The organism is Geotalea toluenoxydans JCM 15764 (genome assembly GCF_001311985.1).
GTDB classification, from domain to species: domain Bacteria; phylum Desulfobacterota; class Desulfuromonadia; order Geobacterales; family Geobacteraceae; genus Geotalea; species Geotalea toluenoxydans.
Map to the genome: position 1 here is coordinate 57,672 of NZ_BBCJ01000003.1, position 56,075 is coordinate 113,746.

Sequence of the window (56,075 nt, forward strand, 5' to 3'; positions counted from 1 at the left end):
AGCCACAGATGGTATCAAGCTTGTCAGAGATGGAGACTATGGCTCCAATATCCGATGTTGGGAGTTCCCCACCTGCTTGGATTGGGAGATAATGCTCAGCAATGGCCTGGGCCACGTCAATGTCTTCCCCCTGCAACAGCGCATACTCGCGTCCCATTATTCCCTGAACCTCAGGGAATTCTCCCACCATGCCCGTAACCAAGTCTGCCTTACAAAGATACGCTGCTCGATCGATTTTTCCTATATTGATTAAATACTTACTTGCTGGTAATTCTCTAGCTATCACCCCTGCTATCCAGCGAAACCGCTCCATCTTCTCATAGGAAGTACCCAGCTTTGCCTGGTAGAGGACACTCTTCAGTGCCTCGACCCGCTTTTCCAGGGGAACCTTTTTGTCCTCCTCGAAGAAAAACCGGGCATCGGAAAGACGGGCACGCAGCACCATCTCATTACCCTTCACCACTACTGAGGGATCCTCGGTCAGGGTGTTGTTGATGGTTATAAAGCCGGGCAGCAGCTTGCCCTTATCGTCCACCAGGGAGAAGTAGCGCTGGTGTTCGCGCATGGAGGTAATAAGCACTTCCTTGGGCACGGCCAGGAATTCGGCGGAAAAGGTACCATGCACGGGCGCTGGGATATTCAACCAGATAGGTCACCTGCTCCAGCAGCCCCTCATCGGGCAGGACGTTGCCACCGGCAGCCTTTGCCACCCTTTCGATTTCCCTGCTGATGATCTCCTTCCGCTTTGCCGGATCGGGTATGACGAAATGCCGCTCGCACTCCTCAAGGTAATGGCCGAAATCGCGAACCGGGAAGGAGGTGTTGGCCATGAAGCGATGGCCCCGAGACATGGAACCACTCTGGACATTGCCTAAGGCGAACGGGATAACGATGCCGTCGAACAGGGCCACGATCCAGTGCACGGGCCGGGCGAAACGTACCTCCTGATCGCCCCAGCGCATGGATTTCTTAAATGGTATGTTGTTGATCAGGCGGGGGAGTATCTCCGCAAGCAGGCCGGCAGTGGCAACGCCGATCTCCTTTTTCGTCACCGCCACGTACTCACCTTTTTCCGTGGCAACGATGGACAAGGCAGAAGCATCCACCCCTTGACCCCGAGCGAAACCTTCGCCGGCCTTGGTCGGAGTGCCGTCGTCATTGAAGGCGACCTTATTTGCCGGTCCCATGGTGGTGATTTCCGCATCAGTCTGCTGCGCGGAAACATTTTTCACCACCAGGGCAAGACGGCGCGGCGTCGCCATGGTCTTCACCTCACCAAAGCCGATGCGGGCAGACTCAAGCTCTTTCCTGATCAGCCCTTCCATGTCTGCCATAGCCTTGGGCAGGAAGCCAGCCGGGATCTCTTCGGTGCCGATCTCAAGGAACAGTTCTTTTGCCATTAGCGGCCTCCTTTCAAAAGCGGGAATCCGAGCCGCTCACGCATCTGCAGGTAACCTTCGGCGCAGAGCCTGGCCACGTTGCGCACTTTGCCGATATAGGAAGCCCGCTCAGTGACCGAGATAGCGCCACGTGCATCCAGCAGATTGAAGGTGTGGGAACACTTCATGACGTAATCGTAGGCCGCAGCACCAGCCCCTTCTCCACCAGCCTGACGCATTCCTTCTCATACATCCTGAAGAGTTGGAGGAGCATGTCCACATCCGCTTCCTCGAAATTGTAGGTGGAGAACTCAACCTCGCTCTCATGATGGATATCGCCATACCTGACACCCTTTACCCACTCCAGGTCGTAGACGTTGTCCACCCCCTGCAGGTACATGGCGATGCGCTCGCAGCCGTAAGTGATCTCGGAGGAAACCGGTTTAAGATCAATGCCGCCCGCCTGCTGGAAATAGGTAAACTGTGTGATCTCCATGCCATCCAGCCACACTTCCCAGCCCAGGCCCCAGGCGCCAAGGTCGGAGATTCCCAGTCGTCCTCGACGAAACGGATATCATGCTGGTTGGGGTTGATGCCGAAGGAGCGGAGTGAATCCAGGTACAGATCGAGGATATTCATGGGAGAAGGTTTCATGATAACCTGGAACTGGTAATAGTGCTGCAGGCGGTTGGGATTCTCGCCGTAGCGCCCGTCAGTCGGCCGGCGGGAAGGTTCCACATAGGCAACATTCCAGGGTTCGGGACCCAGCACCCTGAGAAAAGTAGCGGGATTGAAGGTCCCTGCACCCTTTTCGCAGTCATAAGGTTGCTGAATTACGCACCCCTGGCCGGCCCAGTACCCCTGAAGGGAAAGAATCAGATCCTGAAAGGTCAGCACACTACCTCCTCGGTTTTGTGTCGAAATATCTTTTTTAACGAGTGTAAACGCAGATTTGATGACAATGAAAAAGTATACTGTATACAACCAGTTAGCCGCGGTAGATTACAATTTATATGCTTGTGTGTCAAGGATTTATACGCATTTGATGCGACCTTATCCCCTGTTGTCTTATCATTGCATTTTACATATACTGCTCAAACCACCTTGGGATTGGGAGAAGCTGGATGCCGGAGCTACCGGAAGTTGAAACCATACGCCGCGCCGTCGGACCACATGTCAGGGGCAAAAGAATCATTCACACCAACGTCCGCGCCACAAAACTGCGCCATCCACTTCCACCTGAACTGGACCGGCTGCTAGTTGGGCAGCTAATAGTCGCCATGGACAGGAGGGGCAAATATTTGCTTTTGCGCTGCAAAGGGGGCACGATAATCTTTCATCTCGGGATGACCGGCATGCTCTACCTGGTCAAGGCAAGCTCTCCCCACGGCAAACATGACCACCTGGACCTGGTGCTGGATGGAAGTTACATGCTGCGCTTTACCGATCCACGCCGCTTCGGCACCATCATCTGGACGGATAATGATCCGCTGCAGCACCCTCTTTTGGTTGCCCATGGCCCAGAACCTCTGGAAGAGGAATTTTCAGCAGGTTATCTGTATCTGAAGAGACACCGGCGGAAGATCCCCATCAAGCAGCTGATCATGGACAGTCGTGTGGTAGCAGGTATCGGCAATATCTACGCCAATGAGTCCCTTTTTCGTGCCGGCATTGCCCCACAGACGTCAGCCAGTGATCTTTCACCCGATAAGGACCTGTTGCTGGTCGATGCCATCAAGGGGGTCCTTGCTGATGCCGTCGAAGCAGGAACAACAAGCATTGGCAGCACCTCCACCGTCGAGAAGCCCCAGGGTTATTTTCCTTATGAATTCAGCATTTATGGCAAGGAAGGCCGCCCCTGCCCGAAGTGTGGCTCAGCAATCAGGATGATGCGACTGGGTGGCAGATCGACCTTTTTCTGTCCCCACTGCCAGAAATGACAAAAGGCGGCCGGATAAACCGTGCCGCCTTTTTTTAGCTTCTCAACCTGTCGGGCAATTATGCCTTGGTAACAGTCACCTTTAAGGTTGCGTTCACCTCGGGATGAATCTTGATGATGGCAGTGAAATCTCCCACCTGCTTGATCGGCTCGGCAAGAACAATTTTCTTGCGGTCGATTTCCACCCCTTGGGCCTTGAGGTTTTCAGCAAGTTCCATGTTGGTGACGGCGCCGAAGAGCTTTCCCTCTTCTCCAGCTGGTGGCTGAGGGTAAGGGCGATGCCTTCAATCTTGGCTGCAAATTGTCTTGCCTGCTCAAGCACCTTGTTTTTCTTGTATTCCAGGTGCTTCTTCGCATGATCCAGGGCTTTAGCGTTCTTGGTAGTGGCTTCCAGGGCAAGACCCTTGGGAAGCAGGTAGTTGCGGGCATAGCCGGGAGCTACCTTGACGATATCGCCGATGTGGCCGAGATTATCCAGATTTTCCTTAAGAATTACCTTCATGTTTTCCTCCTAGCCTGATTTACAGGTTTTCCTTGTTTTTCGGGGTGCGAAAATCGCCCCACAGATCAAAAACACCCAGTGCCGCCACTACCACCGTTAGAAACGGCTGCAGGGAAAGCAGCAGGTAAAAGATGAGACGGACAAAAAAGGGTACGGCAAAACGCTCGAAAGAGTGAGCCATCACCGCCATTCCCTGAATGAAGTAGGCTGAAGCAATGACGATCAGTAGATTGAGAGCAGGAAGCGACACCGTCTTGCTCTCCACCAGCATGGCAAAACCGGCGAATATCAGCACCCAGACCAGTTGGTCAGGATTTCTGAATCTCTTGAAGTCTCCCAGTAAGACCGGCAGGGAAAACCTGGTCGACAGCCTTCTCAGCAGAAGCAGGTTTATTCCGGCAATGAAGCCAAGGCTCACCGTGATCAAGGCCGGGTAGGCCCTGGTTATGAACACGCCAGCCTGCTCCATGGACTGCTGCAAGGTTTTGAGTTCATCCGCCCCGACGCCGGCTTTTCCGTAAAGAGCTGCCGTCTGGGATATGCTTGAGTTAATTCCCTTTATCACCTGCAGATGAATATTATTGCCGGTGACAAGAGAATATACAGCTGCAGCAACCAGAATCACTGCAAGATTAATGGCCATCCCATAGACAATGGACCGGCTGCCCCCCTTATTCCGGGAAAGGAATTCGGCCAGAGACATTGTCATGATGCCGCATTGCAGCATATAAATGGCAGCAGAGGCGAGATCATAAGCTGCCAGCACAGCCATGGTAATAACAACTATGGCATAACCTGCCGCTCTGCCGCTTTTGAGGAAGTAGTAAATCCCTGCAGTCGGGGCCAAAAGCCCCGGCAGCATGCCAAAAACAGGCAGTGACAGATAGGTAAGGAAAAGCGCCAGGGTAATGACGCTCCCCTTTATAATATCCAGTGGCGTCCCCTGTACGGGAAGCTTCATTTATACCTACCGTTACTGTGCTGCATGGCTGCCGGCGATGGGCAGCAGTGCGATGTTTCTGGCACGCTTGATCGCTTCGGTGATCTCACGCTGATGTTTGGCGCAGTTGCCGGAGATCCTTCTCGGAATGATCTTGCCCCGCTCACTGATGAAGTAGCGAAGGGTGCGCGGGTCCTTGTAGTCTATGGTTACCTGCTTGTCTGCACAGAAGCGGCATACCTTGCGCCGCTGAAAAGGTCTCTTTTTACGCGGACCTGTGCTTCTCTGGGGTGCTCTTTCGTCGCTCATCTAATTACTCCTCCTCGGTTGTCGTTTCTACCTTGGCTTCGGGAGCGGCCTCTACGGGCTCTTCCTCGGTTACCTTGGCAGGAATGGCGGCAGCGGCCGGAGCTTCTTTCTCCAGCTTCACGCTCTGATATCTGATGACTTTGTCGTTCAGTCTCAGACGCCGCTCAAGCTCGGCGATCAGCGCTGCATCGCCGTCGAAACGGAGATAATAGTAGCGACCACGGTTAAACTTCTCGATCGGATAGGCAAGCTTCCTCGCCCCCCAATCTTCCAGCCTTTTGAGCTCGCCCTTCATGCTGACGACCACTTCCTGAACCCTGGCGGAAATGCCCTTCAATTCCTCTTCGCCAAGGTCCGGCTGGACGATGAAAATCGTTTCATACATCCTCATTGGTACTTCCTCCTCACGGTTTATTTAGCCCCGGACCAACCCGGAGCAAGGAGATACGGCGTAATTGCCGCTCTTTGGAAACTGAAACTTTTACTACAGTTTATCCGATAATTCAAGGGTTTTGTTTTGGAGTGAATTGCCGATGCTGCAGGAGCGTCAATTTTGTGTCATGGCAAGGCAATCGAAGGACGACGCGGAGGCGTACACCAGGTACGCCGCACAAGGAATCCTGAAGATGAACGCCGCCATGGCACAAAAGTGGCGCTCCTCCTTAGACGTTGAAGCGGAAGTGCATGACATCCCCGTCTTGCACAACATACTCCTTCCCTTCCAGCCGCATCAGGCCTTTCTCCTTGGCCCCGGCTTCTCCCCCTGCAAAAATGAAGTCGCTATAGGCAATGACTTCCGCCCGGATGAAACCTTTCTCGAAGTCGGAATGGATAACACCTGCCGCCTGGGGAGCCTTGGTGCCACGGGTAATGGTCCAGGCACGCACTTCTTTGACTCCGGCGGTAAAATACGTAATCAGGCCAAGCAGTTCGTATCCACAGCGGATCAAGCGATCGAGTCCCGATTCCTGCAGCCCCATCTCGGCAAGAAAGGCCTCCTTCTCTTCACCATCCAGCTCCGAAATTTCCGCTTCTATGCGACCGCAAATAAATACGACCTTGGCCCCTTCGGCTGCTGCCAATTCCTGCACCTGGGCAACAAAGGGATGCTTTCCTTCCAGATCGTCCTCGGAAACATTTGCCACGTAAAGTACCGGTTTGTCCGTCAGCAGATGGAGGTCGTAGAGCCACAACTTTTCGTCATCGCTGGAAACCACGTCCTGGGGGCGCTTGCCCTGTTCTACGGCAACCTTCAGACGCTGATAGAAATCGGCTTCGTCCTTTACCCTCTTATCACCGCTCTTGGCCAACTTCTCGACGCGTATCAGTTTTTTCTCGACGCTGTCCAGATCGGCTAGCCCCAGTTCAGTCTTGATCACCTCAATGTCGTTGACCGGGTTGACTCCGCCGCTCACATGAACGACGTTCTCATCTTCAAAACAGCGAACCACATGGACAATAGCGTCCACAGAGCGGATATGACCGAGGAACTTGTTGCCCAAGCCCTCCCCCTGGCTGGCACCCTTGACCAGACCGGCAATGTCCAGGAATTCGATGGTAGTGGGCAGGATGCGCTCGGGATGGACGATCTCGGCCAGCTTCTTCATCCGCTCGTCGGGAACCTGAACGATCCCCACGTTAGGATCGATGGTACAGAAGGGGTAGTTTGCCGACTCCGCCCCTGCCGAGGTCAGTGCATTGAATATGGTTGATTTCCCCACATTGGGGAGTCCTACTATGCCGCAGTTGAAACCCATTTTCTACCCCTAGATCAAATCCTTGTTGTTATACAGACTCATTGTTTTCGGCAGGCCCTCTTTGGCCAGCATCTCCACCAGGTCGACGACACCATCCAGCAGGCGAGGCAATGACGCCATTTCCTCCGGACTAAAGTTGTTGAGTACGTAATTTACCACATCGCCATGGACCGGCCGGCCTATGCCAACCCTGACCCGGACAAAATCACCACTGCCAAGTTCCTGGGCCAGTGAACGGAGACCGTTATGGCCGGCGTGCCCACCACCCTGTTTCAATTTTACGCGTCCGAAGGGGATATCCAGGTCATCGTGGATGACAATGAGGTCTTCTATTGGAAGCTTGTGAAATCTGATTGCTTCGGCGGCGGAACGGCCTGACAGGTTCATGAAGGTCTGGGGCTTGAGAAGAATCAGCCGCTCTCCCTGCCAATTGCCTTCTCCGCAAACCCCGGAAAAGGTCTTTTTCGAGATTATGATGCCGGCCAGATGGGAAAGACGGTCTAAAACCATGAAACCCGCGTTGTGGCGGGTCCATTGGTATTTCGGGCCGGGATTACCCAGCCCAACAATAATTTTTACGGCCATGTTTACACCAGAGACAACGGCTTAAGCTTCTGCAACCGGAGCAGCCTCTTCCTTGGCCCTGCCAAGAACACTGATGATCGATGCCTTGGGATCGCCAAGCACCTTGATGCCGGGCAGTTCTTTCAGGTCGCCGATATGAATTGAATGACCGAGGGTCAGAGAAGTCACATCAACATCCAGATGTTCGGGGATGTGCGATGGCAGACATTCGATCTCAATTTCATGCATGGCGAAGTCAAGCAGTCCGCCTTCTTTGACGCCGGCAGCAGTACCTGTAAGATTCACCTTCACCTTCACCTTGATCTTGTCGGCCAGATTGATCTTATGCAGGTCCACATGCAGCGGCAGGCCCTTGAGGCTGTCCTGGAGAAGGTCAGCAACGATCACCATCTGACCGTCAAGGCTTCCTCCTCCCTTCAGGGTCAGGATGTGATTGCGACCCCCTTCGCCGGCAATGGCAGTGCTCAGTTCTTTGGTCTTCAGCGACACGGATACGGACTCGATACCCTTCCCGTAAACGACGCCGGGGATTGACTCACTCCTCCTCAACTGACGGGAAATGCCCTTGCCTGTTTTGCTTCTCAACTCGACGTTCAATACCCTCTGGTCCATACATCCTCCGATGTTAACAATTTGAATATATTTAAACTGGCTGCAATCTCAAATAAACAGTGAACTGACGGACTCATCTTCGTGGATGCGCCTGATGGCCTCGGCAAGCAGATTGGCAACGGACAACACCATGACTTTCTGCGTTTGACCGGCCTTTTCCCCCAAGGGAACGGTATCCGTAATGACTATTCTCTCGATGACTGAATTGTTGATCCGCTCGATGGCCGGTCCGGAAAGAACACCATGGGTGGCACAGGCATAGATTGTTTCTGCACCGTGGGCTTTCAGGGCGTTGGCTGCCTGAGTCAGGGTTCCTGCAGTGTCGATCATATCGTCAAGAATGATGGCAATCTTGCCCTTGACGTCGCCGATCAGATGCATCACCTCGGCAACATTGGGACCGGTGCGACGCTTATCGATAACGGCAAGAGTACAACCAAGGCGCTTGGCAAAGGCTCTGGCTCGTTCGGTACCACCGGCATCGGGAGAGACCATGACAATCTGCTCAGCCCCATCGGGAAACCTGCTCTTCAGGTGATCGATAAGGACCGGTGCTGCATATAGGTTATCAACCGGGATATTGAAAAAGCCTTGAATCTGCCCGGCATGAAGATCAACGGTGACGACGCGATCGGCGCCGGCGGTGGTGATGAGGTCGGCAACCAGCTTGGAGGTAATCGGGGTACGGGGTGCCGCTTTACGATCCTGACGGGCATAACCGTAGTAGGGCACAACAACCGTGATGGTCGCGGCAGAAGCACGCTTGAGGGCATCCATCATGATCAGGAGCTCCATCAGGTTATTGTTGGTGGGAGAACAAGTGGACTGAACGACATAGATATCGCGTCCCCGGACGTTCTCACCTATTTCCACCATGATTTCACCGTCGGAAAAGGTTTTTACCTTTGCCTGCCCCAACGGCACCTTCAGGCTTTCACAGATCTTCTCGGCCAGTGCCGGGTTGGAATTCCCACTGAAGACCCTGATCTTGTTTTCCATTGACTGCAACCTCTTGTTCCGGCAGATTTATTATGGCTGGGGCGCAGGATTTGAACCTGGGAATGCCGGAATCAAAATCCGGTGCCTTACCGCTTGGCGACGCCCCAATACCTGTTTAACACTGCTTACAGTGTTTTTACCGCAGCTACGAACCAGTCGCTCTCCAAAGAAAGCTTTTCCGCCACTTTTCGGGCGTTGGCTTCTTCGGCGAAGACGCCAAAGACGGTGGAACCGCTGCCGGACATAAGTGAACCGGCCGCACCCACCTGGAGCAACTTCTGCTTGATCTGATCGATAACGGGAAACTTGCCGATGGTGACCTTTTCCAGGTCGTTGGCAAGGATTGCGCAGATATCCGCGACACTCCCATAGAAGCGAGGAATTATATATTCATCTTTTCCGGCTGTCAATTGCAAATTTTGGTATACCCATGCGGTGGATACAGCGAGATTGGGATTGACGATAACCAGCCATGCGGGGGCGGCCTCGACGGCAGCAAGCTTATCGCCTATCCCCTCTGCAAGGGCCGTCTTTTTGAATATAAAAAATGGAACGTCGGCGCCAAGCTTGCTCCCTGCCTCCATCAGCTGTTCATCGGTCAGATGCAGCTCAAGGAGTTCGTTCACCCCCATCAGGACAGAGGCACAGTCGCTGCTGCCGCCGCCAAGACCGGCAGCCACCGGTATGTTCTTGACGATGCTGATGTCGATGCCTGTGCATCGCCCCGAAAGCTTGAGCAGCGCATCGGCAGCCCGCCAGGCGATGTTGCCCGGTCCATCGGGCACCCCCTCTTTGCCGCAGGCCACCCGCACTCCGGGATTTTCTGACAGAGAAATACGGATATCATCACAGAGGTCGATACGCTGCATAATCATGCGCAGGTCATGGTACCCGTCCGGCCGCCGGCGAAGGACATCCAAACGGTAATTGACCTTTGCCGGAGCTTTACATTCAATTGTTTTCATGGCTTCCATATCCTTTTGTTTTTCAGCAGACCGCTCTATCTAAAGCAAATCCGGCTATAAATCAAGGGCAAAAATTTGCAATTCTGCTGAAGCGCCACGAAAAAGGGAGACGCATAAGGGGCATCTCCCTGGACCTCCAACCCAATAATATCTCAGTGCTAACTTGCCTGCCGCGCGCCAAATATGGCCGAGCCGACCCTGACCAGGGTAGCGCCTTCTTCGATGGCCACTTCGAAATCTCCGGACATGCCCATGGAAAGCTCGTTCATCTCCACATTGGCAATAGGTTCATCTGCGATCATCCGTGACAGATTCCTCAGTTCGCGGAAATAGGGGCGCGCCCCTTCGGGGTCATCAAAGAAGGGGGGCATGGTCATCAGCCCTTGATCCGCACATTGGGCAAAAGGGAGACATTCCGCACCAGCTCCAGCAATTCCCCGGCGGAAGATCCGGATTTGGTAATTTCACCGGCAATATTCACCTGGATCAGCACGTTGCATATCCGGCCCAGTTTCTGCCATTGACGGTCAATCTCCCGGGCCAGGGAGAGTCTGTCCACCGAATGGATCATTTCCACCAGCCCGGCAATCTGCCTCACCTTGTTGGATTGCAGGCTGCCGATGAAGTGCCAGGTCACCTGCTCCTCCACGTGGCTGACTTTGGACACCAGTTCCTGGACATAGTTTTCACCAAATAGCCGCTGACCTGCCCGCGCAGCATCATCAACCGCAGATGGCTGTTGCATCTTGGATACCACCACCAGACGCACTGAGGCAGGTTCCAGACCGGCTTTAACAGCGGCTTTTTCGATTCTTTTCTCTATCTGCCTGAGGTTATCAGCTATGGACATAGAACACCTGTCAAAGGGCTCCCATATTTCTGAGCGTTTCAACAACTTCGCACAGGGGCAGCCCGACCACGTTGGAATAGGAGCCGTCGATCTTACGCACCATATGGGCAGCGCCTCCCTGGATGGCATAGGCTCCGGCTTTGTCAAACGGACAGCCAGTGGCGATATATGCGGCAATCTCCTCGTCGCGTAGCGGCTTGAAATATACCTTCGTCCTCACCGCTTCGGCAACGGTGCTGCCTTCGTCCCTGTCGACCACGGCAAAGCCGGTGATGACCTCATGGGCAACTCCCGACAGTTTCTTCAGCATCCTCTCCGCATCGGTGGAATCCTGCGGCTTACCCATTATTTCGCCGTCACAGACAACGATGGTATCGGCGCCGATGAAATAACGGCCATGTCCTTTCCGCGCTACGGCTTCCGCCTTGGACTTCGCCAATCTCAGCACATGCTGTTCGGGTGTTTCCCCCGGCAGGAGGGTTTCATCAACATCACCGGGCATCACCTCGAAATCGATCCCGGCAGAAGAAAGCAATTCAACCCGGCGCGGCGATGCCGAAGCCAGAACGATATTAAAGTTTTTCGGCATCCTGACGCTCCCGTTCCTTTCTTTCCCGAGCCTTCATCTCATAAAGGGATTTCTGGCGCTCCTGCTCTTCCCAATGTTTTTTCCAGTCTTTTTTTCTGACCAAGTGAAGGAGAATGGCGCCGCCAATGATCATCACCCCCCAGAATATCTGGGTTGCCACCCCGGTAGCAAATCCCGAGATGAGACAAAAAAGGCCCATCAGGATCAGCAACGCCTCCATTGAAAGAAGCCTGCCTATCAGTGAGATCTCCTGCTTCTGCTTGTCGTTGTCCATTTATACCTCTATTCGCTCTGAAAGCTGCCTTCGTCGCATTAATCCTTAACCATCCCCTGCCATTCTGTCAGGTCAGCCAAGGCACGCTCTGCCAGGCGGGCCCGCTTATCCTTCTTTTTCACCTTTCCGCCAAGCTCAGGGAACAGGCCGTAATTGACGTTCATCGGCTGGAAATGCTTCGTGTCAACGCTTGTTATGTGGTGCACCAAAGCACCAAGTGCCGTGGTCGGCGGCGGCACGGTCAGCGCCTCTCCCTTTGCCAGTTGTGCCCCATTGATCCCGGCCATGAAGCCGCTCCCCGCAGATTCCACATAGCCCTCAACGCCGGTTATCTGTCCGGCAAAAAGGATGCGAGGGGTATTCTTCAGCTGGAATGTGGGCAACAAGAGCTGCGGTGCGTTGATAAAGGTATTGCGGTGCATTGAGCCAAGCCTGACAAATTCGGCATGCTCCAGCCCCGGTATCATGCTGAAAATCCTCTTCTGCTCGGGATAAGTCAGCTTTGTCTGGAAGCCGACCAGGTTGAACAGGGTACCATCGCGATTCTCCTGCCTGAGCTGAACCACCGCATAAGGTTCCACACCCGTCCGGGGGTCTGGAAGCCCCACCGGCTTCATCGGCCCGAAACGCAAAGTCTCAGGACCGCGCTCCGCCATCTCCTCTATGGGCATGCACCCTTCAAAGTGTACCACCTTTTCGAAATCCTTGGCAGCAACCTTGTCTCCCCCCAGCAGAGCGGCAACAAATGCTTTGTATGTTGCCTCATCCATCGGGCAGTTCAGGTAATCGTCGCCGTCCCCCTTACCATAACGTGAAGCCCGGAAGGCCTTGCCGAAATCAATGGAATCGGCAGTGACGATGGGAGCAATGGCATCATAAAAATAAAGGTAGTTGCCGGTATGGGTGGCGATACTGGCGGCGAGGCGGTCACTGGTAAGGGGGCCGGAAGCGACAATGACGATGCCTTCCTCAGGAATCCGGGCAACCTCGCCGTACACCACTTCGATCAAAGGATGATTGGTGATTTTCTCGGTAATATAAGCGGAAAAAAGCTGCCGATCAACGGCCAGCGCCCCCCCGGCAGGGACACGGGTGGCAAGGGCAGCGGCAATGAACAGTGAACCGCATCTCTTCAGTTCCTCCTTGAGGAGGCCAACAGCGTTATCCAGTGACTCGCCGCGGAGGGAGTTTGAGCAGACCAGTTCTGCCAGCCCGGGCAGGTGATGGGCAGGAGAGTAGCGTTCCGGCTTCATCTCGTGCAGCTTTACGGCAACACCGCGTTCAGCCGCCTGCCACGCCGCTTCGCAGCCAGCCAGTCCGCCGCCGATTATTTTAATCTTATTATTGTTCATAATCCCCAAGTCTTAATGCCCGCAACGGCCGTAATCACCATTCGAGCTGGTCTGGTCGACAAATAGGCTCTGTTCCCATGCCAACACCTACTGTGTATCAAAAGGGTCAGCCATTTACAAGTTCAATCATCCCAGAAAGGCCCTTCCCTTGAAAAGATCGCAAGCCATCTGCAAACATCTCCCATTATCAGGTATAATTTTACTTTAAGTTCCATTCCAAACAGGAGGTGGAGTATTGTGGATATCAAGGTCATCTACAACGACGGCAGTGTCGGAGCAGTTCCAGCCACCTCGCTGGAATACCGGATTGCCAAAAAGGAAATCCACGCATTTCAAAGATCCGACGGCTGGGTTTTGATCGAGAGTGGCCCGCTGCGTAAGGACTATCAGAGTAGCCCCTATTCCGGTTCAAAGAAGCGGATAACGGATTACGACGATTATATAGGGTAGCAATGGCTTAGGCATCACAGTTGCTCCTGAACGCATAAACCACTTAAGGGGAGGAAATCGGCGATGAAGGTACGGGTGATGTATGCAGACGGAGTCGTTGATTCGGTGCCGGCATCGGTCATAGGCCGGCTGATAGAGTTGCATCAGATTGTTGCCTTTGAAAGGTCATCCGGCTGGGTCTGCATAGGGGAAGACCCCATCAGACAGAGGATGCAGCCCTATGGAGGGCCGGGGAAAAGAGGGTATGACGATTATCTGAATTAAATCCGCTCCAGAGTCTGCCACATTGAAATTCTTGCGCCCAAGGGTGGAAGATGGCCTTTTTAGCAGCAACAAAAAAGGCGAAGGAAAATATTCCCTCGCCTTTTCCCGCTGTCAGGGGCAAAGTTACTTCTCCTTGCCCCCTTCCTTGTAATCGCATCCTTCTTTGGGACACTTCAGGAATTCCCCTTCCCGCTTGTAGACCTTCTTCACCAGCAGCGGAAAACCGCATTTGGGGCAGGGTTTCTCTACCGGCAGGTCCCAGAGGGCGAACTTGCACTGGGGATAGCGGTTGCAGGAGTAAAACATCTTGCCGTAGCGGGATTTTTTCTCGGTCAGTTCCCCTTCGCCACACTCGACGCATTTAATGCCGGTTCCCTTGGGTTTGACCAGCGGCTGCATGTTCTTGCAGGCAGGGTATGCCGAACAGGCGAGATATTTGCCGAAGCGGCCCTCCTTGATCAGCATCTGGCTGCCGCACTTTTCACACTTCTCTTCGGAAAAGACCGGCTCGGCAGACTCCTTCTTGTCCTTGTCCAGGGGGCGGATGTATTTACATTCTGGATACCCGGAACAGGCAAAGAACTTGCCGAACTTACCCAGCTTCACCACCAGCGGCTTTCCGCATTCGGGGCAGATCTCGTCGGTGGCCTCGGTGGTCAGGTCAGATTTGTTGACTTCCCCCTCCTTCTGCTTGAGCAGATTGTGGAACGGCTGCCAGAACTCGTGGAGAAGAGGTTTCCATTTTTTTTCTCCACGGGAAACCTGATCCAGTTCCTCTTCCAGGGAAGCTGTGAAGTTGTAATCCACGTATTTGGTGAAGTGATTGACCAAGAGTTCGCTGACCACCATCCCCACATCTTCGGGAAAGAAGCGCTTCTTGTCCAGCCGGGCATACTTGCGCTCCACCAGGGTATTCATGATGCTGGCGTAGGTGGAAGGACGGCCGATGCCATATTCTTCGAGGGTCTTGACCAGCGTCGCCTCGGTGTAGCGAGGGGGTGGCTGGGTGAAATGCTGCTCGGGCAGCAGGTCCCTAAGTTGCAGACTGTCACCCTCGTTGAGTGGCGGCAGCACCCCTTCCTTCTCCTCGGTCTCGTCGTCAACCCCCTCGATGTAGAGCTTCATAAAGCCGGGGAAGCGGATAACCGTGCCGGCGACCCTGAATTTATAGCCTTTCCCGGCACTGATTTCCACCGACGTCTGGTCCAGAAGGGCCTCAGCCATCTGACAGGCAACGGTCCGTTTCCAGATCAGGTCGTACAGCTTGAACTGGTCGGAAGAGAGGAATTTTTTCAACTCCACCGGGGTCTTGCTGATGTAGGTAGGGCGGATAGCCTCATGGGCCTCCTGGGCATTCTTCGCCTTATTCTTGAAGACCCGCGGTTTTGCCAGGGCGTATTCCTTGCCGTAGAGGCTGGTGATGACCTGGTGAGCCTCATCCAGGGCCTGCTGGGAAAGAACGACGCTGTCCGTTCGCATGTAGGTGATGAGACCGATGGTCCCCTCGCCGATATCGATCCCCTCGTACAGCTTCTGGGCTATGGACATGGTCTTTTTGGCAGAAAAACCCAGCTTGCGTGCCGCTTCCTGCTGCAGGGTAGAGGTGGTGAAGGGGGGCGAAGGTTGCCGCTTGCGCTCACTCTTCGTTACCTTCTCCACAGAGTAGGTTGCCTTGTCAAGTATCTCGATAAGCTTGTCGGCAGCTTCCTTACCCGGAATATCGAATTTTCCCAGCTTCTTGCCGTCCGCCTCTACCAGATTGGCGGTAAAATTCTGCTTGCCGGCTGTAGACAGATCCGCGCCAATGGTCCAGTATTCCTGCTCGACGAAGGCCTGGATTTCTTTTTCCCGCTCGCAGATCAGGCGTAGCGCCACCGACTGCACGCGGCCCGCGGAAAGGCCGTAACGAATCTTCTTCCAGAGAAATGGGGAGAGGTTGAAACCGACCAGATAATCCAGCACCGAGCGGGCCTGCTGGGCATCCACCAGTTCATGGGAGATGCCTCTGGGGTTTTCCACCGCATTGACGATGGCACCTTTGGTTATCTCATGGAAAACCACCCGCTTGATGTCGATATTTGGCTTCTTATCTAGCCCCAGTGCTGCCAGGAGGTGCCAGGAAATGGCCTCGCCTCCCGATCCGGGTCAGTGGCCAAAAGCAGCACATCCGCCTGTTTCAGCTCTTTCTTTATGGCGTCAATATGCTTCTTGCTCTCCGGCAGGACTGCATATTTCGGCTCGAAGTCGTGTTCGATATCCACCGATCCCTGCTTGCTGGGCAGGGCTCGCACATGACCAAAGGATGCCAGGACTTTGTAGTCCGGACCGAGAAATTTTTCGATGGTTTTGGCCTTGGCCGGAGATTCGACGATGACAAGGTGTTGGGGCATAGTTTTCACCGATAGTTATTTAGTTATACAGAAATGTTTGCCGGGGAGCTGCACCACAGCCCCCTTCAGCTCCAGGCGGAGTAAAATAGCCGAAAGGTCGGGCACTGTCAATTCACTTCTGACGATGATGTCGTCAATATGCAGCGGCGATTCGGCCAGCAGGGTAAAGATTCCTGCCTCCTGGGGAGTAAGGCTGAAGGCCGGCGCAGGTGCCTGACCTGTTGTTGCCGTGGGCAGATGCAGCTCTTCCAGGATATCCCCCACCTCTTCCACCAGCTTCGCCCCCTGCTTGATCAGCAGATTTGTCCCCCTGGAATTACTACTGTTGATATTACCAGGAATGGCAAAAATTTCTCGCCCCTGCTCCAGGGCATAGCGTGCGGTGATCAGAGATCCGCTGTTCTGAACCGCCTCGACCACCAGTACTCCCTGGGACATGCCGCTGATTATGCGGTTGCGGCGGGGGAAATTTTCTGCCAGTGGCGTCGTGCCCATGGGAAACTCGGAGACAAGCGCCCCCTTTTCTGCCATCTCCTTGAACAGCGGGCGATTCTCCGGCGGGTAGACAATATCGATGCCGCAACCCAGGACGCCGATGCTCCTGCCTTCAGCCTTCAAAGCCCCACGGTGGGCTGCCGTATCAACCCCCCTGGCCATACCTGATACCACCGTCACGTTATTCAGGGCCAGTTCACCCGCCAGTCGCTCGGTGGTCATCAAGCCATAGGTGGAAGCACGGCGGGAGCCGACGATGGCAACAGAAGTTTCCGAGCCGCACAGTTCCCCCTTCACATAAAGATAAGGAGGAGGATCGTTTATCTGCAGCAGGATCTTCGGGTATTCCGCAGCAAGGAAATCGACGACAATGACACCCTGCCTCGCCACCGCCTCACATTCAAGATCGGCAATCCGCCTATACTCGTGAGTGACGATGGAAGCAGCAAGATTCGGTGAAATTCCTTTCACCCGCGCCAGTTCCCGGACTGAAGCCTTCAGCACTCGCTCCGGTGTCTCGAAGGCTTCCAGAAGCTTGCGGAAAGTGACGTTTCCCACACCTGGAACAGATTTAAGGGCAAACCAGTAATAATGGTCCATAAGAGAAAAAAAGGGACTGACACCGGATGTCAGCCCCTCGCTACTGTTGACTATGTCAGTTTTTTTTCAACTCGACCCGGTCTCCGCGATAAATAGCTTCTATGCTCTTCACGATAAGTGCGGTCGAGGTGCTTTCACCGGTTTCGACCACGACCAAGGCACCAATCACATCAACCGGCAGCTTGTCAATCTTGTCCAGGGCGTATTTCTGGTCGGGGACCACATCCCTGACAATGTAGAGCAGGTTGCCGATCTCCAGCCCCTGGGCCTTGCCCAGATCCAGATAAACCACGTCGCCGGCGGCAACGGCGTTGTTGCCCAGCCTCGTCTCTACTATATAGCCAGCCAGTTCCCTGTTGGCTGCTTTCAGAGCCACCTCGGTCTTTCCGGGACGGTAGGGCATGAGGAAAGAGCCGGCACCGATCTCAAGAAAGGATTTGGTAATGATGGCTTTCGAAACCTTTTCCTCCAGCTCGGAAAGCTGGAGTGTCCCCAAAGGCAACACCTTATAACCGAGAACGACATTGCTGATGGGATGGGTAACAGGACCTACCTTTTTGAACACCGAGAACCTGCTGCCGACTTCGGCGCCATTTCTCCTGCCGATGTCCGTATAAACCACATCATCCTCTCCGACCATCTGTCTGTTCTGATAGGTGGAGACAATGAAACCAGCCGGATTCCGGTCCTTTTCCAGGAGAAAACCTTCACCGCCGGTAACAGTAAAAGTCTTGGCCGGCGCAGGCTCTTCTTTTTTCTCAGCAACAGGTTGCGGTGCTCAGCGATCTTTTCCGCGGGCTTCTCCACCTCGATCCGGTCAGGATAAATCTTCAGCCGCTGGCCCGGAAAGACAAAATGGGGATTGGTTATCACCTGGTTACGCTCCCAGAGGTTCGGCCAGTAAAAGGGATCGCGGATGAAGCGATCCGAAAGGCCCCACAGAGTATCCCCTTTCTGAATCACATAGACTGTTGGCTCTTCATCCTGTGCTAATACCGGGTAAGGCAGACAAACAACAAGGAGGAGGAATGCGGCATACAGAATTTTCTTCATAGTCACCTCACTTTGAAAGACGTACCAACTTCTCTCTGGCCTTTGCTGCAGCTTGACTTTTCGGAAATTTATCAACCAGGGCCTGCAATGATTCCTTTGCTTTGGCCGGTTCGTTCATACTGATCAGGGTATAACCAACCTTGAGCATGGCATCGGGAACCTTGTTGCCGTCGGGAAAGGTGGAGATCACCTTGGAAAAAGACTCCAAAGCTTCATTATAGTTATGCTGGGTATAATAGCATTCACCGACCCAATACATGGCATTGCCCACATACTCACTGTCGGGGTATGCCTTCATAAATGCTTCGAAAGCATCTATCGCCGCATTGTAGTTGTTGGCGCTGAAAAGCCCGAATGCCTTCACGTATGCATCCTGATGGGCGGAATTGCCTTCTGCTGCAGAGGCTCCCTGTTGACAACCTCGATCTTGGACACTTTCGGATTGTTCAACTCCGCCACTTTTTCGTGGATAGATTCCAGGGATGCCTTCAATTCAGCAATGCCTGGTTTCATAGCATCAATGTCAGCGGCACTGGCGTTGAGGCGGCTCTGCAGCTCCTTCACCTCGGTTGCCAGAGTGGCGAGACGCGTATTGGCGGAGACATTGGCTTGTGCCAGCTGCTCCACTCTCGCTTCCATCTCCATCTGTTTTCTGACGACAAGATCGTTACTGCCGCACCCTGCAAGCAAGGCAAAGAACACCACGACAACAATCATTATCCAGACCCGCATGCCGGCTCCTTAACAAAAAATTAACACAATTAAAGCCTTTTCGCCATTTTTGTCAAGGAGAAAGCACGGTTTGCGGTATGACAACAAAACAGATTGTGCTACCATCCGTCGGCGGAAGCGGGGGCCGAATCCCGATTAATGATCGACAAATGAGGTAAATGATGAAAAAGCCTGAACTGCTTGCCCCTGCAGGCAACATGGAGAAGCTGCGTATTGCTGTTCATTATGGCGCCGATGCCGTTTATCTGGGGGGCAAAAACTTCGGTCTGCGAAACCTGGCCGACAACTTCTCCACCGCTGAACTTGGCGGAGCAGTGAAATATGCCCATGACCACGGAGTCAAGGTTTATCTCACCATTAACGCCTTTCCGGACAACAAGGACCTTGCAGAACTGGAGCAGTACCTGGAAGAATTGGGCAATATCCCCTTCGACGCCTATATAGCTGCCGACCCGGGAGTCATTGAGATGATCCGCGAGGTTTCTCCGCAAAGGAACATCCATCTTTCTACCCAGCAAATACCACCAACTGGAAAAGCGCCCTCTTCTGGCAAAAACAGGTTTATGCAGAGTCAATCTGGCAAGGGAGATGTCACTGACAGAAATGGAAGAGGTCAGGAAAAGGACCACCTTGGAGTTGGAAGCTTTCGTTCACGGCGCCATGTGTATCAGCTACTCGGGACGATGTCTGCTTTCGAGCGTCATGAGCGGCAGGAATGCAAACAAGGGGGAATGCACCCAACCCTGCCGCTGGAACTACGCCATTGTCGAGGAAACCAGGCCGGGAGAATACTTTCCCATTTTCGAGGACAATGGCGGCACCTTCATCTTCAATTCAAAGGATCTGTGCCTTCTTCAGTACCTGCCCCAAATGATCAACGCCGGCGTGGACTCCCTGAAAATAGAAGGAAGGATGAAAGGGATCTACTACGTTGCATCCGTAGTAAGAATTTATCGCCATGCCATTGACTCCTTTTTTGCCGATCCGGAGGGCTATCGATATGACCCCCGGTGGTTGAAGAATTGTGCAAAGTCAGCCACCGGGGCTACACTACCGGCTTCCTTCTGGGGCCGCCGAAAGATATTGACCACCAGTACCATTCCAGCTATATACGAAATCATGAATTTGTCGCCATCGTCGAAGACATCCTCCCCGACGGCACCGTTATCCTGGAAGTCCGCAACAGGATCAAGATTGGCGACACCCTTGAATTCATCGGCCCGGCGCTTTCATCTCATTTTCACCAACTCCGGGAAATCATTACGAATGGCGGTGAAACAGTGCCGGCAGCCAATCCCAACCAGCGCATCATCCTCAGACTCCCGTTTAATGCGGAAAGATATGATCTGGTCAGACGCGAAAAATCCTCTCAGATACCATCCCAACAGTGAAAAGGATCTTTAGATGCAAAGCCTGATTGACTTCTTTCGCAACAAGGACGGAAGCCCCATCCGTGACCTTGGATTGCTCCTCTTCGTCTTCGGTTTGTCATTTTTTCATTTCCTGGGACGCCTTCCCCTGCTGGAAACGGACGAAGGGCGCTACATGGAGATACCGAGGGAAATGCTCGAACGGGGCGATTTCATTACGCCGACCTTGAACTATGTGAAATATTTTGAGAAACCTCCTCTCCATTACTGGTTTAACGCCCTCTCCATCAAGCTCTTCGGCCTTACCGAGTTCGCCGGCCGTTTCAGCGGCGCTCTGTGGGGGGTTTTAGGGATTACCCTCGCCTATTACCTGGGGCGGAAGCTGTTCGGCCGACGGGAAGGGCTCTATGGAGCCCTCATCCTCGGGACATCGGCAGGATATCTAATCCAAAGCCGCACCAACATCACCGACACGACCCTGACCATATGCATGACAGCATCATTGGCATTTTTTGCCATAGCCATACGGCCGCATGAGAAGAATAAGAGCCTGCATTATTATCTTTTTTATGTATTTGCCGCCCTGGCGGTGCTGGCCAAGGGGCTGATCGGCATTGTCCTTCCGGGCGCCGTCATTTTCTGCTATCTGCTCGTCACCAGGCGATGGTCGCTCCTGAAGGAGATGCGCCTGCCCACCGGCATCCTGGTCTTTCTGCTCGTCGCCGCTCCATGGTTCATCATGGTCTCCCAGAGGAACCCGGAGTTTGCCCGTTTTTTCTTCATCCATGAACACTTCGAGCGATTCCTGACCAAGGTGCACAACCGGTACAAGCCGTTCTGGTTCTATGTCCCGGTGCTTCTGGGGTGCATGCTGCCCTGGTCATTTTTCATCCCCTCCGCCTTCATCAACGCCTGGAAAGAGCGGAAAACCACCGGGGCAGATGCACGGCTATTTCTCGCCCTGTGGGTCATTGTCATCTTCGTCTTTTTTTCCAAATCGAATTCCAAGCTCATCCCCTACATCCTCCCAATCTACCTGCCCCTGGCGATACTTATCGGCGGTACTTTTGTTTCAGCAGTGGAAAACGGAATCAAGCCGCTGAAGGCAAATGCCATTGTTGCCTCCATAGCCCTCACCCTGGCGGGCTTGTCAGCCATCGTGTATCCTCTTGTGGCAACTAAGCCGCAAATAGCCATGCAGGGAGGAATCATCATCGGGTTATGTTTGCTCGGCCTGGGCTTGCCCGCGCTGGTAACCTCATGGAAAGGACAGACGGCTGCCCTTTTTTGCAGCCTGGCCATCTTCTCCTACTCATTTGGTCTTTTCGCACCACCTGTCATCTACGCCAAAATCGCCCAGAGAAAGTCTTCCCGTGAGCTGGCCCTGATTGTTCGTGAGAAAGCAGGAAAAGATGCGGTGGTTGCCACCTTCGAATACGAACAGGGGCTTCCTTTCTACAGCCAGCGGCGCGTTGTCGTCGTCGGTGGCCGGGGAGAGCTGGAATTCGGCAGCAATCAGGGAGACCAATCCGCCTGGTTCATTGGGCTGAATCAGTTCGCCGACCTGTGGAATTCATCAAGGCCGGTCTTCGCCCTCATTCAGCAACGTGAGCTTGTCGTCCTTGAGAAACTCCTGTCCACTCCCATCAAGGAACTGGGGAGACAGGGGAGACGAATACTCATCACCAACCATTAAAAAGCAATGGCATCCTGAGCCATTTTGTGCGATAGTCGCAAGTTCTGCAAGGGCAGAGGAGGTTTCAGGTGCGCAAAGAATTTTTACCCTTTTCCACTCCCGCCATCGGGGATGACGAAATCAACGAGGTAGTCGATTCCCTCAGATCGGGCTGGATCACTACAGGCCCGAAGGTGAAGCGTTTTGAAGAGGAATTCAAGGCCTATGTAGGTTCACCCTTCGCTGTACCCCTCAGTTCGGCCACGGCAGGGCTGCACCTGACGCTCCTGGCATTGAAGATCGAACCGGGTGACGAGATCATCACCACCCCCATGACCTTTGCCTCCACGGTGAGCATGATCATCCTCTGCGGAGGAGTGCCGGTGCTGGTCGACATAGAACCGGGCACCCTCAATATCGACGTACAAAAGATCAGGGAGAAGATCACTCCCCGCACCAAAGCCATCATCCCGTGCACTTTGCCGGCCAGTCCTGTGACATGGACCGCTCTTTGCCCTGGCCAAAGAATTCAATCTCACCATTATCGAAGATGCTGCACACGCCGCCGGCACAGAATACAAGGGAGAGAAGATCGGCTCTTTCAATTCCATTTCCATCTTCTCCTTTCATCCCAACAAGAACATTACCACCGGCGAAGGGGGGATGGTCTGTACCCGTGACGAATCCCTGGCAGAGGAAATTTCCCTCCTCAAATTCCACGGTATGAGCAGGGAGGCGTGGAAACGCTTTGCCGCCACCGGCACCCCCAACTACGACATCATGCTCCCCGGTTTTAAATACAACATGATGGACATTCAGGCTGCTATCGGTATCCACCAGCTCCCCAGACTGGATGGCTTCATTGAAAGGCGCACAGCCATTGCTGATTTTTACAATGAAGCCCTCGCCGATGTGGCCGAACTGGCCCTTCCCCGATACGCCACGTACGACCAACGTCATGCCTGGCACCTCTATACCCCACTGGTTCGCATTGAAATGCTGGCCATCGACCGGGACCAGTTCATGGCGGAGCTGAAGAAGCTCAATATCGGCAGCGGGCTGCACTACAAGGCCATTCACCACCACGCCTGGTACCGTGAGAACTTGCCCCAGGTGGAGGGAAGCCTCCCCAATGCCGACTATGCCTCTGACCGCATTCTGTCCCTGCCCCTCTTCCCGAAAATGACAGATGAGGACGCGCGGGACGTGGTCGGCGCAGTGAAAGAAGTTATCGTAAAACATAGAAAGTAGTTACAGGACCAGGTTATGCAGGAAAAACCGTATGTGACTGTAGTCATCCCCGTTTACAACGAGGAGCCTAATCTCCCGCCGCTGATAAACAGGCTTTACCCGGTCATGCAGCAAATGGGGCGACCTTTCGAGATCGTTTTTACCGATGACGGCAGCCGCGATGACTCCCTCTCCATTCTCAGCCAGATGGTGGAGAGATACCCGGAGATCGGCGTCATAGAATTCAATGGCAACTTCGGCCAGCACATGGCTATTCTGGCGGCCTTCGAGAAAAGTCGCGGCGAGATAGTCATAACCCTTGATGCAGACCTGCAAAATCCCCCGGAAGAAATTCCCAGACTGGTGGCAGAGATCGAAAAGGGGCATGATGTGTCGGCACCATCCGCCAAAAGCGCCAGGATACCATCTTCCGCCGGGTCGCCTCACGCATCGTCAACATCACCACCAACAAAATGACCGGCATGCAAATGAGCGATTATGGCTGCATGCTGCGCGCCTATCACCGCAACGTGATTAACAATATCAACCGTTGCGAGGAAACCACCACCTTCATACCGGCCCTGGCCCAGACCTTTTCCGCAAATCCTTCCGAAATCAAGGTAGCCCATGCGGAACGGGCCGAAGGGGAAAGCAAATACTCCCTGTACCGGCTGATTCGCCTCAATTTCGACCTGATGACCGGTTTTTCCGTGGTACCGCTACAACTCTTCGCCCTGATGGGGATACTCACCTCTGTTTTTTCCATGGCTTTTGCGGTATTTCTCCTTATCAGGCGCTTCATCATCGGCGCGAGGTGGAAGGGGTTTTCACCCTGTTCGCCATCCTATTTTTCTTCATCGGCATCATCATCTTCGGCATCGGCCTGGTGGGTGAATACGTGGGAAGGATCTACCAGGAGGTACGCAAACGACCGCGCTACGTGGTGAGAAAGCTACATGGATTCAGGGATAAGTAAGGTGAATGCAATTAACAGGATTGTCGTCTGTGCCTATCATAACGTCGGTTACGGCTGTATTGAGGAACTGATCCGCCAAGGGGCGGATATCAGAATGATCTTCACCCACGAGGACTCCCCCACCGAAGAAATCTGGTTTAAATCGGTGCGGCAACTGGCCGAAAAGCATTGTATTCCTTATATGACGTCCGATATCAACCTCCCGGAAAATGCGGCCCTGTTGCAGGAGATCGCCCCGGACTTCATTCTTTCCGTCTACTACCGAAACATGATCAAGCAGGAGATTCTCAGCCTGCCGGGGTGCGGCGCCCTGAACCTGCACGGCTCATACCTGCCCCGGTACAGGGGAAGGGTGCCGGTGAACTGGGCGGTGATCAACGGCGAGACGGAAACCGGAGCTACCCTCCATTACATGGTGGAAAAACCCGATGCCGGCGACATTGTCGACCAGGAAAAGGTAACCATAGAATTCACCGACACCTCCTTTGATGTCTTCAACAAAGTGACTGATGCCGCTGTTACCGTAATTGCCCGCTCCTGGCCACGGCTGGTTGCAGGGACGGCAGGCCGCATCCCCATGGATCTGAAAGCGGGCAACTACTGCGGCGGCCGGAAGCCGGCAGATGGCCGCATTGACTGGAGCAAATCTGCGGTACAGATCTACAACCTTATCCGCGGCGTCACCCATCCCTATCCCGGCGCCTTCATGTTTCTGAATGGAAAGAAAGTCATCATTTGGCAAGCGTGGCCGGTAGAGGGGAGTGGCGAGCCGGGAAAAGTCGTTTCCGCTGAGCCGCTTATGGTTGGAACCGGCAATGGACTACTGGCAATAAAGAAGTTGCAATTGGAAGGTGAAGAGGAAACCACCGCTGAAGGTTTTTCCCAACAATATCAGTTGGCAGAAAAGTTTGAATAACCATGCCGGCTTCGAGAAAGGCGCCAGCTGCCAGGCGACGCGGGGCAACAACGCAATTGGCCCCTTTATCGAAGCGTTATAAGGAGAAGACTGGAATGAAAGTACTGATCTTGGGCGTCAACGGCTTTATCGGCAACGCCCTGACCCGCCGCATCCTCGACACCACCGAGTGGGAAGTCTTCGGCCTGGATATGAGCGACAACAAGCTGGAACACTCCATCGGCCACCCCCGTTTCCATTTTCTGGAAGGACATCACCATCAACAAGGAGTGGATCGAGTACAACATCAAGAAATGCGACGTGGTGCTGCCGCTGGTTGCCATTGCCACTCCGGTCACCTATGTCAAGGACCCCCTGCGTGTGTTCGAGCTGGATTTCGAGGAAAACCTGAAAATCATCCGCCAGTGCGTAAAGTACGGGAAGCGGGTTATTTTCCCCTCCACCTCCGAGGTATATGGCATGAGCCCGACCGGGAGTTCGACGAAGAAACATCCCCCTCATGCTGGGCCCCATTAACAAGGAGCGTTGGATATACTCCTGCGCAAAGCAGATGCTGGACCGGGTCATCTACGCCTATGGCGAGCATGACGGCCTGCGCTATACACTGTTCCGCCCGTTCAACTGGATCGGCCCCAAGCTGGACAGCATCAGCACCGCCAAAGAGGGAAGCTCGAGGGTTTTGACCCAGTTCCTCTACAACATTCTGGCAGGCGAACCGATCCAGCTGGTGGATGGCGGCAGCCAGCGCCGTTCCTTCACCTTCATCGAGGACGGCATCGACTGCCTGATGCGGATTATCGAAAACAGGGACGGCTGTGCCGAGCGAGGTATCTTCAACATCGGCAATCCCGGTAATGATCTGTCGGTCAAGGAACTGGCAGTGAAGCTGAGGGAAATGGTCAAGGAATATCCCGAATATCGTGACCGGGCCGAGAAGTGTCAAATCATAGAAGTCACCTCCGATGCATTTTACGGTAAAGGGTACCAGGATATGCTGACCCGCGTACCGTCGGTTAAAAATGCTGAGACCAGGCTGGGATGGAAACCTGTCACCGCTATAGACGGTGCCCTGCGTAAAACCCTGGAATTCTATCTGGTTGAGGAAAAAGAAAAAATAGACAACCTGCTGTAAAAATGCCCTGAATAAACTTCCGGACATAAAGCGGCCGCTTTCCAATCGAAGCGGCCATTTACTTTCAAACCATCTAAAAGGAGTGCGTAATGAAGCCACATCTACTCTTGCCTCTTCTATTAATTACCTTCTGGGCGGGCGGCTGTGCCGGCCCGACTACGACCTTGAAAGTCGGTGGCGACGATGCAAACATCAGCGGGTTTCTCATACCCGTTAAAGAAACCTTCGAGGAAGAAACGAAGACCTCCCTCTCCATAATGCAGATCGAGCCGGGCGAAGAACTTGTGCAATTGGCCAAGGGAAACGTCGATGCAATTATAGCCACCAGTTCTTTGAAGGAACTTCTGCAGGAAGCTGCCCTGAAAAGACTTACTCTGCCACCGGCATCACTGCACATGGTAGAGGTTGGAAGCAATCGTACAGTGATTTTTCTCCATAAGAACAACAGGATCAAGCAGCTGAACCAGAAACAGCTGAAGTCCATCTTTACCGGTAAAATCAGAAATTGGCGCCAGTTTGGCGGCCCGGACCAGGAGATTATCATTGTCTGGGACTCAACTTCAGTAGCTGAAAATGAGGCTTTCATCAAAAAAATTCTTAAGGATTCCCCGATGGTTGCCAAATTCCGGTCAGCCGACAGCTACGAGGAAGTCCGCAAAGCCGTCATGGAGACCCCCGGCGCAATAGGTATCGCCCCCAGCGGCTTCATCGCTCCAGGCGTCAAGGTGCCGAAAACGCCCAAAGTCAGTTCGCCGGTCATCCTGGTAACCAAAGGCAAGCCGTCACCTCTGACAAATAAACTCATCGATATCCTTAAAGATGCCGCATATATCCAGTAGAACCCACCTATAACCCAGTGGGAAAAACCTTCTTGTGTTACCTGCTGCATCAGTGTAAGGTGCTGAAACCATGAGCCAATCGACCATAGCCCTCAAAGTAGATGTGGATACCTACATCGGCACCCGTGATGGAGTACCCAGGTTACTGGAAATCATGGAGTCGGCAGGAATCAAGCTACCTTTTATTTTTCAATGGGGCCTGATAATTCCGGCAAGGCGATCCGCCGCATCTTCACCCGAAAGGGCTTCCTGAAAAAAATGCTCCGCACCGGTGCCCCCTCGGCCTATGGCATTAAGACCATGCTCTACGGCACGCTTCTCCCGCCACCGATGATCGGGGCGGCCTTTCCGGACATTCTGCGCAAGACGGCCGCCATGGGGCACGAGACAGGTATCCATTGCTGGGACCATGTGAAATGGCACGATCTTCTGCCGTGGATGCCAAAAAAAACAGTGGCCATGGAAATGGGCAGGGCTTTCGCTCTCTATGAACAAATCATGGGGCAGCGGCCGAGAACAACTGCAGCTCCAGGCTGGACGGTTTCTGAAGATTCCCTCGAAATTCAAGATGCTTTGCATCTTTCCTACTGCAGCGATTCACGCGGCACCTCTCCCTTTTATCCGGTATTGGACAACAGGCGCTTCGCCACCCTGCAAATTCCCACCACCTGGCCAACCATGGACGAACTGATCGGCGAGAACGGCATAACTGCCGACAATATCAACGATCACTACCTTGCCTGCCTGCGGCCCGGACTCAACGTCCACACTATCCATGCCGAACTTGAAGGCAGGGTTCTGGCTGCCCAGTTCACCGACCTTCTGCAACGCCTGAAAGATCGCGGCGCCCGCTTCATCACACTGGCTGAAGCTGCCGTGGAACATGGCGCAAACGCAGCCGAATCGTCCATGGCCATGGGAGAACTAGCTGGCCGGGCCGGAGCGGTAGCCCTGCAGCTATGACCCTGCCCCGATCATTTTCTGTTACCAATCTTTAATCTTTTATTGTTTTTTGTCTTCCCAAGTGATAGTTTATCGAAGTTTGTTTGAAGGAGTATTCATGCCTGATTCTCTGGTGCGGTATTTCCACATGGACAGCAAGGACCTGGTCTATCTGAAATTCATCCTGGAGGCCTATGAGGGGCTCGCCACCTTGAGTACGGAGGATGCTAAAAAGGGCATTACCCGTATCTCTGTGCCCTGCGAACTCAATTCGGAGCTGGATAAGCTCCTGCATGCACTTCTAGCGGATATAACCTTCAACGAGATTTTTCCGCCCCTGCTTCTGCCTTTAGAAAATCAGCCATGCTGCGAGGAAAGCTGCCATGCTTGAACATTTCGATTGCGCCGCCATCCTGCGCCGAGCCCTTTCCGGAGGAGGCGAGTTCGCCGATATATATTTCGAGGAGGGAAGCTCGACGGCCATCGTCTGCGAAGACTCGAAGATAGAAAGAGTCCTCGCCGGAGCCGACCGGGGCGTGGGAATACGTGTCATTTCCGACCTGAGAACTGCATATGCCTTTAGCAACGAGATTAGCGAGTCTTCTCTCCTGGCCCTGGCCGAGACGGTGAGCCGGGCAGTAAAGGGGAAGAAGTTCGACAGGGTCATAGACCTTACGCGAAAAATTGTGGGCACAGGCTTCCCGATTCTTCTGCCACCGGAGGACATCCCGCTGAAGCAAAAAATCGCGACCGTCTCTGCCGCAGACCTTGCCGCCAGGGGCTTGGACGGGAAAATACGCCAGGTAACCGCCATGTACCGCGATGGAACAGCAAAAGCGCAGATAGTCAATTCCTGCGGCGAATTTATCGAAACAGCCAGGACCGGTACCGTTTTTACGGTTCAGGCCATTGCCGCAGAAGGATCCCTGGTTCAAACCGGCTACGAGGCAATCGGCGGTGTCCGCGGCTTTGAAATCTTTCAGACGATGGGTCCTGAAGAACTTGCTCTGGCCGCAGCAAGACGCAGCCTGATGATGCTCGGCGCAAGGAAAGCGCCCGGCGGCACCATGGCAGTGGTCCTTTCCTCAGAAGCCGGGGGAACCATGGTCCATGAAGCCATTGGTCACGGTTTGGAAGCAGACTTGGCCCAGGCTGGAATGTCGGTTTATGCGGGGAAAGCAGGAACCCGGGTGGCATCCCCTCTTGTCACCGTCATTGACGATGCAACAATAGCAAATGCCAGGGGGTCGTTCTCCTTCGACGATGAAGGGACACCCGCCCAACGGACGGTGCTGGTCGAAAACGGCATCCTGAAAGGATACATGTACGACAGGCTATCTGCCATGAAGGACGGTTGTCTGTCAACGGGAAACGGCAGGCGAGAGTCATATCAGACTAAACCCATTGCCCGCATGACGAACACCTTGATTGCGCCAGGCACCACCCCCCCTGGAGAAATAATCCAAGGTGTCAGGGAGGGCCTTTTCGTTAAAAAAATGGGAGGGGGGCAGGTCAATACGGTTAATGGCGATTTCGTCTTCGAAGTTTCCGAAGGTTACCTGATTGCAAACGGAGAGATTGCTGAACCGGTCCGTGGTGCAACACTGACCGGCAACGGACCTGACGTGCTCAACAAAATAACCAAGGTCGGCACCGATCTGGGTTTCGGCATCGGCACCTGCGGTAAAGAAGGTCAAGGGGTTCCGGTCTCCGATGCCCAACCGACTCTTCTCATTTCAGAGATTACCGTAGGGGGCACCGCCTGATGTACCCATGCGTAAAAACCACACGGTGAAAGAAATGCCGGTAAACACCTCTTCAACACACGATCCAGCAAATATTCTGCAATCGCTGAAGGGTTATTCCTTTCTCGAGGGCTACCATCTTTTACTTTTCTGCTGCAGGAGTACGGCCGCAAGCGCCGGTAACGATTGCTGGGAGCTACACCTTGCCCATCAGCGGCCTCAGGCTGTAAACCTGCCCATTGCCGCCTTCGACGAAATCCTCGAGATTGCCTGCATCGGCAAGCGTCCGACCACTTTGCGCTCACCGGAAGGGCTGTATGTTTTTGCCGTTCCCTTTTCTCTAGAGGATGATTCCCTTTACTGTCTGGTCGGTACTGGTGTCAGGGATAAAGCATTAGATCTGGGCGGAGTCGAATCACTGGCAGAGCTGACGCAGAGAGATCCTGTGGAACTGCTTGAGCTCTTCCAGAAATACCCTGTGGCCTCAAGAAAAGATGTTGAAGACGCTGCAGACCGGGTGTTTCGCCTAATCAAGGAGAATATGGCGGAAGAACACCCAACAGGCTCATCCGATGATATTCTCGACAAACTTGCTGCCGTTGCCAGCATCTGCTCCGAGATGGACAAGATGACCACCAGTGCAGCAACCATCTCCCTCTTTCTCGACACGCTGACCATTATTTTCGACATTCCCCGTCTTGGCATTGTTTTTACCGGCAGCGCCTGCCAGGAACTTTTTCTTGCTGGAGACTGGGCACCGCCTGCCGCTGCTGTGAAAAAGATCATACCGCACCGGATCAATAACCTGTTCCCCCTGGAAAACGCTGGAAAGAGCTTCGTTGTTGGCGGTGAAATAGCCTCCCTGTTCCCAGAGCAAGATGTGGAGATGGCTACCTGCCTGCAGTTCCTGGCAAATGGGGATAACTGCGGGCTGATAGCACTTCTGGACACGAAATTGCGGGAGGGTGATGTTTCGCTGATTGAACTTGTCTGCAAAAGGGTGGCAACACGGTTACAGCAACTGCTGCAGGAAGAACAGCTGCTTCGGGCGAATACTCAATCCCAGAAAATGCTCGAGCTGATAAGCTCGATGCTCATGATCGACGACCACAATGAGCTTTACGATTCACTGCTCAACGCGGCCACCGGCCTCGTCGGCGCCATCAACGGCTCTTTCATGGTCATGGACAAGAACGGCGAAGAGCTGCACATCGAAGCGGTAAGGGGAATAAATTCCCATCTGGCAAAAAGTTTTACGATCAAGGTTGGCGAAGGAATCGCCGGCAAGGTAGCAGCTGATGCTTCTCCTATTGTGGCCAGCGACATCGAAAACGATTCACGCACTGCAAGGCTGAATAGGTCCCGTTTCAGGACAAAGTCCTTCGTCTCCCTTCCTTTCAGTTACAATCAGCAGGTAATCGGCGTTTTGAACATCTCCGACAAGGAAAACGGTGGAACGTTCAATGAGAAGGATCTTGAAACCCTGAGTTTTTTTGCCGATCATGTGGCTGGGGTGGTGCACCACGCAACGGCAAAGGCAGCTTGGGCGAGCTGCCGGTCAGTGGCGATCGGCGACCCGTCGACCGGGCTTTACAACCGCAAGTTTCTGCTCAAAAGGATGCAGGAAGAAATCAGCCGCTGCAAAAGGCTGACCCGCAGCCTGGCCCTGATGCGCATCGAGCTGTTCGGCTTGGGAAATGCCGGGGAGAAAGCAATGAAAGCCATTGCCGGGGTGCTGACAGAAATGCTGCGCGAGATGGACGTGATTTCCCGATATGGAGAAAATTCCTTCTGCATCATACTGCCGGATACGGGGAAAAATGAATCGGCACTGGTGGGGGAAAGAATCCGCGTGAAGATAGTCGATGCTATTGCTCAGCTGGATGGCACTCCACTTGCCAGGGCCTGCGTAAACATCGGCTTATCCACCTTTCCCGAAGACGGAAAAAACGTCGACGAGATAGTAACGGCAGCGGAGAAAGCCACTTTTCGACCCATTTCTTTTACCTCAGCTGCCGCTGTGCAAGCACCCTCAATCAACAATGGCCTGAGATCGGGCAACAGCATCACCCTTCACGATTCCCGGCAACTCCTCCCCCTGTTCCACAACGGGCAATATAAGGATAGTCAGCCAAATGCTCAGCCAGTTCCGCCTCCGTATACCTGTTTGCCCTGCGAGCAATCAGAACGGCGGAAATAGCAATCGGCAGCGTGAAAATAAAAATGCCGGTCATGGCCATCAGCCTTTCGCCGATGAGCACGGTTATGGTCAGGTTGAAGACGATAACGGACAGATACAGTACCGGCCCATACAGCGAACGGAAAGGAGCAGCCATTACTCCTTTCGGCCGTTCTCCCCTCTTCCCGGTCAGGGCATCGATCCGCTGCAGGGCAAAAATCATTAGTGCACTTACCAGAAACCAGCCGGCGTAATTGGAAAATGGTATACCGAAATGGTAGCCTGCTTCCCGATAGCCGTAAATCCTGCCGAGAAACCAGCGGTGCCCCTGCAGTGCCACCGGATCAATTATTATATCCAGAAAAACCTGAAACAGCGATCCCAGCAGTAACACTGAAAAGGATTTGCGAATTGAGCTGGTTTCAAGTGTAACTACGTCCCTGGGGGAGGCTTTGATGGGAGATACGACAAGCAGCGCAGCAGTATAACTGCAGTAGGCAAGAAATACATAGGAGAGAGAGTCAAAGAAAGGAACGCCGAAAATCCACAGCTCTTTACCCTTGGTAGCCTCCACATAGTAATACCAACCATAGGGAAAGCCTGTGTTAATGGAGCTAACTTCCGAAAGAAATGAAATGACATAGCCGGCAGCAGTAAAATACAAGGTCTTTCGCCACCCCAGATGGGTTACCGCAGCCACCAGATATACGGCAAAGAAGGCAAAGACATAGGGCCGCATGGTCACCGTCCCCACCGCAATCGAAAAAAAATCAGTCACAATTCCCCCCAGATGAAAAATGGCGCTTTGACAGCGCCATTTTCGTTTTGCTTTTCCACACCACGCATTTCTCTAAAACAGGGTGCCTATGACACTGCCCAATACCTGGATCGGCCCGGTATCCCCCAGCCCGTCCATGGCCTTTTCCGCCTTTTTCAATGTGGCGGTAGTGTCGCGGTAAAGTTTGTCATCGTTGACCAGTTTGCCCAGGGTGCCTTCGCCATCATTTATCTTGCGCGTTATTTCCTTGATATTCTTGGAAGCATCCCGCACCTCGTTATAAAGTGCCTCATCATTCACCAGTTTGCCATGGTGCCTTCGCCGCGGTTGATCTTGGCTGCTATGTCCTTGACATCCTTCATGCTGTCATTGATTCTGGCCATGGCGGACCTGGCGTCGCTGTAAAGCAGATCATCGTTGACGAGTTTGCCGATGGTGCCTTCTCCCTTGTCTATCTTCAGGGCGATGTTTTTCACGCTGGCCGAGGCATCGCGGAAGTTTTCATAGAGAAGCTTGTCATTGAGCAGCATGGCCAGAGAGCCGTCCCCACGGTCGAGCTTGGTGGTTATGCTGTTGATGTTGGCAATGGAGCTTTGCAGGTTGGTGCGGTTATCATCGAGAATGGCGCTGATCTTGCCCATGACCTCGTTCTGGTTTTCGTTGAGCTGAGTGATCAGAAGCTTCGCATCCTGGACCACCTCGCTCACGTTATCGACGATAATGTCAATGTTTGCCACATCCCGTCCTTTTACCGTCCCACCAGGTGGAAGGATTGGCGCACCGGGAGAACCGAAGGATATCCCCAGAAATTGCCCCCCCAGAAGATTGGTCAGACGCAAGGTGGCGACTGAATCGGCTTTGATCTTGGTTCCGGGCTTCACTTCGAAATCGATCTGGACCTTTTCTTCAAGGATGGTTATTTTATCGATCTTTCCCACATCCACGCCTGCCAAACGCACGGGATCACCGATCTTCAACCCGGTAATGCTCGTCAGAAAGGTTTTATACATCACCTTTTTTTCGAAGGGGTTCCATTTCTCCCCCACTTCCAGCATGAAGCCGAACAGAATCAGTCCTAATATAAAAAAGATGCCTACTTTTTTTTCAACTGAAATCGCCATTAGCTGGACCTCCAGTAAGAACCACTTGAATTACCGCTGTAAAACTCACATTAAAAGCCTGGTGAGGAAATAGTCCGCAACCAGAATAAGCATGAATGACCAGACCACAGATCTTGTTGTTGAAATACCGATGCCCCTTGCGCCGCCAGATGTCTTAAACCCCACATAGCAGGAAACCAGCGCGACAATGGCGCCAAAGGCAAATGCCTTGATCAACCCGTTGCCTATCTCCTGGAATTTCAATGCTGCCGTAAGACTGTCGTAATATGTGGAATATGAAACAAAAATCTTTGGATGAAGGTTGCTTATGATCGCGCCCCCGACAATACCGATGCAGTCAGAGTAGATTACCAGCGCCGGCACACAGACAATACAGGCAATAAAACGAGGCATGGCTAGATAGCGGACCGGGTTGATGTCCAAGGTTTTAAGGGCATCGATCTCCTCATAGACTTTCATCACGCCAAGTTCCGCAGCCATGGCCGATCCGACCCGACCTGCCACCAGAAAACTCGTCATGACCGGTCCCAGCTCCCTGACCATTGAATGTCCCACAATCGCCCCGATTATGTCCTGGCTGCCATACTTGTTCAACTCGACCCCGGTCTGTAACGCGAGCACCATACCGACGAAGAACGCCATCACTGAGGCAACCGGCAAGGTCTCATAACCTATGATGGCCATCTGGGCAAAGATGCTTGCCAGGTTGCGAGGCGCTTCCCGGAAAAAGTAGACAGTCTGGCCCAAAAGTATCAGCATCTCGCCGATAATTTCATGGAACTTTATGACCTTTTTGCCGATTCTGTCGATGGCACCCGCCATTATTGTGTGCTCCTTGGGATTACAGAGGCCTCTGCCTTAACATCTGCTGCAGTACTGCCCCAGTTGAAACCGAAGGGAAGCCATAACAGACTTAGATTTTTGGTTCCGTTGCTGCTCCGATACCTTATCAGGCCTTTAAGCAGTTTCAAATCGCTACTCTTGCTGTCTGCCTGAAATTGGATGAACGGAAACAGCTCATAGGCCAGGGCTTCATTCCGGACCTCATGCCAGTAAAGGTTCCAAACAAAGGATACGCAGAGTCTCCTGTTTCACTCCACCGTTGTTGATATATCCGCCACAGTGGCGCCCAGTTCTTTTCTATGCCGTCCCGATCGAAAATCGGCTCCACAGGGGCGGGCACGGACAGTGACATTACACCGCGGATATCCTTCTTGTAAACAAAGAGCGGCCAAAGTGCGGTACGCTGCCGTTCGCTGCCATCTTTCGCCCAGGTCTCCCTGCTGTCGGTATATAGAAAAAAGAGGATTCTGTCCAGGTGTTGACTGTAGGAGCTGGAACTTATCTCCTCACGCTTCAGCAGCGGCCACATGTACCAGCGCTTGAGGGATTCTCTACCCCGGTCAACCGAATAGAAAGGAAGCACGCTTGTTACATTCCTCGTACTCCCGCGCACTGTCAGCCAAAAGGGCCAGAAGTAGTCAATTTCGTGTTGATCTCTGGCGATATCGTCCGTATAACCGAAAAAGGGCCAGAAATATGACCGGGAAATCTTTTGCGGCGAATCGGTCGCCGCATAAAGAGGCAATACCGCCACTTTATGGGTCGGATTGTCCGTGTTCAGACGACTGCTCTCAGTGGAGAAAATGGGCCACAGGGCAAACCGCTTGCTATAGGCTCCTTCCTTGGAAGCTTGCCCATACAGGGGCCAGAACTGAAAACCCTTCTCCCTCTCCCCCTCGACGGTAGAAAAGAAAGGATACAGGTAGTTACGGGTGGTTGTCCCTTTTTTCACCGTTCTGCCATAGAGGGGAAAAAGCACGTAATGGTACTCGTCCCGCCAGAATCGCTCATAGATGTCGCCATAGAAAGGAAAGACAGAGGTATATGGGCCATATTTTTCAGACTTCCCACTGATGTAGAAAGGAAAAAACATCGCATCCTTTTCCTGCTGTTCCGGCTCATCTTTTCGATAGCTGTTGCTCTGCACCAGTTTCAGAAATTGAAATGTGGTTACTTCCGGCGAAACATCCCTTGATGCAAGGGGATATAGATAGTCTGCAGAGCTTGTTTTATTGTGCCGGTTCGTTGTCTGGTAAAACAGCGGACGAACTGCCGTGTCATGGTCTTCCTTGTTATGCTGGAACTTGAAAAGCGGGCCAAGCATGGAGATGTTGCGAAACCCATCCTTCGGGCTATCCCGATAATCCAGCAGGGGCCAAAGGGTGAATATTGTGCCGGCTTCGGCGTTAGCATCCTCGCCCTCTGCAACAGAAGCTGTTACTGAGGAGAGAATGATGAGAATTACTGCTATGGCTGATATTGTAATACGCATAAACCTCGTCAGAGGATGCAATCTCTGGGCAAGATAAGGGAAGGATACCCAGGAAGAAGAACTGCAGCTATTATCCTCATGAACGAAGTTAGTCAACAAAAAAACCCGACAGAGTCGGGTCTTTCGGGCTTCAGTCCAATCAGACAGCTGAATCAATACTTGCTGTCGGCATAGTCGACCCAGCCGCCGGCAAGAACCAATGCCTTGTCAAAGGGAGAAATCTGGAAGGACAGCGCGTCTTCTCTCCCTCCCCCCCGGATTGAAATTTTCTCGGCTTCGATATCGACGGCAATGACGGTATCCCCATATCCCGAATAGCCGAAGAGGACATCAAGGCTCTGAGTAGGCAACTCTATAGCTGCCATGCCGCAGTTGAACATGTTCTGACGAAAGATCCTGGCAAAGGATTCTGCTATTACCACATTGATATCATTGACTTCAAAAACCATGGTGCATGCTCCCGGGAGGAGCCGCAACCGAAATTGGCACGGCTCACTACCACCCTTGCCTTTGCGGTCTTTTTTCCTTTAGGATCGAATCCAGGCAGCTTGAGGTCTTCTAAAATATATGGCTTCAAATCCTGCTTGGTGATTTCCGTTAGGTATTTGGCAGGGATGATTTCATCCGTATTTATGTCGGAGCGATCAAGAAACAGTGCTGGTCCGGCGAAGCTTTTCATATTTACTGTTCTCCTTAAGATTATAGATATTTTCTGGGGTCGGCAATCTTGCTTCAATGGCTGTAGCCGCCGAAGTCGCGGGCGACATCAGGTGCACCATTCCCCCTTTGCCCATGCGGCCCATGAAATTTCTGTTGGTGGTGGAAGCGCATACCTCTCCTTCAGCCAGCACTCCATTGCTCATTCCAAGACAGGCGCCGCAGGTGGGATTGGTCACACAGAACCCTGCATCCATAAATATGGCGATTAAACCCTCATTGAGAGCATCGCTGTATATTTTAGGCGTTGCCGGCGAGAGAATCGCCCGAACCGATGGAGCTATTTTCTTTCCTTTGAGAATCGCTGCAGCTATCCGTAGATCCTCAAGCCTGCCGTTAGTACATGAACCAAGGTAGACTTGATCCACCGGGGTGCCGGCAATGTCGCCGATCGTTTTCACCTGATCCGGCTTATAACCGAAGGTGACCACAGGCTCAAGGCTCGAAACGTCAATATCCACCACTCGATCGTAGGTGGCGTCTTCATCCGACCACCATTTTTTGAAATCTGCCAGAGCAGCCTCTTTGCCGGCATATTCCTTATTGATGAAGGGCCATAGGTAGTCTACCGTCACACCGTCGGGCATGCAGATGCCGGAGGTACCACCTGCCTCTATCGCCATGTTGCATAATGTCATGCGAGACTCCATGGTCATTGCGTCCACAACAGCCCCCCGAAACTCCATTACCCGGTCAGTTGCTCCATTGACCGTAAGCTTTCCGATGACATGGAGAATCACATCTTTTGCATAGACCCCTTTGGGAAGCTTTCCGTTCAGGTTGATCCGGATCGTCTTTGGATCGCGGAAGGCACAGACACCTTTAAGAATGCCCACCTCAAGGTCAGTGGTGCCGACACCGGCGGCAAAAGCCCCGAAAGCACCGTGGGTGCAGGTATGTGAATCACCCATGATCACGGTATAGCCGGGACGGATATAGCCTTTTTCAGGGAACAGCGCGTGACAGACCCCATTGGCGCCAATATCGAAAAAATTCGGGATGGCGTGCCGACGCGCCCAGTCACGCAACATCTTCGCCTGGGTAGCGGTTTTGCTGTCCTTGCTCGGAGTCACATGATCAATTACCGCTTTTATCTTGCCTGTATCGAAAACCCGGTCTTTTTTCCTCTCCATCAGGTCGGCGATGGCTATCGGCGTAGTTATTTCATGACACATTACAACATCAAGCTTCAGCACTCTGGTTCCAGAAAAAGGTTCGTCTACCAGGTGCGACTTAAATATCTTCTCGGCTATGGTCATTCCCATACAAAATGCATCCTTTCCATAATTGGGTTCTATTGCGTTGGTAATGTAAACAAATCGACCAGACAAATCAATTTAATATTTGTTCAATAATAGTAAACATTTGCCTATGATGTCATCAAATGATATATTGCTTCAATTTGAGAGGATTTTTAATATGCAACTCAGTTTTAACAGAACGAACAAGGAAATAGATGAAGCAATAGACTCTCTCATCGGGAAAGCCGGTGGAGTTCATCATCAGGAACTTGTACGCGAAATGATCGTCTCAGCGCTAAAAGCCGGCCAGGATACTGATTACCTGGCGACCTGAAACTTCTCAGTAACACCATGAAGGAGATGCGTTACACCAACAAAGTGTTCTCGCCTTACCGGCACAGGACCAAGGTCACTATTTTCGGCTCGGCCCGAACAGAACCACAGGAAGAAGCCTATCAGAAGTGTGTCAGATTCAGCAGGCTGCTGGCCGACAAGGGCTACATGATTATCACCGGCGGCGGTCCCGGCATCATGCAGGCCGGTAACGAAGGCGCCGGCAGCGAAAGCTCCTTTGCGGTGAACATCAGGCTTCCTTTCGAACAGGCACCGAACCCCTTCATGCTTGCCAACCCACGTCTGATTACCTACAAATACTTTTTCAATCGTAAAGTTGCTTTTGTCAAGGAGGCAGACGCTATCGCCGTTTTTCCCGGGGGATTCGGTACACTGGACGAGGCAATGGAGGTATTCACCCTTATTCAGACCGGTAAGACCTCACCAAAACCCCTTGTTCTCATTGATGATGATGACGGGTACTGGGAACAATGGTTTATATTTATAAAAGAACGCATGCTGGGCAGAGGCTTTATCTCTGCTGAAGATTTCTCTATTTTCACCATCACTCGTAGTGAAAAAGAGGCTGTAAAGGTAATCGAAGATTTTTATCGCAATTACCATTCCTTGAGATTTGTAAATAGAAGATTGATTATCAGACTTAACAAGGAACTTTCCAGAGCAAACATTGACGAGCTGGAAAAAGAATTCCCGGAGTTGCACAATTCAGGCACTAAAATTGTTTCAACAGCACCGCTGCAGGAAGAACAGGATGAACCTGACCTTCTTGATTTGCCACGTATAGCTCTTCAGTTCGACCATCAGCATTATGGTCTGCTGATGGCGTTCATAGGCAGAATAAATATGTTCTAAAAATGACGGTAAAGCTCTTGACAAAGTAATTACATGCTGTTAATTTTACAAGGCGGCAAGTTTCGGAAGTTCGTTAATCAATGGAAATACACAAAGCATCTGACTTTGACGTTTTCCTGCCCAAGACTCCGGAAACTGCAGTATTAACATGATCCGGCAGAGACCCGGAGGCAACAAAAGGAGGCAGTAAAAATGGCACAGGGCAAAGTAAAATGGTTTAACGATGCGAAGGGATTCGGCTTCATCGAGCAAGACAATGGGGAAGATGTATTTGTACACTTTTCTGCTATTGTGGGAGAAGGCTTTAAGTCACTTGCAGAAGGTGAAGCAGTATCCTTCGATGTCACCAATGGTCCCAAAGGCTTGCAGGCAGCAAACGTCAAAAAAATCTAAGGTAGATCCCATATAGATTTAAGACGAAAAAACCTCGCTTTGCGAGGTTTTTTTATTCATATGGCAAACTGCAGAGGGTTGACTTGGAAGCTCCGGACAGGACGCATTGCCGGCGAGGCTTGCAATAATTTTTCTGATAACAACTTATTACAATTTAATTCTACGCCACACATCAACCACTTTGCCGAGCATTTTCAGCTTGCTGTCCTTCTTGAAAGGAACATAAGCACGATTGTCCGGCGACAGGAATACATCTGAATCCACTATTCTGTAACGTCTCAGGATAGCTTCACCCCATCGATTATTAACCAGAACAATATCCCTGTTTTCAATCTCACACTCTGTAGAGATTACGACCAGATCACCATCGCAGATGGTGGGCGCCATGAAATCTCCTACCGAAAAAATGGCATACGACCCCTCCGCCCCTTGTGGCAAGGAAAGATAGTCGCAAATATCTTCCTTTACGAAAAAATGCGGAAAATCTTGGGGTATTTTTTTGAAAAGGGGCACATTTGAGGGGCGTGACGCTCTATTTGCAGTTCACGGAATTTCTCCCCATGTCCGGTCTTGAGCCATTCTTTATTAATTCCATATGAATGACATAAAGCAATGATTAAGGTGTCGGAAACGTTTTTTTTACCCCTTTCGACACCACTAAGAAAACCTTGAACGATCCCCAGTGAATCGGCAAATTCTTTCTGGGTCATGTCTTTGGCCTGCCGTATTTCCTTAATGCGCAGGCCCATCCGGCAATTCATTTCCTTTTCAGACATACCCTCCTCTAACTTACAATGTCTTGACAAGCATATCTCTCAGTTAATATACTCAGGCAGAATGGCACATCACAGCAATATTTATAGTCTGTTCCCCGTGACGATGCAACCCAAAAATCACCGTGGAATAATTGTTCGGCATTAATTATGTAAATACGCTAATACCTCTGACAAAACCGATTTCACAAGCTGTGGTACACCCAAGTATTATCGGAGAGCTTCGGACATGGAAGAAAAAGCTCAAAAAGCACCACCGGCTGAATTGCTGGCAAAACTTAAAAGCTATTCATTCCTTGCCCAGTACAATCTCAATCTTTATTCTCGAAGTAAAACCTCTTCAACGAATGGGACTTGTGAGTTTCAACCATGCGGCTCCATAGTGCATGATGCTCTCAGCAATGAAATCGGCCTTAACTTCTTTGGCAGTCCGCTAAAACCCGATCTACAGACAAAGAAAACAGCTGTTTACAGATACAATGGGGGATTTTTAAGTTTTGCCGTTTCCTTTGAAATTGGCGACACGGACTTTTGTCTGGTGGGCAACGGTGTAAGAGATAAACTGATTGACTTTTGGCAGCTGGAAAGACTTTCACGGGCCGATAAAGTCGATGTATTTTCCCTTCTTAATCAGCTTGAAAAATTACCAGTAGCGACGATCCATGAACTGGAAGGTGTTGCAGAACAGATCCATGAGATTTTGCCGTCATTGCAGGTCGAAAGACTGTATAAGTCCCTTTATGATCAGACTGTAAGCCGCCTGTCCATAGTCGTCGGTCTGCTTGAACAACTCGATGAACTGCAATCAACCGATGAACTCGTATCTTTTTCTACAGACCTTCTCGGCTTTGTCTTCGACTTTCCCAAGGTCGCTCTGGCGTTACTGGATAAGGACAAAGAATGCTACTCGATTGTCGGCAAACTGGGGCTGGAGAAAATTCACGACATACCTGAGGCAAAAATCAAATCATTTTTAACCAGAGACAGAAGCAGAAAAATTCTGAGATTCGAAGAAGAAGCAGCAGCAATATTCACAGGTCTGACAGCCGAGCAAGTGACCTTTTTCCCTTTGAAAGCCGAAGGAAGCCAGCTGGGATTTATTTCTGTTTTTGACAGCGAGCCGCATTCAGTGGATGTCTTATTGGTGGAGTTAATAGCCGCCAGGATAGCTGCCAAGATAAGGCACCTGAAAAATGAGGCGGAACACCTGCAACTGAACGCCCTGTCGAACAAGCTTTTGTCGGTTACCAATACCTTGCTGTTCGCGGAAAATAAAGATGAACTCTACAAGACTATACTGGAGCTGGCAGCTGACCTGCTAAATGCCACCCAGGGATCAATCATGCTGATGGATAAAAGCGGGGAAAGCTTGCATATCGTTTATACCATGGGGATGAGCCTGCATCTCGCCCAGTGCATGACTGTCAAGGTAGGTAGAGGGATAGCCGGCAAGGTGGCCAAGACCGGCATCCCGCTTTTGGTCGATGACATCGAAAAAGACAGCAGGATAGGCATCAGGAACAGGCCACGATTCAAGTCCAAATCCCTCATCTGCATTCCCTTGAAGCTCAAGGACAAGACCATCGGGGTGCTGAATCTATCCGATAAGGAAGATATGGCCGCCTTCACGGAATCTGACAGAAACCTTCTCACCTCTTTTGCCAATCTTGCTTCTCTGATGATTGAAAGAACTCTGGTTATCGAGGAATCAGTCATTTTCGAAAAAATGGCCGTAACTGATGCCTTAACCGGTCTTTATAACCGCCGCTTCCTCAAAAACCGTATTGAAGAAGAGCTTAATCGAAGTATTCGTCAAAAATTGAATTTGACAATACTGTTCATAGATCTGGATCATTTCAAGATTTACAATGACCTATGCGGCCACATTGCCGGTGATGAGGTGTTGAGAAAGACAGCTGCCATAATCAGGGCATCGGTCAGGGACATGGATATCGTAGCACGCTATGGAGGTGAAGAATTCTGCGCCATCTTGCCCGGCACTTCAAAAACAGAGTCTTTGGCGGTAGCAGAGCGGATCCGTGCAGGAATTGAAAAGGAGGCTTTTCCGGAAGAAGAAAATCTTCCATTGGGGAGGCTTACAACTAGTATCGGCGTTGCTTCTTTCCCGGAAGACGGACACACGTTCACGTCACTGGTTCATGCTGCAGATGTGGCTTTATATCAGGCAAAGACTACCGGCAGGAACGCTATTGTCGTGGCACACACGCCATGAGTAATACCTGATGCACAGGGAATCAAATTCCGTTTTTTCTGAGGCGATAACAGGTGCCTGCATTATCAAGGGCAATGGCTGCATAGGTTGCAAGAGTCGTAATGAAATCTACCTCCGTGTCGGTAAACATTTTGCCTCCGGGGCGACCGGAGATGTTGACCACCCCCACGACACGGTCCTTTATCTGCAGTGGCACCGACAGTATTCCCGGCGTGCTGAAAAGATCTCCACAGGTGTCCTCCTCAAGGAGCCTTACCGTAAGAGAAGCAGGTATATCGGACTCAATTGACAACGGTTTATTATTGGCAGCGACAAGACCTGATATACCCTGATCTTTCTGCATGCTGAAGGTCTTTGCCAAATTGTGATCGATGCCGACACAGACCTTCATGGAAAATTTCATTCCTGATTTATCCAGTAACAAAAGGTAACCCTTTTCTGCCTTCAACTGTGCAACCGCACTCTCAACCAGTTTCCGCAAAATCGTACCAATATCCGTAGTCGAAGCCAGAGCGGCACAGGCACTGTTCAGTGTAGTCATCATCTGCAGCGTTTCTTCCAGGGCATGGTTCTTTTCTGAAAGGTCACGGATCAATCGCCGGTTTTCAACGGTCAGCGATTGTTTTTCCATGGTCCTGGCTACAACATTGTAGAGAATGGCCTCATCATCAATGGCTTGACGATATAGTCGTAGGCGCCAAGCCTCAAGGCCTTAATGGCAGTGAAAGATGATGCATTGCTGGAAATGATAACCACATCTGTCTCCGGTTTCATTTCCTTTGCCAGTTTAAGCATGTTCAAGCCACTCATGCCCGGCAACATGATGTCAGTCAATACCATGTTGAATTCTTCAGCCCGAAAAAGCCTGACAGCTTCCTCCCCGGATGAGGCACAGGTAACCCGATAACCCTTCTTCAACAGGAGCCCGCAGACCATTTTCTGAAAGGAAGGGGAATCGTCGACCACCAATATATGGGGTGAAAAACTTGCCAAAGGTTCTCTCGCGGGGGTTGATTAGCAGCACGGGAATGTTAGTGCAAGAGTGTGTAAAAATCAACATAAATGAAGTCCCTTTCTGCTTACATCCGACAAGGCGCTGACCAGAAAAGCTTTGACAACAGTTAAGTCTTTCCTATAGTATTGGCCAAAATTCAGCAGAGGTCTGGCAATGGAAGCAGCACTTGCCCTTATTGGGGAAGATCTTACAAACGTAGAGCTACAGTTCAAGAAGGATCTTCATTCGGATGTACCGCTGATTCGCAAGGTGGGCGAATACGTTCTTGCCAGTGGTGGAAAAAGGATCCGACCAGCGCTGTTACTGCTTGCTGCAAAATTATGTGGCTACACCGGCAACAGGAATGTTGCCTTGGCCAGTGTCATAGAATTTATCCACACCGCAACCCTTCTCCACGACGATGTTGTCGACAACGCCAATCTCCGCCGCGGCATAGCTTCAGCTAATACATTGTGGGGCAATGAGGCCTCAGTTCTGGTCGGCGATTTTCTTTTTTCAAAATCATTTTCCTTGATGGTTGCCGATGGCGATCTGAAAATACTGAAGGTGCTCTCTGGCGCTACAACAATTATTGCCGAAGGAGAAGTGCTACAGCTGATCTGTACCAGCGATCTGGACCTGACCCTGGAAAGATACATAGAGGTGGTAAAGGCAAAGACGGCAATTCTCCTATCGGCAGCGTGTCAATCCGGGGCCATTCTCGGTCAGGCGTCTTCCCAGCATGAAGCTGCACTACAGGAATTCGGCATGGACCTTGGGATTGCCTTTCAACTCATGGATGACACCCTCGACTATGTACCAGTGAAGAGCAGTTTGGCAAAAGCATCGGTCACGACCTTGAAGAGGGCAAAATAACCCTCCCCCTGATTCATACCCTCAGGCAATGCACTGCAGAGGAAAGAAGTCAGATCGGGACGATAATCGAAAAAGATATTCTCGAAGACCATGACTTTTCGACGGTCTTTGATTTAGTGGGAAAATATGATGGGATAAAGCATACGATTGCCGTTGCCAATGAGTACGTCAACCGTTGCAAGGGCCACCTCAATTTGTTCCCTGAGTCAACTGAAAAAGCTGCCCTTTTTGACCTGGCGAATTACGTCCTGACTCGCGTCAAATAGCAGCCTTCATCCGTTAAATCACAGCTCTCGCAAATCCATTTCTTCAAACCCACCAACAATTCACACCTTGCCCTTGGCATAATTAGTGCTGTTTTCACAGCAAATACTCATCTCTCAGCATCTCAGGTTACACAAAATGCCCGACAGCGAACTGGTTCACCAGACACAAATGGAACTGGACGGCGACAACTACCAGATATTGGTCTTTTGTCGCAGAGATGGCAGATATTTCGCCCAGACCCTTTTCGAAGATGACGACATCATCATAAGTGATGGCTTGAGCCTGCTTGATGCGTTGGGGAAGCATGAGAGACTTCTTCCCCTTGCCGTAGTTTCAAGGCAACTAAAAAGGTACCCGTTTAAACCCAGAACAAAGCGCCTTTAGCAAGCTCGCAACCCTGAGTTCCTTCTCAATTATGATTTCCTGCATGTAAACCTTGCTTTCCATCCGTACATCATTTAGAAATATCCCCATGCAACAAATCAAAAATATCCGCCTTTTGATTGCAGCATCATCCATTCTTGGCATCAGTCTGCTGCATTACCTTACGCCACTGCACCTGCCAATGCTGCATGATGTTTTCCAAAGGCTCTACTACCTGCCAATTATTCTATCGGTGCTGTGGTTCGGCTTGCGCGGCGGCCTTACAGCATCACTTGTCGTAAGTATCATGTATGTTCCTCATATTCTTTTTCAATGGGGCATACATCCTTCCCTTGAGCTGGAAAAATACCTGGAAATTCTCCTCTACAATGTTGTCGGCGGAGTCACGGGGCTTCTTTCCCAGCGGGAAGAGACCCGCAGGGAAGAGCTGGAAAGAACCGCAAAGGGGCTTGAAGAATCCTACAGAAAACTCCATGAGCAGGCTGACCTGCTGATAAAGACCGAGGAGCAACTAAGACGGTCGGAGCGACTGTCGGCCCTCGGGGAACTGTCAGCAACACTTGCCCACGAAATAAGAAACCCCTTGGGCTCCATAAAGGGGACGACCGAGATTCTCAAAGACAGCTTTGCTCCCGGAGAGAAAAAGTATGAGTTTCTGGAAATTTTGCTGAAGGAAGCAGACCGCCTCAATCGGGTCGTCGAGAACTTCCTGGGCTTGGCCAGCCCCGTACGGGTGGAGCAGAACAGATGTGATATAATGTTGGAGCTCAGGGAGCTTGTTGAATTCACTACAGCGGAAGCATTATCCATGGGGGTAAAGGTCCGGCTGGAGCCGGCAGAAATACCACCCATCAAAGGTGACACGGAAAAATTGCGACAGGTTTTCCTGAACCTGCTGATGAATGCGCTGCAAGCCACTGGAAATGGCGGAGAAGTTGTGATCAGTGCTGTCGGTCCTCTACATACCAGTGAAAATCAACCTGTCATAGAACTGTCTTTTGCCGATAACGGTCAGGGCATCGATCAGGAGATGCTTGAACAAATCTTCCAGCCTTTCTTCACAACAAAAAAGAGGGGTACAGGCCTGGGCCTGGCAATTACCCAGAAGATCGTCGAAAGCCACGGCGGCACCATCCGGGTTACCAGTACCAAAGGAAAAGGAACGACCTTCACCGTAACATTGCCCGCTTAAGGCAAACGGGAGCTGCCATAAATCAATGACTGCAAAAATTCTTCTCATAGACGATGACACCTCATTACGTCGAGTTCTGGAATACAATCTCCAGGAGGAGGGATACCAGGTAATTACAGCTGTGGACGGTGAGACCGGCCTTGCGCTTTTCACCGAACATTCACCATCCTTGGTGATAACAGACCTGAAAATGCCTGGTATCAGCGGTTTTCAGGTTCTATCCACCATCAAGGAACGATCACCGGCAACGCTGGTCATAGTTATTACCGCCTTTGGCGCCATTGACACTGCCATAGAAGCAATGAAACTGGGCGCCCACGACTATATCACCAAGCCTTTCAACCGCGATCAGTTGAAGCTGGTTGTGAAAAAAGCCCTGGAACTGCGCGGACTGACCGAAGAGAACCGGCTTCTCAAAGAAGAACTGACGGAACGTGCCGAATTCAGAAACATCGTCGGCATCTCACCCGGCATGGAGCAGGTATTCCATATTGTCAGAAAAGTAGCCGATACGGATGCCACAGTCCTGATAACAGGGGAGTCCGGCACCGGCAAGGAACTTGTAGCCAAATCGATCCATTCGCTCTCCTCCCGTCGCAGCCGGCCTTTCGTGCCGATAAACTGCGCAGCTATCCCCCGGGAACTGCTGGAAAGCGAGCTTTTCGGCCATGTCAAGGGAGCTTTTACCGGTGCAGTGCGGGATAAGACGGGCAAACTGGAGACAGCCGATGGTGGCACCCTGTTTCTGGATGAAGTGGGTGAGTTGCCGGTTGACCTGCAACCAAAACTTTTACGCGCTCTGCAGGAAAGGATCGTGGAACCGGTGGGGGGAATAAGCCCCAGGAAAATTGATGTGCGCGTCATTGCCGCAACCAATGTTGATCTGGAAAAGGCAATCGAAGAAGGTGCCTTTCGCGAAGACCTGTTTTATCGTCTGTCGATCATTCCGGTCCACCTTCCACCGTTGCGCGAAAGAGCCGACGACGTGCTGCTTCTCACCAGACACTTCACGGCAAAACATGGCGGAGGCGGGGTCAATTTTACGCCGAAAGCTCTTGAAGCCTTGAAACAGTATCATTGGCCGGGTAATGTCCGGGAGCTGGAAAATACCATCGAGCGCCTGCTCATCATGCGTAATGGTGAAACCATTGATATCGGGGACATCCCTCCGAAACTCCTCGGCGTCAGAAAGGTAACTGAGGTTGGGGTGATAAACCTGCCTGCATCGGGTTATTCCCTGGAGCAACTTGAACGGGAAATCGTGGTCGAGGCGCTGGAAAGAAATGATTGGAACCAGACTGCCGCCGCGCGATTTCTCCGCATCCCCCGGCACACACTTATTTATAGAATGGAAAAATACAATATAACTCCCCAGGAGCGGAAAAAATGAAAAGATTCCTTTTTGCAATGCTGATTCTATGTACCCTTGTAACTGCCTGTACCCTTGTAACTGCCTGTACCCGAGGCAGCGAACCTGTCACAGAGGGAAAACTCGCACCGGATTTCACCCTGAAAGATCTTTCTGGCCGTGAAATTCACCTTTCCGACTTTAAAGGCAAGGTGGTCTTTCTCAATTTCTGGGCAACCTGGTGTCCCCCCTGCCGGGAAGAAATTCCATCCATGATGAAACTTAACCGGGCAATGGCAGGGAAACCTTTCGAGATGCTGGCGGTATCCATAGACGAGGGAGGTAAGGATGCAGTTGAAAATTACTTCAAGAAATCAGGATTGATGCTGCCGGCCCTGCTGGATACGGATAATGCCATTAGCAAGCGTTACGGGACAACAGGGGTACCCGAAACTTTTATCCTGGACAAAAAGGGTGTTATACTGAAAAAGATCGTTGGCGGCATGGACTGGAGCGATCCGCAGGTAGTTGCCTATTTCAATGAAGTAATAAGCCAATAATCAAAGGGACTCTTGCAATGGGATCTTCCAACATAACCATCTTAGGTGCCCTGATCGCGGGCTTTCTTTCCTTTCTCTCCCCCTGCGTGCTGCCGCTCATCCCTTCGTATATTACCTATATAACCGGACTTTCTTTCAATGATCTGCAGGCTGAGCACCCTTCTCACAAGGTAAGACAGCAGACGATAATACATTCCCTCTGTTTCATCGCAGGGTTTACTTGCGTCTTTGTTCTGCTCGGCGCATCGGCCACCTTTATAGGCTCCTTCCTGCAATCGCACATGACCCTTTTACAGCGAATGGGGGGAGTGCTGATCTTCATTTTCGGCATTCATGTGACAGGGATCTTCGACATCGGAATGCTGCTGGGTGAAAAGAGGCTGACGATTCATCGCAAACCGGCAGGGTTCCTGGGCAGTTTTGTTGTCGGAGTTGCCTTTTCTGCCGGCTGGACCCCATGCATTGGCCGATCCTTGCCTCGATTCTAATGGTGGCCGCCACTGAAAGCACCATCTATAGAGGTGTATCCCTTTTGCTTGCTTATTCCATCGGCCTTGCCGTACCGTTCTTCCTTTCTTCCCTGGCGTTGCATCAATTCCTCGTCCTCTTTACCCGCTTCAAAAAGTACATTCGCATCTTTGAAATCATCACCGGCGTCTTTCTAATGGTAGTCGGCATCCTTATTTTCACCAACAATCTTTCTCTCTTCAGCAGATATGCCACCATCTGGTTCGGTGGAGAGTGACTGTTCCGTGTCTGATAAAACTCGCGTCTCCATACAGTTGGTTGTTTCAGATCTGGGCGTAACAGAGGCTTTCTATGGCGGCATCCTCCAGATGCCCATCGAGAGAGCGCTTACATCCCCCGGCGCACCGGAACATCTGGTGATGGTCCAGGATGGTTGGTCTGTCATTTTTGTGGAGGAGTCTGCGGTGCTCCATGCGCACGCTATTCTGGAGGAAAGACTCACCGCCTTCCCAAAAGGAATAGGAATGACAATTCATTTTCGGGTGGATGAAATAGAGGAGATATACGATGCCCTGCTGGATGAGGAGCTGGAAATACTCTACCCCCTGGAATTGAAACCTTACCGGGTCTTCGAGCTATGGTGCTTCGACCCTGACGGGTATCTTGTGGTGCTGGAACAGCCTCTGGAAACAATCACCGGCTAAAAAAGGTCACTGTAAGCAGGGCACCAGGGCTTTCATGGCGCATTCACTGACACCACCGGGCTTTCCTCACCATTGGGATTAACTACCTGGATGCTGAAATTTTTAGTTGTTGAATCGTATGGATGGCGCTGATAGATGAGCCGGTTGCAATCCAGGTAAATCAGCTTTTCCCGCCCTCCGGGGGGCACATCTCCACTGGAAAGCCTCACCCCATCCACAACCAGCAAGGAACCCTGAAGAAAGTTCCGGCCGTCTATGATAAGTTCATAGTAGTTGACGAAATCCCCTCCCCGGCTCACATTGGCAACCTCGGGCCGGCTGTTGACAAACAGGGCTATGGCAGCGGAAACTTCATCTGTCGGATTCTTCACCTGGATCTGGTGCAGACCGCTGGCAAGCAGCGATGGCGCGGTAAAGGAGATCGCCTCTTTACCAAGAAACCTGCTTTTTATGACAGCCCCATCAAGAAGCACCTGGCTCCATCGCGAAAGTTCCTGCCGCTGATGGAAACCTCTCTTTCTCTCCCAGCTGCACAGTTATGGATGGTATCTGGTGCGATTCCTGTAACGACCGGCTTCTGTGCCTGCAGCGAAAAGTTGTAGGCCTTGCTGGTGGCGCCATCCTCCCGCTTCACATAAAGCGCATACAGCCCCGGCGGGAGGTCGGGTATTTCAAAGGTGAGTATTTTGGGGCTAGCAACCTTGGTCGCCATGCTGAAGCTGCCTAGATAAGCGATTGTTTTATCGGTGAAGCCCGTACCGCTCAGGGTAACCGTGGTGCCAGGCTCTCCCTGTGCAGGAATAATACTCAGGATGCCCATGGCAGATGCTTGATCTTCTGCTGCAACTGTTCGAGTCGTGATCCTTTTTCCTGAAGCCTTACCGGTTGCCGCAAAACCTGCTTGGGGGACATTCAGCAGCATCAACAGAAAAAAAATTACAGCACATCTCATTGTCAGCCTCCTTGAGATCCGGCTATTGGCAATTAAACCACCGACTGCACCCTTGTCAATTTTCTGCTTTCAAGGCAAACCATATGCCGATCATGAGGAAAATGCCATTGGTCGACCAGGCTGAAATCACAGGGGACAAGACACCAGCCTGGCCGAAAGATAAAACAATTGAATTAAGGACAAAAAAACTGAAGCCGATGCCCAGGCTGGCACTTATGCCCAGAGCGATACCGCTGGAACGGCTGCCACGAACGGCAAAAGGGACCCCGAGAAACGCCATGACCAGTGGAGCAAATGCCAGGGATATCCTGCCATGCATCTGTGCAAGATAGCGGGTCGGGTCGTACCCCCCTTTTCTCAGTTTCTCGCAATAGGCAGCCAGCTCCCTAATGCCCATGTTATCGGAAAACTTCCTCATGACCTTGAGATCGGTTGCCTTAAGATTCAATGCCACCGGCATGGATGCAACTTCGCTTGTCTTGATGATATTATTTTCCGAAAATTCACGGGCTACCACATCCGTCAGTAGCCACCCACTGGCATCAATCTTTGCCGTAGCTGCCTCCAGCCGCTGTTCGGGCTGCATTCCTGCCCCCATTCTCCAGACAGTTATCCCTTTCAGCTGACCGCTCGCAGGATCGAACAGGTTCGCTTTGAGTATAAAGTTGTCATCACGATGCCAGATATTCATCTGCCGAAAAAACAAGTTAGGGCTCTTCTTTTCTATCAAGACTTCCCGGATATATTGCCCCTGAACGATACAGCGCGGCAGGACATATTCATTGATCGCCAGGTTGAGAATGCTCACGCTGAAGGCAATGACAAGTATGGGCATGGCTATACGGCCGAGACTGAGCCCACAGCCACGCATGGCGGTCAATTCACTGCTCATGGAGAACATACCCAAAGTAAGGAGGGTTGCCATCAGCACTGCCATGGCCGACGTCTGGCAGATCACCTCCGGTATTCTGGTCAGGAAAAACAGTGCGATATAAGCAGGATTGGCGCCCGCAAAACGGCCTATCTTCTCCAGGAAATCAACCACGAGAAAAATGGCGATGAACGTTCCCAGGCAAAGACAGAGAATTCTCGCGTATGCTGCAGCTACGAACCGATTGAAGATTTTCATCGGCTTGGGCCCCTCTTCGTCAATCTGCTTGCCCATGAGGCAAAACGGGAAAGGTAGTCGAACAGTGGGATTTTTTCTTCGGCTGCGGTTTTGCGGAATAGATATACGCCGAAGACGACAAAGAGCAGGTTGGGAACAGGCGGCAAGAAATGTATTTAGAAGTTCTCTTTCCCCCAGGGTTTTACATGCAGAGAGGATGATATAATAAAACAGAAGCAGAAAAATACTTACGGCAAACCCGGCAGCTTTTCCTGAACGCTGGTTCTGTATGCCGAGCGGCATTCCCACCAAGGTGAAGATGAGGCAGGCAAAGGGAAGTGAAAAGCGCGATGGTATTCGAGGCGCATTTCCAGCCTTCCTTTATTGTCAAAGCTGTTGGAGTTCCAGTTGGTCCGCAGTTCAGCCAGGGACATGTCCCGCTCGTCCCTTTTTACCGATTGGGATGCCTGGCTGAGGTTTATATGCAGATCGTAATCACTGAACTGAACCAGGCGATAACCCTCTCTACCGGCAGTGCGGTGAATACTGCCGCCGGCCAGGTGCAGCCTCACCGACCGTGAAGCATGGTCCGCATTAATGGTCCCATGTCCGGCCATAATGGTGGAAGGCTCAAGGGGATCTCTCTCATCCTGGATGATGATGCCGGACATGACCTGAGTGCGCTCGTCGTAACCGTCGCAGTAGATAACGATACCGGGAAAATCGCCGTTAAAAACCTTCTCCTTCACGCCAAGGGATACCCGGTTCTCCACCACTGTTACCAGCAGGTCCTTGAATGCAGTATTTCCCTTGGGAACGGCATAGATGGTGATAAAAGCACCGGCCAGATAGGTGATGACTGCAAGGGAAAAAACAGGCGGCAGCAGTCCATACAGACTTATGCCGCTGGCTTTCATGGCAATGATCTCGCTGTCGCCGGAAAGCCTGCCGAAGGCAAGCAGGATGGCGAGAAGAAAGGCCATGGGAATGGTGACCAAGAGAAATGAAGGGAGCAGATAGAGTATCATCCGCAGGACGTCGCCCAGGGGCACCCCCTTGGTAACGACCATGTCCGTCAGCCTCAGCAGACGCCCCATGAGCAGGACAAAGGTGAAAGTGACAACTCCCAGGAAGAACGGAGGGGGTATTTCCTTGAAAATATAGCGGTAAAGGGTACTGTTCATAAACGCTCGCATGATACATGAGATAACCGGTTAAGTAAAGGAGAGTGAATGCCATATGCCACGTAAGGGGTAAAATTACCTTGCTAACACCATGACATTGTGCTATACAAGTTCGCTATTTCAAATTCACACGCCCTCTTTATAACCGGTGGTGTCCTGATGGATTCCGGTGGAAGTTGGGAGAGGCGGAGGGAAAACCAAAGGAGAAACAATATGTCGAACATCACCATGAAGGAACTGCTGGAAGCTGGCGTCCATTTCGGTCACCAGACAAAGAGATGGAACCCGAAGATGAAGCCTTACATCTTTGCGCCCGTAACGGAATCTACATAATCGACCTGCAGAAGACGGTCAGACTTTTCAAGAGCGCCTATAATTTCGTATTCGATGCGGCTCAAGCAGGCGAGACAATGCTCTTCGTCGGCACCAAGAAGCAGGCACAGGACTCCGTTGCCGAAGAGGCACAGCGTTGCGGAATGTTCTTCGTCAATGATCGCTGGCTGGGTGGAATGCTTACCAACTTCTCCACTGTCAAACAGAGCATAGAGCGGCTTAAGCGAATCGACGCCATGTTCTCGGACGGAACCATTGAAGCGTATACCAAAAAGGAAGCCCTGCAGATGGAAAAGGAGCGGGTTAAACTGGAGAAGACCCTTGGCGGCATCAAGGGCATGAACAAGCTCCCCGGCCTGCTTTTCGTCATTGATCCGAAAAACGAGGAGATTGCCGTCAGCGAAGCGAAGAAACTCGGTATTCCCGTTGTCGCCATCGTCGATACCAACTGCGATCCCGATAACATCGACTACGTTATCCCTGGCAACGACGACGCCATTCGTGCCATTCGCCTTCTCACCAGCAAGGTCGCCGACGCATGATCGAAGGGGGCCAGGCGCGCAATACCCAGCTTCAAACAGACACCGAGGGAGCTGAGTTTGCTGCAGGTGAAGAAACAGGCGAAGGAACTGTTGCTGAAGCATAATTTTTAAAAAAAACGCATTCGGATCAGCACTGATCTTGGAGGATAAAAGTGAGTATTACAGCTACGCAAGTTAATGAATTGAGAAAAGCTACAGGCGCAGGCCTGATGGATTGCAAGAAAGCGCTGACGGAAACCGGTGGAGATCACGAGCAGGCTGTCGATTACCTGCGCAAGAAGGGACTTGCCGCGGCTTCCAAGAAAGCCGGTCGGGCTGCCACCGAAGGTCTGGTCGGCTCCTACATCCATGCCGGAGGGAAGATCGGCGTGCTCGTCGAAGTAAACTGCGAAACGGATTTCGTCGCCAAGAATGAAGGCTTCCAGAATTTCGTCAAAGACATCGCCATGCACATTGCCGCTGCATCCCCGCTTTACGTGCGCCGCGAAGAGGTTGATCCTTCCGTACTGGAGCGGGAAAAAGAAATATACCGGGCAAAGGCCAAGGAAAGCGGCAAACCCGACAATATCGTCGAGAAGATCATCGAGGGGCAGGTCAACAAATTCTATGGCGATATCTGCCTCCTTGAGCAGGCGTTCGTCAAGGACCCGGACAAAACCGTCCAGACATATCTGAATGAAACGATTGCCACCATCGGTGAGAATATCAGCATCCGACGGTTCGCCAAATTCATTCTCGGCGAAGGGCTGGAAAAGAAGGAAAGCGATTTTGCAGCGGAAGTTGCTGCCGCTGCCGGCGTCTGACAGGCAATAAGAGGCCGGCCATTCAGTGGCCGGCCTTTTTTTGTGTTGCAGACATAACTCCGCATATAAAATGAAGGTAACGATCATGAGCAAGCTACGATACAAAAGGGTCCTTCTGAAACTTTCAGGGGAAGCGCTTGCCGGCGAGCAGGGATACGGCATCGAACCCAAAACCATTACGACCATCGCCAATGAGATAAAAGAGGTCGTTGCCTGCGGGGTGCAACTTTCCCTGGTCATCGGCGGAGGCAACATTTTCCGCGGGCTGGCAGCGTCCTCCAAGGGCATGGATCGCGCCAGCGCCGACTATATGGGCATGCTGGCCACCATGATCAACTCGCTGGCCATGCAGGACGCACTGGAGAAGGTAGGCGTTGATACGCGTGTCCAATCGGCCATTGCCATGCAGGAAGTTGCCGAACCATACATCCGCCGGCGGGCCATCAGACACCTGGAAAAAGGGAGAGTGGTCATCTTCGGCGCAGGTACCGGCAATCCCTATTTCACCACCGACACGGCTGCCAGCCTCAGGGCAATGGAGGTAGGCGCAGAGGTGATCCTCAAGGGAACAAAGGTTGACGGCGTGTATACTGCCGATCCGAAAAAGGATGTCAATGCTGTCAAATTCGCCCAGCTCACCTATATCGAAGTGCTGAAAAAAGGGCTGCAGGTTATGGACGCAACCGCCACCTCCCTGTGCATGGATAATAACCTCCCGATTATAGTTTTCGATGTCACCACTGACGGAAATGTTAAAAAAGTCGTTTGCGGCGAACCGATCGGCACCATAGTGAAAGGAGAATAGCATGACCAAGGATGTCATTAGCGGCATGGGCAGTCATATGGACAAGACTATTGATTCACTGCGCAAGGAATACCAGAAGGTTCGCACTGGTCGTGCCAGCACCAGCCTTCTCGATGAGATAAAGGTCGACTTCTATGGTACGCTGTCTCCGCTGAATCAGGTTGCAACCCTTGCAGTCCCCGAGCCCCGTACCATAACCCTGCAGCCTTGGGATGCAAAAATGATCCCCCCCATTGAGAAGGCAATAATGAATGCCAACCTGGGGCTCACCCCCGCCAATGACGGCAAGCTCATCCGTCTTAACCTCCCTCCTCTTACAGAGGAAAGGCGCAAAGAGATCGTCAAGCAGCTTAAGAAATTTGCCGAGGATGCGAAAGTCGCGGTGAGGAATATCCGCCGTGAAGCAATCGACGACCTGAAGAAGCTGGAAAAGGAAAAGAAGATCTCAGAAGACGACTTGAAACGCGCGGAGAAGGATGTCCAGGATGTGACCAACAGCCATGTGGCACGGATTGACGAAGTGCTGCTCCACAAGGAAAAAGAGGTTATGGAGGTTTGATGCCTCCTCTGTCAGCAATTGGCAGCACAATTTGCCTTGCACTGTACTTAAAAAGCGGTTTCCCCCTCTCACCAGGGGATTTTTTTATTTGAAGAGATGTTCCTTGGCCAGTACCCGGTAACAGCATGTTCTATCGTCAGATAGCCTGACGGTGTCGAT

The 56,075-nt window shown here is 51.9% G+C and carries 53 protein-coding genes, 1 tRNA gene and 17 pseudogenes (1 of these 71 only partly in view); 33 read left to right on the forward strand and 38 right to left on the reverse strand.

All coding sequences use genetic code 11. From position 1 onward, the window contains the following. Both glyS and glyQ read right to left on the reverse strand, forming a co-directional pair. Positions 1-1,400: pseudogene (glyS, locus tag JCM15764_RS02490) on the reverse strand (glycine--tRNA ligase subunit beta) (it extends 675 nt beyond the left edge of the window). Continuing rightward, positions 1,400-2,276, reverse strand: a pseudogene (gene glyQ / locus JCM15764_RS02495) (glycine--tRNA ligase subunit alpha). Before glyQ ends, glyS begins: the two co-directional pseudogenes overlap by 1 nt. Positions 2,277-2,503: 227 nt before the next feature. Here glyQ and mutM point away from each other — a divergent pair. Further along, positions 2,504-3,319 (forward strand): bifunctional DNA-formamidopyrimidine glycosylase/DNA-(apurinic or apyrimidinic site) lyase, encoded by an 816-nt coding sequence (gene mutM, locus JCM15764_RS02500; protein ID WP_054692232.1) that lies wholly within the window; start codon positions 2,504-2,506, stop codon positions 3,317-3,319. A gap of 58 nt (positions 3,320-3,377) precedes the next feature. Here the strand turns inward: mutM and rplI are convergent. The 14 genes and pseudogenes from rplI to trmFO form a co-directional block, all read right to left on the reverse strand. Then, positions 3,378-3,820, reverse strand: a pseudogene (rplI, locus tag JCM15764_RS02505) (50S ribosomal protein L9). Between the two features lie 19 nt (positions 3,821-3,839). Then, entirely contained in the window at positions 3,840-4,781 is a 942-nt protein-coding gene (locus tag JCM15764_RS02510; RefSeq protein WP_054692235.1) for a YybS family protein, read from the reverse strand. A gap of 12 nt (positions 4,782-4,793) precedes the next feature. Further along, positions 4,794-5,069: a 30S ribosomal protein S18 gene (rpsR, locus tag JCM15764_RS02515; RefSeq protein ID WP_012646659.1), complete on the reverse strand. Its 276-nt coding sequence runs from the start codon at positions 5,067-5,069 to the stop codon at positions 4,794-4,796. A gap of 4 nt (positions 5,070-5,073) precedes the next feature. After that, positions 5,074-5,460 (reverse strand): 30S ribosomal protein S6, encoded by a 387-nt coding sequence (rpsF, locus tag JCM15764_RS02520; RefSeq protein WP_054692238.1) that lies wholly within the window; start codon positions 5,458-5,460, stop codon positions 5,074-5,076. A 271-nt stretch (positions 5,461-5,731) separates the two neighbouring features. After that, positions 5,732-6,826, reverse strand: coding sequence for a redox-regulated ATPase YchF (gene ychF / locus JCM15764_RS02525; RefSeq protein ID WP_054692239.1), 1,095 nt, complete (start codon positions 6,824-6,826; stop codon positions 5,732-5,734). Positions 6,827-6,835: 9 nt separating this feature from the next. Continuing rightward, positions 6,836-7,411 (reverse strand): aminoacyl-tRNA hydrolase, encoded by a 576-nt coding sequence (gene pth / locus JCM15764_RS02530; protein ID WP_054692242.1) that lies wholly within the window; start codon positions 7,409-7,411, stop codon positions 6,836-6,838. 21 nt (positions 7,412-7,432) lie between these two features. Then, positions 7,433-8,023 carry a 50S ribosomal protein L25 gene (locus JCM15764_RS02535; protein ID WP_054692243.1) on the reverse strand — a complete coding sequence of 197 codons (591 nt, stop codon included), beginning with the start codon at positions 8,021-8,023 and terminating at the stop codon, positions 7,433-7,435. Positions 8,024-8,071: 48 nt separating this feature from the next. Continuing rightward, entirely contained in the window at positions 8,072-9,022 is a 951-nt protein-coding gene (locus JCM15764_RS02540; protein WP_054692264.1) for a ribose-phosphate diphosphokinase, read from the reverse strand. A gap of 33 nt (positions 9,023-9,055) precedes the next feature. Further along, positions 9,056-9,129: transfer RNA gene (locus JCM15764_RS02545), tRNA-Gln, on the reverse strand. A gap of 18 nt (positions 9,130-9,147) precedes the next feature. Next, positions 9,148-9,987 carry a 4-(cytidine 5'-diphospho)-2-C-methyl-D-erythritol kinase gene (gene ispE, locus JCM15764_RS02550; RefSeq protein ID WP_054692538.1) on the reverse strand — a complete coding sequence of 280 codons (840 nt, stop codon included), beginning with the start codon at positions 9,985-9,987 and terminating at the stop codon, positions 9,148-9,150. 158 nt (positions 9,988-10,145) lie between these two features. Beyond that, positions 10,146-10,837: pseudogene (locus JCM15764_RS02555) on the reverse strand (YggS family pyridoxal phosphate-dependent enzyme). Between the two features lie 10 nt (positions 10,838-10,847). After that, positions 10,848-11,426, reverse strand: a complete 579-nt coding sequence (locus JCM15764_RS02560; protein ID WP_054692267.1) for a Maf family nucleotide pyrophosphatase — start codon at positions 11,424-11,426, stop codon at positions 10,848-10,850. Further along, positions 11,410-11,700 (reverse strand): PRA1 family protein, encoded by a 291-nt coding sequence (locus JCM15764_RS02565; RefSeq protein WP_054692272.1) that lies wholly within the window; start codon positions 11,698-11,700, stop codon positions 11,410-11,412. Before JCM15764_RS02565 ends, JCM15764_RS02560 begins: the two co-directional genes overlap by 17 nt. 38 nt (positions 11,701-11,738) lie before the next feature. After that, entirely contained in the window at positions 11,739-13,052 is a 1,314-nt protein-coding gene (gene trmFO / locus JCM15764_RS02570; RefSeq protein WP_054692540.1) for a methylenetetrahydrofolate--tRNA-(uracil(54)-C(5))-methyltransferase (FADH(2)-oxidizing) TrmFO, read from the reverse strand. Positions 13,053-13,289: 237 nt separating this feature from the next. Between trmFO and JCM15764_RS02575 the strand changes: the two genes are divergently transcribed. After that, positions 13,290-13,502 carry a GSU3473 family protein gene (locus tag JCM15764_RS02575; RefSeq protein ID WP_054692275.1) on the forward strand — a complete coding sequence of 71 codons (213 nt, stop codon included), beginning with the start codon at positions 13,290-13,292 and terminating at the stop codon, positions 13,500-13,502. A 63-nt stretch (positions 13,503-13,565) separates the two neighbouring features. Continuing rightward, complete coding sequence (locus JCM15764_RS02580) at positions 13,566-13,766, forward strand: GSU3473 family protein (protein WP_054692278.1); 201 nt, start codon at positions 13,566-13,568, stop codon at positions 13,764-13,766. 123 nt (positions 13,767-13,889) lie between these two features. Here JCM15764_RS02580 and topA read toward each other — a convergent pair. The 6 genes and pseudogenes from topA to JCM15764_RS02605 all read right to left on the reverse strand — a co-directional run bounded on the left by topA (position 13,890) and on the right by JCM15764_RS02605 (position 19,036). Continuing rightward, positions 13,890-16,156, reverse strand: a pseudogene (gene topA, locus JCM15764_RS02585) (type I DNA topoisomerase). Positions 16,157-16,171: 15 nt separating this feature from the next. Then, a complete protein-coding gene (dprA, locus tag JCM15764_RS02590; RefSeq protein WP_054692281.1) occupies positions 16,172-17,251 on the reverse strand; it encodes a DNA-processing protein DprA in 1,080 nt (359 codons plus the stop codon). A gap of 55 nt (positions 17,252-17,306) precedes the next feature. Continuing rightward, a complete protein-coding gene (locus JCM15764_RS21320) occupies positions 17,307-17,816 on the reverse strand; it encodes a hypothetical protein (protein WP_243688204.1) in 510 nt (169 codons plus the stop codon). After that, positions 17,801-18,304, reverse strand: coding sequence for a LysM peptidoglycan-binding domain-containing protein (locus JCM15764_RS21325; protein WP_243688205.1), 504 nt, complete (start codon positions 18,302-18,304; stop codon positions 17,801-17,803). The genes JCM15764_RS21320 and JCM15764_RS21325 overlap by 16 nt, the downstream gene beginning before the upstream one ends. Before the next feature lie 7 nt (positions 18,305-18,311). Next, entirely contained in the window at positions 18,312-18,668 is a 357-nt protein-coding gene (ybgF, locus tag JCM15764_RS02600; RefSeq protein ID WP_054692284.1) for a tol-pal system protein YbgF, read from the reverse strand. After that, positions 18,665-19,036, reverse strand: a complete 372-nt coding sequence (locus JCM15764_RS02605) for a hypothetical protein (protein ID WP_054692287.1) — start codon at positions 19,034-19,036, stop codon at positions 18,665-18,667. Before JCM15764_RS02605 ends, ybgF begins: the two co-directional genes overlap by 4 nt. A gap of 197 nt (positions 19,037-19,233) precedes the next feature. Between JCM15764_RS02605 and JCM15764_RS29175 the strand changes: the two are divergent. The 7 genes and pseudogenes from JCM15764_RS29175 to JCM15764_RS29200 form a co-directional block, all read left to right on the forward strand. Further along, positions 19,234-19,494, forward strand: a pseudogene (locus JCM15764_RS29175) (peptidase U32 family protein); the annotation flags it as partial. A 130-nt stretch (positions 19,495-19,624) separates the two neighbouring features. Next, a pseudogene (locus JCM15764_RS29180) lies at positions 19,625-20,020 on the forward strand (peptidase U32 family protein); the annotation flags it as partial. Between the two features lie 38 nt (positions 20,021-20,058). Further along, positions 20,059-20,427 (forward strand): U32 family peptidase C-terminal domain-containing protein, encoded by a 369-nt coding sequence (locus JCM15764_RS29185; RefSeq protein WP_439645247.1) that lies wholly within the window; start codon positions 20,059-20,061, stop codon positions 20,425-20,427. A gap of 13 nt (positions 20,428-20,440) precedes the next feature. Then, positions 20,441-22,102, forward strand: a complete 1,662-nt coding sequence (locus JCM15764_RS02615; RefSeq protein ID WP_054692291.1) for a glycosyltransferase family 39 protein — start codon at positions 20,441-20,443, stop codon at positions 22,100-22,102. Positions 22,103-22,170: 68 nt separating this feature from the next. Then, positions 22,171-22,500 (forward strand): annotated as a pseudogene (locus tag JCM15764_RS29190) (DegT/DnrJ/EryC1/StrS family aminotransferase); the annotation flags it as partial. 124 nt (positions 22,501-22,624) lie between these two features. After that, the gene (locus tag JCM15764_RS29195) at positions 22,625-23,332 is read left to right on the forward strand and encodes a DegT/DnrJ/EryC1/StrS family aminotransferase (protein ID WP_279384232.1); all 708 of its coding nucleotides are present in this window, start codon (positions 22,625-22,627) and stop codon (positions 23,330-23,332) included. A gap of 15 nt (positions 23,333-23,347) precedes the next feature. Then, entirely contained in the window at positions 23,348-23,788 is a 441-nt protein-coding gene (locus JCM15764_RS29200) for a glycosyltransferase family 2 protein (protein WP_243688206.1), read from the forward strand. Positions 23,789-23,831: 43 nt separating this feature from the next. Here JCM15764_RS29200 and JCM15764_RS30565 read toward each other — a convergent pair whose 3' ends face one another. After that, the gene (locus tag JCM15764_RS30565; RefSeq protein ID WP_500778418.1) at positions 23,832-24,077 is read right to left on the reverse strand and encodes a hypothetical protein; all 246 of its coding nucleotides are present in this window, start codon (positions 24,075-24,077) and stop codon (positions 23,832-23,834) included. Positions 24,078-24,125: 48 nt separating this feature from the next. On the opposite strand from JCM15764_RS30565, the gene JCM15764_RS30570 reads away from it, so the two are divergent. Further along, positions 24,126-24,287, forward strand: a complete 162-nt coding sequence (locus JCM15764_RS30570) for a hypothetical protein (RefSeq protein ID WP_500778419.1) — start codon at positions 24,126-24,128, stop codon at positions 24,285-24,287. A 1-nt stretch (position 24,288) separates the two neighbouring features. After that, positions 24,289-25,203 carry a formyltransferase gene (locus JCM15764_RS02630; protein WP_243688208.1) on the forward strand — a complete coding sequence of 305 codons (915 nt, stop codon included), beginning with the start codon at positions 24,289-24,291 and terminating at the stop codon, positions 25,201-25,203. 65 nt (positions 25,204-25,268) lie between these two features. On the opposite strand, the gene JCM15764_RS29210 is transcribed toward JCM15764_RS02630, so the two are convergent. Next, the gene (locus JCM15764_RS29210) at positions 25,269-25,526 is read right to left on the reverse strand and encodes a hypothetical protein (protein ID WP_243688209.1); all 258 of its coding nucleotides are present in this window, start codon (positions 25,524-25,526) and stop codon (positions 25,269-25,271) included. On the opposite strand from JCM15764_RS29210, the gene JCM15764_RS29215 reads away from it, so the two are divergent. The 7 genes and pseudogenes from JCM15764_RS29215 to JCM15764_RS30575 all read left to right on the forward strand — a co-directional run. Beyond that, complete coding sequence (locus tag JCM15764_RS29215) at positions 25,489-25,719, forward strand: NAD-dependent epimerase/dehydratase family protein (protein WP_279384233.1); 231 nt, start codon at positions 25,489-25,491, stop codon at positions 25,717-25,719. The genes JCM15764_RS29210 and JCM15764_RS29215 overlap by 38 nt on opposite strands. Beyond that, positions 25,703-26,335, forward strand: coding sequence for a bifunctional UDP-4-keto-pentose/UDP-xylose synthase (locus JCM15764_RS29220; RefSeq protein ID WP_279384223.1), 633 nt, complete (start codon positions 25,703-25,705; stop codon positions 26,333-26,335). Before JCM15764_RS29215 ends, JCM15764_RS29220 begins: the two co-directional genes overlap by 17 nt. An 89-nt stretch (positions 26,336-26,424) precedes the next feature. After that, positions 26,425-27,174, forward strand: a complete 750-nt coding sequence (locus tag JCM15764_RS02650; protein WP_054692306.1) for a substrate-binding domain-containing protein — start codon at positions 26,425-26,427, stop codon at positions 27,172-27,174. A gap of 192 nt (positions 27,175-27,366) precedes the next feature. Further along, positions 27,367-28,137: a polysaccharide deacetylase family protein gene (locus tag JCM15764_RS02655; RefSeq protein ID WP_243688210.1), complete on the forward strand. Its 771-nt coding sequence runs from the start codon at positions 27,367-27,369 to the stop codon at positions 28,135-28,137. A gap of 97 nt (positions 28,138-28,234) precedes the next feature. Next, on the forward strand, positions 28,235-28,507 hold the full coding sequence (locus JCM15764_RS02660; protein WP_054692309.1) for a DUF4911 domain-containing protein: 273 nt from the start codon (positions 28,235-28,237) through the stop codon (positions 28,505-28,507). Continuing rightward, positions 28,500-29,882 carry a TldD/PmbA family protein gene (locus JCM15764_RS02665; protein WP_054692312.1) on the forward strand — a complete coding sequence of 461 codons (1,383 nt, stop codon included), beginning with the start codon at positions 28,500-28,502 and terminating at the stop codon, positions 29,880-29,882. Before JCM15764_RS02660 ends, JCM15764_RS02665 begins: the two co-directional genes overlap by 8 nt. Positions 29,883-30,957: 1,075 nt before the next feature. Further along, positions 30,958-31,839, forward strand: a pseudogene (locus JCM15764_RS30575) (sensor domain-containing diguanylate cyclase); the annotation flags it as partial. 88 nt (positions 31,840-31,927) lie between these two features. Here JCM15764_RS30575 and JCM15764_RS21340 read toward each other — a convergent pair. The 6 genes and pseudogenes from JCM15764_RS21340 to JCM15764_RS02700 form a co-directional block, all read right to left on the reverse strand. Continuing rightward, positions 31,928-32,818, reverse strand: a complete 891-nt coding sequence (locus tag JCM15764_RS21340) for a carotenoid biosynthesis protein (RefSeq protein ID WP_243688211.1) — start codon at positions 32,816-32,818, stop codon at positions 31,928-31,930. A 72-nt stretch (positions 32,819-32,890) separates the two neighbouring features. After that, positions 32,891-33,939 (reverse strand): annotated as a pseudogene (locus JCM15764_RS02680) (MlaD family protein). Positions 33,940-33,984: 45 nt separating this feature from the next. Then, complete coding sequence (locus JCM15764_RS02685) at positions 33,985-34,761, reverse strand: MlaE family ABC transporter permease (RefSeq protein WP_054692320.1); 777 nt, start codon at positions 34,759-34,761, stop codon at positions 33,985-33,987. Positions 34,762-34,906: 145 nt separating this feature from the next. Then, positions 34,907-36,274, reverse strand: a complete 1,368-nt coding sequence (locus JCM15764_RS02690) for a hypothetical protein (protein WP_243688212.1) — start codon at positions 36,272-36,274, stop codon at positions 34,907-34,909. A 152-nt stretch (positions 36,275-36,426) separates the two neighbouring features. Next, positions 36,427-36,953: pseudogene (locus JCM15764_RS27720) on the reverse strand (3-isopropylmalate dehydratase small subunit). Positions 36,954-36,973: 20 nt separating this feature from the next. Then, positions 36,974-38,256: pseudogene (locus tag JCM15764_RS02700) on the reverse strand (3-isopropylmalate dehydratase large subunit). 154 nt (positions 38,257-38,410) lie between these two features. Here JCM15764_RS02700 and JCM15764_RS02705 point away from each other — a divergent pair. Then, positions 38,411-39,438: pseudogene (locus JCM15764_RS02705) on the forward strand (LOG family protein). A 192-nt stretch (positions 39,439-39,630) separates the two neighbouring features. Next, entirely contained in the window at positions 39,631-39,831 is a 201-nt protein-coding gene (locus tag JCM15764_RS02710) for a cold-shock protein (RefSeq protein ID WP_012646624.1), read from the forward strand. Between the two features lie 147 nt (positions 39,832-39,978). Here JCM15764_RS02710 and JCM15764_RS21345 read toward each other — a convergent pair whose 3' ends face one another. Together JCM15764_RS21345 and JCM15764_RS21350 are read right to left on the reverse strand one after the other, a co-directional pair. Then, a complete protein-coding gene (locus JCM15764_RS21345; protein ID WP_243688213.1) occupies positions 39,979-40,218 on the reverse strand; it encodes a LexA family protein in 240 nt (79 codons plus the stop codon). Positions 40,219-40,295: 77 nt separating this feature from the next. Beyond that, positions 40,296-40,607 carry a helix-turn-helix domain-containing protein gene (locus JCM15764_RS21350; protein WP_243688214.1) on the reverse strand — a complete coding sequence of 104 codons (312 nt, stop codon included), beginning with the start codon at positions 40,605-40,607 and terminating at the stop codon, positions 40,296-40,298. Positions 40,608-40,833: 226 nt separating this feature from the next. Between JCM15764_RS21350 and JCM15764_RS02720 the strand changes: the two genes are divergently transcribed. Continuing rightward, on the forward strand, positions 40,834-42,837 hold the full coding sequence (locus JCM15764_RS02720) for a sensor domain-containing diguanylate cyclase (RefSeq protein WP_054692329.1): 2,004 nt from the start codon (positions 40,834-40,836) through the stop codon (positions 42,835-42,837). Positions 42,838-42,859: 22 nt separating this feature from the next. Here the strand turns inward: JCM15764_RS02720 and JCM15764_RS02725 are convergent, their stop codons facing one another. Together JCM15764_RS02725 and JCM15764_RS21355 are read right to left on the reverse strand one after the other, a co-directional pair. After that, positions 42,860-43,468: a GAF domain-containing protein gene (locus JCM15764_RS02725; protein WP_243688215.1), complete on the reverse strand. Its 609-nt coding sequence runs from the start codon at positions 43,466-43,468 to the stop codon at positions 42,860-42,862. Positions 43,469-43,476: 8 nt separating this feature from the next. Further along, positions 43,477-43,830 carry a response regulator gene (locus JCM15764_RS21355; protein ID WP_243688216.1) on the reverse strand — a complete coding sequence of 118 codons (354 nt, stop codon included), beginning with the start codon at positions 43,828-43,830 and terminating at the stop codon, positions 43,477-43,479. Between the two features lie 175 nt (positions 43,831-44,005). On the opposite strand from JCM15764_RS21355, the pseudogene JCM15764_RS02730 reads away from it, so the two are divergent. The 7 genes and pseudogenes from JCM15764_RS02730 (at position 44,006) to JCM15764_RS02760 (ending at position 49,630) form a co-directional block, all read left to right on the forward strand. Further along, positions 44,006-44,973: pseudogene (locus tag JCM15764_RS02730) on the forward strand (polyprenyl synthetase family protein). Between the two features lie 136 nt (positions 44,974-45,109). After that, positions 45,110-45,358: a hypothetical protein gene (locus tag JCM15764_RS21360; protein ID WP_243688217.1), complete on the forward strand. Its 249-nt coding sequence runs from the start codon at positions 45,110-45,112 to the stop codon at positions 45,356-45,358. A gap of 88 nt (positions 45,359-45,446) precedes the next feature. Next, positions 45,447-46,550: a two-component system sensor histidine kinase NtrB gene (locus JCM15764_RS02740; protein WP_054692334.1), complete on the forward strand. Its 1,104-nt coding sequence runs from the start codon at positions 45,447-45,449 to the stop codon at positions 46,548-46,550. A 25-nt stretch (positions 46,551-46,575) separates the two neighbouring features. After that, positions 46,576-47,940, forward strand: a complete 1,365-nt coding sequence (locus JCM15764_RS02745; protein WP_054692338.1) for a sigma-54-dependent transcriptional regulator — start codon at positions 46,576-46,578, stop codon at positions 47,938-47,940. Next, positions 47,937-48,458: a TlpA disulfide reductase family protein gene (locus JCM15764_RS02750; RefSeq protein WP_054692340.1), complete on the forward strand. Its 522-nt coding sequence runs from the start codon at positions 47,937-47,939 to the stop codon at positions 48,456-48,458. Before JCM15764_RS02745 ends, JCM15764_RS02750 begins: the two co-directional genes overlap by 4 nt. A 17-nt stretch (positions 48,459-48,475) precedes the next feature. After that, positions 48,476-49,203: pseudogene (locus JCM15764_RS02755) on the forward strand (cytochrome c biogenesis CcdA family protein). Between the two features lie 7 nt (positions 49,204-49,210). Then, on the forward strand, positions 49,211-49,630 hold the full coding sequence (locus JCM15764_RS02760; protein ID WP_243688218.1) for a VOC family protein: 420 nt from the start codon (positions 49,211-49,213) through the stop codon (positions 49,628-49,630). 32 nt (positions 49,631-49,662) lie between these two features. Here the strand turns inward: JCM15764_RS02760 and JCM15764_RS21365 are convergent, their stop codons facing one another. From JCM15764_RS21365 to lptF, 4 genes and pseudogenes are all read right to left on the reverse strand, one after another. Next, positions 49,663-50,103, reverse strand: coding sequence for a hypothetical protein (locus JCM15764_RS21365; RefSeq protein WP_243688219.1), 441 nt, complete (start codon positions 50,101-50,103; stop codon positions 49,663-49,665). Next, positions 50,079-50,582: an IPT/TIG domain-containing protein gene (locus JCM15764_RS21370; protein ID WP_243688220.1), complete on the reverse strand. Its 504-nt coding sequence runs from the start codon at positions 50,580-50,582 to the stop codon at positions 50,079-50,081. Before JCM15764_RS21370 ends, JCM15764_RS21365 begins: the two co-directional genes overlap by 25 nt. A 55-nt stretch (positions 50,583-50,637) precedes the next feature. Beyond that, complete coding sequence (lptG, locus tag JCM15764_RS02770) at positions 50,638-51,711, reverse strand: LPS export ABC transporter permease LptG (protein ID WP_054692346.1); 1,074 nt, start codon at positions 51,709-51,711, stop codon at positions 50,638-50,640. 180 nt (positions 51,712-51,891) lie between these two features. After that, positions 51,892-52,886: pseudogene (lptF, locus tag JCM15764_RS02775) on the reverse strand (LPS export ABC transporter permease LptF); the annotation flags it as partial. A 201-nt stretch (positions 52,887-53,087) separates the two neighbouring features. On the opposite strand from lptF, the pseudogene rpsB reads away from it, so the two are divergent. The 4 genes and pseudogenes from rpsB (at position 53,088) to frr (ending at position 55,916) form a co-directional block, all read left to right on the forward strand. Continuing rightward, a pseudogene (gene rpsB, locus JCM15764_RS02780) lies at positions 53,088-53,853 on the forward strand (30S ribosomal protein S2). Between the two features lie 48 nt (positions 53,854-53,901). Beyond that, positions 53,902-54,552 (forward strand): translation elongation factor Ts, encoded by a 651-nt coding sequence (gene tsf / locus JCM15764_RS02785; RefSeq protein ID WP_054692353.1) that lies wholly within the window; start codon positions 53,902-53,904, stop codon positions 54,550-54,552. A gap of 85 nt (positions 54,553-54,637) precedes the next feature. Further along, positions 54,638-55,357: a UMP kinase gene (pyrH, locus tag JCM15764_RS02790; RefSeq protein ID WP_012646608.1), complete on the forward strand. Its 720-nt coding sequence runs from the start codon at positions 54,638-54,640 to the stop codon at positions 55,355-55,357. A gap of 1 nt (position 55,358) precedes the next feature. Then, positions 55,359-55,916, forward strand: coding sequence for a ribosome recycling factor (gene frr, locus JCM15764_RS02795; RefSeq protein WP_054692357.1), 558 nt, complete (start codon positions 55,359-55,361; stop codon positions 55,914-55,916). Positions 55,917-56,075: the final 159 nt, after the last annotated feature.

Bases quoted from the DNA above. Each gene is read 5' to 3' on its own strand.
- frr (WP_054692357.1), top strand. From the start codon at position 55,359: ATGACCAAGGATGTCATTAGCGGCATGGGCAGTCATATGGACAAGACT.
- pyrH (WP_012646608.1), top strand. From the start codon at position 54,638: ATGAGCAAGCTACGATACAAAAGGGTCCTTCTGAAACTTTCAGGGGAA.
- JCM15764_RS02725 (WP_243688215.1), bottom strand. From the start codon at position 43,468: ATGGAAAAACAATCGCTGACCGTTGAAAACCGGCGATTGATCCGTGAC.
- JCM15764_RS02560 (WP_054692267.1), bottom strand. From the start codon at position 11,426: ATGCCGAAAAACTTTAATATCGTTCTGGCTTCGGCATCGCCGCGCCGG.
- dprA (WP_054692281.1), bottom strand. From the start codon at position 17,251: ATGGACCATTATTACTGGTTTGCCCTTAAATCTGTTCCAGGTGTGGGA.
- JCM15764_RS02510 (WP_054692235.1), bottom strand. From the start codon at position 4,781: ATGAAGCTTCCCGTACAGGGGACGCCACTGGATATTATAAAGGGGAGC.
- JCM15764_RS02650 (WP_054692306.1), top strand. From the start codon at position 26,425: ATGAAGCCACATCTACTCTTGCCTCTTCTATTAATTACCTTCTGGGCG.
- JCM15764_RS29210 (WP_243688209.1), bottom strand. From the start codon at position 25,526: ATGGCAACCAGCGGCAGCACCACGTCGCATTTCTTGATGTTGTACTCG.
- JCM15764_RS02665 (WP_054692312.1), top strand. From the start codon at position 28,500: ATGCTTGAACATTTCGATTGCGCCGCCATCCTGCGCCGAGCCCTTTCC.
- JCM15764_RS02750 (WP_054692340.1), top strand. From the start codon at position 47,937: ATGAAAAGATTCCTTTTTGCAATGCTGATTCTATGTACCCTTGTAACT.
- JCM15764_RS21360 (WP_243688217.1), top strand. From the start codon at position 45,110: ATGCCCGACAGCGAACTGGTTCACCAGACACAAATGGAACTGGACGGC.
- JCM15764_RS02745 (WP_054692338.1), top strand. From the start codon at position 46,576: ATGACTGCAAAAATTCTTCTCATAGACGATGACACCTCATTACGTCGA.
- JCM15764_RS02740 (WP_054692334.1), top strand. From the start codon at position 45,447: ATGCAACAAATCAAAAATATCCGCCTTTTGATTGCAGCATCATCCATT.
- mutM (WP_054692232.1), top strand. From the start codon at position 2,504: ATGCCGGAGCTACCGGAAGTTGAAACCATACGCCGCGCCGTCGGACCA.
- JCM15764_RS02615 (WP_054692291.1), top strand. From the start codon at position 20,441: ATGCAAAGCCTGATTGACTTCTTTCGCAACAAGGACGGAAGCCCCATC.
- JCM15764_RS21345 (WP_243688213.1), bottom strand. From the start codon at position 40,218: ATGGCGCCCACCATCTGCGATGGTGATCTGGTCGTAATCTCTACAGAG.
- ispE (WP_054692538.1), bottom strand. From the start codon at position 9,987: ATGAAAACAATTGAATGTAAAGCTCCGGCAAAGGTCAATTACCGTTTG.
- JCM15764_RS02690 (WP_243688212.1), bottom strand. From the start codon at position 36,274: ATGCGTATTACAATATCAGCCATAGCAGTAATTCTCATCATTCTCTCC.
- JCM15764_RS02710 (WP_012646624.1), top strand. From the start codon at position 39,631: ATGGCACAGGGCAAAGTAAAATGGTTTAACGATGCGAAGGGATTCGGC.
- JCM15764_RS30565 (WP_500778418.1), bottom strand. From the start codon at position 24,077: ATGGAAAAAACAGAGGTGAGTATCCCCATCAGGGCGAAGAGTTGTAGC.
- JCM15764_RS02580 (WP_054692278.1), top strand. From the start codon at position 13,566: ATGAAGGTACGGGTGATGTATGCAGACGGAGTCGTTGATTCGGTGCCG.
- JCM15764_RS02685 (WP_054692320.1), bottom strand. From the start codon at position 34,761: ATGGCGGGTGCCATCGACAGAATCGGCAAAAAGGTCATAAAGTTCCAT.
- JCM15764_RS29220 (WP_279384223.1), top strand. From the start codon at position 25,703: ATGCTGGGCCCCATTAACAAGGAGCGTTGGATATACTCCTGCGCAAAG.
- JCM15764_RS29200 (WP_243688206.1), top strand. From the start codon at position 23,348: ATGCAGGAAAAACCGTATGTGACTGTAGTCATCCCCGTTTACAACGAG.
- ychF (WP_054692239.1), bottom strand. From the start codon at position 6,826: ATGGGTTTCAACTGCGGCATAGTAGGACTCCCCAATGTGGGGAAATCA.
- JCM15764_RS02605 (WP_054692287.1), bottom strand. From the start codon at position 19,036: ATGCGGGTCTGGATAATGATTGTTGTCGTGGTGTTCTTTGCCTTGCTT.
- trmFO (WP_054692540.1), bottom strand. From the start codon at position 13,052: ATGAACAATAATAAGATTAAAATAATCGGCGGCGGACTGGCTGGCTGC.
- JCM15764_RS02535 (WP_054692243.1), bottom strand. From the start codon at position 8,023: ATGGACCAGAGGGTATTGAACGTCGAGTTGAGAAGCAAAACAGGCAAG.
- pth (WP_054692242.1), bottom strand. From the start codon at position 7,411: ATGGCCGTAAAAATTATTGTTGGGCTGGGTAATCCCGGCCCGAAATAC.
- lptG (WP_054692346.1), bottom strand. From the start codon at position 51,711: ATGAAAATCTTCAATCGGTTCGTAGCTGCAGCATACGCGAGAATTCTC.
- JCM15764_RS21370 (WP_243688220.1), bottom strand. From the start codon at position 50,582: ATGAGATGTGCTGTAATTTTTTTTCTGTTGATGCTGCTGAATGTCCCC.
- JCM15764_RS21325 (WP_243688205.1), bottom strand. From the start codon at position 18,304: ATGAAGAAAATTCTGTATGCCGCATTCCTCCTCCTTGTTGTTTGTCTG.
- JCM15764_RS02540 (WP_054692264.1), bottom strand. From the start codon at position 9,022: ATGGAAAACAAGATCAGGGTCTTCAGTGGGAATTCCAACCCGGCACTG.
- JCM15764_RS02655 (WP_243688210.1), top strand. From the start codon at position 27,367: ATGGGGCCTGATAATTCCGGCAAGGCGATCCGCCGCATCTTCACCCGA.
- JCM15764_RS02660 (WP_054692309.1), top strand. From the start codon at position 28,235: ATGCCTGATTCTCTGGTGCGGTATTTCCACATGGACAGCAAGGACCTG.
- rpsR (WP_012646659.1), bottom strand. From the start codon at position 5,069: ATGAGCGACGAAAGAGCACCCCAGAGAAGCACAGGTCCGCGTAAAAAG.
- JCM15764_RS02720 (WP_054692329.1), top strand. From the start codon at position 40,834: ATGGAAGAAAAAGCTCAAAAAGCACCACCGGCTGAATTGCTGGCAAAA.
- rpsF (WP_054692238.1), bottom strand. From the start codon at position 5,460: ATGAGGATGTATGAAACGATTTTCATCGTCCAGCCGGACCTTGGCGAA.
- JCM15764_RS21350 (WP_243688214.1), bottom strand. From the start codon at position 40,607: ATGTCTGAAAAGGAAATGAATTGCCGGATGGGCCTGCGCATTAAGGAA.
- JCM15764_RS02565 (WP_054692272.1), bottom strand. From the start codon at position 11,700: ATGGACAACGACAAGCAGAAGCAGGAGATCTCACTGATAGGCAGGCTT.